The organism is Labedella populi (genome assembly GCF_004078655.1).
GTDB lineage: Bacteria > Actinomycetota > Actinomycetes > Actinomycetales > Microbacteriaceae > Labedella > Labedella populi.
Window position 1 is genome coordinate 1 of the sequence record NZ_RZNC01000010.1, and the last position, 47576, is coordinate 47576.

48 protein-coding genes, 1 tRNA gene and 2 pseudogenes are annotated in these 47576 nt (G+C 67.7%); 20 read left to right on the forward strand and 31 right to left on the reverse strand.

Features of this window, described 5'->3' with window-relative positions:
- The coding region (locus ELQ92_RS15915) for a purple acid phosphatase family protein (RefSeq protein WP_133425032.1) at nt 1–1695 on the reverse strand (1695 nt) is incomplete at its 3' end.
- A 38-nt stretch (nt 1696–1733) separates the two neighbouring features.
- Nucleotides 1734–3881, reverse strand: coding sequence for a fibronectin type III domain-containing protein (locus ELQ92_RS15920; protein ID WP_128500303.1), 2148 nt, complete (start codon nt 3879–3881; stop codon nt 1734–1736).
- 496 nt (nt 3882–4377) lie between these two features.
- On the opposite strand from ELQ92_RS15920, the gene ELQ92_RS15925 reads away from it, so the two are divergent.
- The 6 genes from ELQ92_RS15925 to ELQ92_RS15950 are packed head-to-tail and all read left to right on the forward strand — an operon-like array spanning nt 4378 to nt 12235.
- A complete protein-coding gene (locus tag ELQ92_RS15925) occupies nt 4378–5955 on the forward strand; it encodes an ABC transporter substrate-binding protein (RefSeq protein WP_128496346.1) in 1578 nt (525 codons plus the stop codon).
- A complete protein-coding gene (locus tag ELQ92_RS15930; protein WP_128496347.1) occupies nt 5952–6932 on the forward strand; it encodes an ABC transporter permease in 981 nt (326 codons plus the stop codon). The genes ELQ92_RS15925 and ELQ92_RS15930 overlap by 4 nt, the downstream gene beginning before the upstream one ends.
- Nucleotides 6929–7855, forward strand: a complete 927-nt coding sequence (locus tag ELQ92_RS15935) for an ABC transporter permease (RefSeq protein WP_128500304.1) — start codon at nt 6929–6931, stop codon at nt 7853–7855. The genes ELQ92_RS15930 and ELQ92_RS15935 overlap by 4 nt, the downstream gene beginning before the upstream one ends.
- Complete coding sequence (locus ELQ92_RS15940; protein WP_128500305.1) at nt 7852–9594, forward strand: dipeptide ABC transporter ATP-binding protein; 1743 nt, start codon at nt 7852–7854, stop codon at nt 9592–9594. Before ELQ92_RS15935 ends, ELQ92_RS15940 begins: the two co-directional genes overlap by 4 nt.
- Nucleotides 9591–11603, forward strand: coding sequence for a CocE/NonD family hydrolase (locus ELQ92_RS15945; protein WP_128500306.1), 2013 nt, complete (start codon nt 9591–9593; stop codon nt 11601–11603). Before ELQ92_RS15940 ends, ELQ92_RS15945 begins: the two co-directional genes overlap by 4 nt.
- Nucleotides 11600–12235 (forward strand): TetR/AcrR family transcriptional regulator, encoded by a 636-nt coding sequence (locus ELQ92_RS15950; RefSeq protein ID WP_243695084.1) that lies wholly within the window; start codon nt 11600–11602, stop codon nt 12233–12235. The genes ELQ92_RS15945 and ELQ92_RS15950 overlap by 4 nt, the downstream gene beginning before the upstream one ends.
- Before the next feature lie 34 nt (nt 12236–12269).
- On the opposite strand, the gene ELQ92_RS15955 is transcribed toward ELQ92_RS15950, so the two are convergent.
- From ELQ92_RS15955 to ELQ92_RS15970, 5 genes and pseudogenes are all read right to left on the reverse strand, one after another.
- A complete protein-coding gene (locus tag ELQ92_RS15955; protein WP_128500307.1) occupies nt 12270–13307 on the reverse strand; it encodes a lactonase family protein in 1038 nt (345 codons plus the stop codon).
- Nucleotides 13308–13499: 192 nt separating this feature from the next.
- Nucleotides 13500–13661: a hypothetical protein gene (locus ELQ92_RS16390; protein WP_166409136.1), complete on the reverse strand. Its 162-nt coding sequence runs from the start codon at nt 13659–13661 to the stop codon at nt 13500–13502.
- 16 nt (nt 13662–13677) lie between these two features.
- On the reverse strand, nt 13678–14202 hold the full coding sequence (locus tag ELQ92_RS15960; RefSeq protein WP_128500308.1) for a hypothetical protein: 525 nt from the start codon (nt 14200–14202) through the stop codon (nt 13678–13680).
- A gap of 52 nt (nt 14203–14254) precedes the next feature.
- A pseudogene (locus tag ELQ92_RS15965) lies at nt 14255–14593 on the reverse strand (DUF445 family protein); the annotation flags it as partial.
- 104 nt (nt 14594–14697) lie between these two features.
- Nucleotides 14698–15495, reverse strand: a complete 798-nt coding sequence (locus ELQ92_RS15970) for an SDR family NAD(P)-dependent oxidoreductase (RefSeq protein ID WP_128496353.1) — start codon at nt 15493–15495, stop codon at nt 14698–14700.
- An 85-nt stretch (nt 15496–15580) separates the two neighbouring features.
- Here ELQ92_RS15970 and ELQ92_RS15975 point away from each other — a divergent pair, with 85 nt between their 5' ends.
- Nucleotides 15581–16426 carry a helix-turn-helix transcriptional regulator gene (locus ELQ92_RS15975; protein WP_128496354.1) on the forward strand — a complete coding sequence of 282 codons (846 nt, stop codon included), beginning with the start codon at nt 15581–15583 and terminating at the stop codon, nt 16424–16426.
- A 342-nt stretch (nt 16427–16768) separates the two neighbouring features.
- Here ELQ92_RS15975 and ELQ92_RS15980 read toward each other — a convergent pair whose 3' ends face one another.
- Both ELQ92_RS15980 and ELQ92_RS15985 read right to left on the reverse strand, forming a co-directional pair.
- Entirely contained in the window at nt 16769–17593 is an 825-nt protein-coding gene (locus tag ELQ92_RS15980) for a CE1 family esterase (protein ID WP_166426827.1), read from the reverse strand.
- 195 nt (nt 17594–17788) lie between these two features.
- Nucleotides 17789–18880 (reverse strand): NAD-dependent epimerase/dehydratase family protein, encoded by a 1092-nt coding sequence (locus ELQ92_RS15985; RefSeq protein ID WP_208004420.1) that lies wholly within the window; start codon nt 18878–18880, stop codon nt 17789–17791.
- Nucleotides 18881–18905: 25 nt separating this feature from the next.
- Between ELQ92_RS15985 and ELQ92_RS15990 the strand changes: the two genes are divergently transcribed.
- Nucleotides 18906–19373 (forward strand): MarR family winged helix-turn-helix transcriptional regulator, encoded by a 468-nt coding sequence (locus ELQ92_RS15990; RefSeq protein WP_128496357.1) that lies wholly within the window; start codon nt 18906–18908, stop codon nt 19371–19373.
- Between the two features lie 204 nt (nt 19374–19577).
- Here ELQ92_RS15990 and ELQ92_RS15995 read toward each other — a convergent pair whose 3' ends face one another.
- Nucleotides 19578–20348 (reverse strand): SDR family NAD(P)-dependent oxidoreductase, encoded by a 771-nt coding sequence (locus ELQ92_RS15995; protein ID WP_128500310.1) that lies wholly within the window; start codon nt 20346–20348, stop codon nt 19578–19580.
- Nucleotides 20349–20470: 122 nt separating this feature from the next.
- Between ELQ92_RS15995 and ELQ92_RS16000 the strand changes: the two genes are divergently transcribed.
- Nucleotides 20471–21037 carry a TetR/AcrR family transcriptional regulator gene (locus ELQ92_RS16000; protein WP_128496359.1) on the forward strand — a complete coding sequence of 189 codons (567 nt, stop codon included), beginning with the start codon at nt 20471–20473 and terminating at the stop codon, nt 21035–21037.
- A 278-nt stretch (nt 21038–21315) separates the two neighbouring features.
- On the opposite strand, the gene ELQ92_RS16005 is transcribed toward ELQ92_RS16000, so the two are convergent.
- The 7 genes from ELQ92_RS16005 to ELQ92_RS16395 all read right to left on the reverse strand — a co-directional run bounded on the left by ELQ92_RS16005 (nt 21316) and on the right by ELQ92_RS16395 (nt 24703).
- The gene (locus tag ELQ92_RS16005; protein WP_128500311.1) at nt 21316–21897 is read right to left on the reverse strand and encodes a carboxymuconolactone decarboxylase family protein; all 582 of its coding nucleotides are present in this window, start codon (nt 21895–21897) and stop codon (nt 21316–21318) included.
- The gene (locus ELQ92_RS16010; RefSeq protein ID WP_128500312.1) at nt 21884–22216 is read right to left on the reverse strand and encodes a hypothetical protein; all 333 of its coding nucleotides are present in this window, start codon (nt 22214–22216) and stop codon (nt 21884–21886) included. Before ELQ92_RS16010 ends, ELQ92_RS16005 begins: the two co-directional genes overlap by 14 nt.
- Nucleotides 22217–22244: 28 nt before the next feature.
- A complete protein-coding gene (locus ELQ92_RS16015; protein WP_128496362.1) occupies nt 22245–22739 on the reverse strand; it encodes an SRPBCC family protein in 495 nt (164 codons plus the stop codon).
- Nucleotides 22736–23071, reverse strand: a complete 336-nt coding sequence (locus ELQ92_RS16020; protein ID WP_128496363.1) for an ArsR/SmtB family transcription factor — start codon at nt 23069–23071, stop codon at nt 22736–22738. Before ELQ92_RS16020 ends, ELQ92_RS16015 begins: the two co-directional genes overlap by 4 nt.
- Nucleotides 23072–23107: 36 nt before the next feature.
- A complete protein-coding gene (locus ELQ92_RS16025; protein WP_128496364.1) occupies nt 23108–23476 on the reverse strand; it encodes a hypothetical protein in 369 nt (122 codons plus the stop codon).
- A 134-nt stretch (nt 23477–23610) separates the two neighbouring features.
- Nucleotides 23611–24180, reverse strand: coding sequence for a cation diffusion facilitator family transporter (locus ELQ92_RS16030; protein WP_341811651.1), 570 nt, complete (start codon nt 24178–24180; stop codon nt 23611–23613).
- A 220-nt stretch (nt 24181–24400) separates the two neighbouring features.
- Complete coding sequence (locus tag ELQ92_RS16395) at nt 24401–24703, reverse strand: NAD(P)-binding protein (protein ID WP_208004421.1); 303 nt, start codon at nt 24701–24703, stop codon at nt 24401–24403.
- A gap of 74 nt (nt 24704–24777) precedes the next feature.
- Here ELQ92_RS16395 and ELQ92_RS16035 point away from each other — a divergent pair, with 74 nt between their 5' ends.
- The 6 genes from ELQ92_RS16035 to ELQ92_RS16050 all read left to right on the forward strand — a co-directional run bounded on the left by ELQ92_RS16035 (nt 24778) and on the right by ELQ92_RS16050 (nt 28657).
- A complete protein-coding gene (locus ELQ92_RS16035; protein WP_128496365.1) occupies nt 24778–25341 on the forward strand; it encodes a TetR/AcrR family transcriptional regulator in 564 nt (187 codons plus the stop codon).
- A gap of 81 nt (nt 25342–25422) precedes the next feature.
- The gene (locus tag ELQ92_RS16400; RefSeq protein ID WP_166426828.1) at nt 25423–25563 is read left to right on the forward strand and encodes a hypothetical protein; all 141 of its coding nucleotides are present in this window, start codon (nt 25423–25425) and stop codon (nt 25561–25563) included.
- Nucleotides 25560–25691 carry a hypothetical protein gene (locus tag ELQ92_RS16745; protein ID WP_279432146.1) on the forward strand — a complete coding sequence of 44 codons (132 nt, stop codon included), beginning with the start codon at nt 25560–25562 and terminating at the stop codon, nt 25689–25691. The genes ELQ92_RS16400 and ELQ92_RS16745 overlap by 4 nt, the downstream gene beginning before the upstream one ends.
- A 105-nt stretch (nt 25692–25796) precedes the next feature.
- A complete protein-coding gene (locus ELQ92_RS16040) occupies nt 25797–27218 on the forward strand; it encodes an MFS transporter (protein ID WP_128500314.1) in 1422 nt (473 codons plus the stop codon).
- A gap of 173 nt (nt 27219–27391) precedes the next feature.
- Entirely contained in the window at nt 27392–27895 is a 504-nt protein-coding gene (locus tag ELQ92_RS16045; RefSeq protein WP_166426829.1) for a hypothetical protein, read from the forward strand.
- Nucleotides 27896–28288: 393 nt separating this feature from the next.
- Nucleotides 28289–28657 (forward strand): ABC transporter permease family protein, encoded by a 369-nt coding sequence (locus tag ELQ92_RS16050; protein ID WP_128496368.1) that lies wholly within the window; start codon nt 28289–28291, stop codon nt 28655–28657.
- A gap of 218 nt (nt 28658–28875) precedes the next feature.
- On the opposite strand, the gene ELQ92_RS16055 is transcribed toward ELQ92_RS16050, so the two are convergent.
- From ELQ92_RS16055 to ELQ92_RS16405, 9 genes are all read right to left on the reverse strand, one after another.
- The gene (locus ELQ92_RS16055; RefSeq protein WP_128496369.1) at nt 28876–29910 is read right to left on the reverse strand and encodes a zinc-binding dehydrogenase; all 1035 of its coding nucleotides are present in this window, start codon (nt 29908–29910) and stop codon (nt 28876–28878) included.
- 44 nt (nt 29911–29954) lie between these two features.
- Nucleotides 29955–31118 (reverse strand): N-methyl-L-tryptophan oxidase, encoded by a 1164-nt coding sequence (gene solA, locus ELQ92_RS16060; RefSeq protein ID WP_128496370.1) that lies wholly within the window; start codon nt 31116–31118, stop codon nt 29955–29957.
- A 10-nt stretch (nt 31119–31128) separates the two neighbouring features.
- Nucleotides 31129–32259 carry a tyramine oxidase subunit B gene (locus ELQ92_RS16065; protein WP_243695085.1) on the reverse strand — a complete coding sequence of 377 codons (1131 nt, stop codon included), beginning with the start codon at nt 32257–32259 and terminating at the stop codon, nt 31129–31131.
- 94 nt (nt 32260–32353) lie between these two features.
- Nucleotides 32354–33214 carry a substrate-binding periplasmic protein gene (locus ELQ92_RS16070; RefSeq protein WP_128496371.1) on the reverse strand — a complete coding sequence of 287 codons (861 nt, stop codon included), beginning with the start codon at nt 33212–33214 and terminating at the stop codon, nt 32354–32356.
- Nucleotides 33215–33274: 60 nt separating this feature from the next.
- Nucleotides 33275–34021, reverse strand: coding sequence for an amino acid ABC transporter permease (locus tag ELQ92_RS16075; RefSeq protein ID WP_128496372.1), 747 nt, complete (start codon nt 34019–34021; stop codon nt 33275–33277).
- Entirely contained in the window at nt 34018–34662 is a 645-nt protein-coding gene (locus tag ELQ92_RS16080; RefSeq protein ID WP_128496373.1) for an amino acid ABC transporter permease, read from the reverse strand. Before ELQ92_RS16080 ends, ELQ92_RS16075 begins: the two co-directional genes overlap by 4 nt.
- Nucleotides 34662–35465 carry an amino acid ABC transporter ATP-binding protein gene (locus tag ELQ92_RS16085; RefSeq protein ID WP_208004422.1) on the reverse strand — a complete coding sequence of 268 codons (804 nt, stop codon included), beginning with the start codon at nt 35463–35465 and terminating at the stop codon, nt 34662–34664. Before ELQ92_RS16085 ends, ELQ92_RS16080 begins: the two co-directional genes overlap by 1 nt.
- A 17-nt stretch (nt 35466–35482) precedes the next feature.
- The gene (locus ELQ92_RS16090) at nt 35483–36466 is read right to left on the reverse strand and encodes a dipeptidase (RefSeq protein ID WP_166409142.1); all 984 of its coding nucleotides are present in this window, start codon (nt 36464–36466) and stop codon (nt 35483–35485) included.
- Nucleotides 36467–36476: 10 nt separating this feature from the next.
- Nucleotides 36477–39116 (reverse strand): hypothetical protein, encoded by a 2640-nt coding sequence (locus ELQ92_RS16405; protein WP_166426830.1) that lies wholly within the window; start codon nt 39114–39116, stop codon nt 36477–36479.
- Between the two features lie 78 nt (nt 39117–39194).
- Here ELQ92_RS16405 and ELQ92_RS16095 point away from each other — a divergent pair, with 78 nt between their 5' ends.
- Nucleotides 39195–39902: an IclR family transcriptional regulator gene (locus ELQ92_RS16095; protein ID WP_128496375.1), complete on the forward strand. Its 708-nt coding sequence runs from the start codon at nt 39195–39197 to the stop codon at nt 39900–39902.
- A 45-nt stretch (nt 39903–39947) separates the two neighbouring features.
- Entirely contained in the window at nt 39948–40703 is a 756-nt protein-coding gene (locus ELQ92_RS16100; RefSeq protein WP_243695087.1) for a tyrosine-type recombinase/integrase, read from the forward strand.
- Nucleotides 40704–40858: 155 nt separating this feature from the next.
- Here ELQ92_RS16100 and ELQ92_RS16105 read toward each other — a convergent pair.
- The 4 genes and pseudogenes from ELQ92_RS16105 to ELQ92_RS16115 all read right to left on the reverse strand — a co-directional run bounded on the left by ELQ92_RS16105 (nt 40859) and on the right by ELQ92_RS16115 (nt 42681).
- Nucleotides 40859–40932, reverse strand: a tRNA-Pro gene (locus ELQ92_RS16105).
- Between the two features lie 149 nt (nt 40933–41081).
- Nucleotides 41082–41537 carry an SDR family oxidoreductase gene (locus ELQ92_RS16675; protein ID WP_243695086.1) on the reverse strand — a complete coding sequence of 152 codons (456 nt, stop codon included), beginning with the start codon at nt 41535–41537 and terminating at the stop codon, nt 41082–41084.
- 71 nt (nt 41538–41608) lie between these two features.
- Nucleotides 41609–41791 (reverse strand): annotated as a pseudogene (locus ELQ92_RS16830) (hypothetical protein); the annotation flags it as partial.
- A 41-nt stretch (nt 41792–41832) separates the two neighbouring features.
- Complete coding sequence (locus tag ELQ92_RS16115; RefSeq protein WP_128500316.1) at nt 41833–42681, reverse strand: helix-turn-helix domain-containing protein; 849 nt, start codon at nt 42679–42681, stop codon at nt 41833–41835.
- Between the two features lie 204 nt (nt 42682–42885).
- On the opposite strand from ELQ92_RS16115, the gene ELQ92_RS16120 reads away from it, so the two are divergent.
- On the forward strand, nt 42886–43629 hold the full coding sequence (locus tag ELQ92_RS16120; protein WP_128500317.1) for an Atu4866 domain-containing protein: 744 nt from the start codon (nt 42886–42888) through the stop codon (nt 43627–43629).
- A 148-nt stretch (nt 43630–43777) separates the two neighbouring features.
- Here the strand turns inward: ELQ92_RS16120 and ELQ92_RS16125 are convergent, their stop codons facing one another.
- The gene (locus tag ELQ92_RS16125) at nt 43778–44680 is read right to left on the reverse strand and encodes an NUDIX domain-containing protein (RefSeq protein ID WP_128496378.1); all 903 of its coding nucleotides are present in this window, start codon (nt 44678–44680) and stop codon (nt 43778–43780) included.
- A gap of 137 nt (nt 44681–44817) precedes the next feature.
- On the opposite strand from ELQ92_RS16125, the gene ELQ92_RS16130 reads away from it, so the two are divergent.
- Together ELQ92_RS16130 and ELQ92_RS16135 are read left to right on the forward strand one after the other, a co-directional pair.
- Nucleotides 44818–45789 carry a TIGR03885 family FMN-dependent LLM class oxidoreductase gene (locus ELQ92_RS16130; RefSeq protein WP_128500318.1) on the forward strand — a complete coding sequence of 324 codons (972 nt, stop codon included), beginning with the start codon at nt 44818–44820 and terminating at the stop codon, nt 45787–45789.
- Nucleotides 45786–47438, forward strand: a complete 1653-nt coding sequence (locus tag ELQ92_RS16135) for an alpha-amylase family protein (RefSeq protein ID WP_128496380.1) — start codon at nt 45786–45788, stop codon at nt 47436–47438. The genes ELQ92_RS16130 and ELQ92_RS16135 overlap by 4 nt, the downstream gene beginning before the upstream one ends.
- Nucleotides 47439–47576: the final 138 nt, after the last annotated feature.

A 47576-nucleotide genomic window follows, 5' to 3' on the forward strand; every position in this document is an offset into this window, starting at 1 on the left:
GAGAAGCTCCTCCTCATCATCGATCCCCACATCACGGATGTTCTCAGGCAACGTGATCGTCCGCGTCACCTCATCCGTATCGACGTTCACCTCGCTGATCGTGCGCCGGTTCTGGTCCCCGAGGTAGAGGCGATCCTTCGACTCGGAGAACGCCGATCCGGCGGGCAGCGCCGCGTTCGACTTGTTGACGGAGTCGATCGCACCGGTGACCTCGTAGTCGACCGTCCCGGTCGGCTCGCCGGGCTCGGTCGGGTCCGTTGGATCCGTGGGATCGGGGTTCGGCTCGCAGCCCAAACACGGGCCGGGGTTCGACGGGTCGATCTCCTGAGGCGGAGTGTCGTCCGTCACTGCTTTGCCTGCATCGTTCTTCACGATCGTGAGACCGTCGAAGTACACGCCGTCGGCGGTACGGGACTCGTACCGCATGGTGTCGCCCGAGACGTCGATGAGCTGGTAGAGCTCGACGTTGCCCTGCAGCTTCTTCAGATGGGCATCGTTCTCGATCCAGAGACGCGGCCCCGTGTTGGAGTACATCTTCGACCCGACCACCGAGACCGCGTACACCGGGCCGTCGTAGTTGAGGTCAGGGTCCCAACTCGTGGGGTTGTCCTTCTCCGCATCGTTCGAGTTGCCTCGGCCGTAGTTGTGGTCGTGGCCCTGCAGGACGAGGTCGACGTTGTTCGCCTCGAACAGGGGCAACCACGCCTCACGGATGGCGCGGTTGTTGCGCCCCTCATCGAGCGAGAAGACGGGGTGGTGGAAGAAGACGACGGTCCACTTGTGCGGGTTCGACTCGAGCGTCTCCTTCAGCCACTCGGTCTGCACGGCGAGAACCGCAGCGTCCGTGATGTTGCTGTTGAGCGAGATGAAACGCACGCCCTGGTAGTCGTTGTAGTAGACCGTGCCATTCAGGAGCTCCTCGATGTGCCCCGTACCGGTCGGTCCGTTGTCCGGGTAGGCGAACTGGGCTTGCCACTGCGTGGACAGTTCGGCACCCTCGTATTCGTGGTTGCCAGCCGCCGCCAGGAAGTTCTGCGTGCCGAACTGGTAGCCGGCGGCGTCGAACACCTCTCCCCACTGCGAGTCGTCGTTCGCGTCGTTGATCAGGTCGCCGGCCTGCAGCACGATCGACGCGTCGGGGCGGTCTCGGAACGCGTTGCGGATGACGCGCGAAGCATCCGACTTGATGCCGTTCTGCACATCACCGAGATAGATGAACGAGAACGGATCGGCACTGGCGGACGCCGTCGTGAAGTGCTGCCACTCGCTGAAGTTCGTGCCGTCTCCCACACGGTACTGGTACTGGGTGTCGGGAGTCAGACCGGTGAACTCCACCGTGTGGAACGACTCGTCGTAGTGCTCGGTGGTGACGTCGCTGTTCTTCGTCGCGTTCACCGTCGTGATGCCGCCGGGGTACGGCGTTGCCGTCGCGGTGCGGATCTCGGCCTTTGCGCTCGTGACCCCGCGGGAGGTGCGCCAGGTCACCGCCTGGGTGGTGGACAGGTCATCGGCTGGAGTCAACACGATTCGATCGGGAACGACCGACGGCCCGTGCTGCGCGCTCGGCGCGGCGGCGGCGGCGGATGCCGCCGTACCGGGCGACATCACCGGGGAGAAGAGGGAGGCCGCGACGACCGCGACGGCGATGCCCGCCAGCATCCGCCTCCCGCGACGAGGCGTGGACGATTTCGTCATGGACTGACGGCCTTTCTGAAACGATCGAGACGAGATATTCACGCGGCACCATCCGTGGGGCGGCGACGAACGTAGACGAACAGGAGGGTGAGCACGCCGAGGAGCAGTGCCCCACCGGCGATGGCGACGGCGATGCCGACTCCTGCTACACCGGTGACCGCGAGATCCTTCTCGCCGGTGGGCTCAGAGCCGGGCGACAGCACCGTGATGGCCGCCTCGACCGTCGCGCCGGACTCGAGGCCCCTCACCACGATTGTGTGTCCACCGGGTGCGACGCCCGCGGGGATGTGCGCGGTGAAGAAGTAGCTGCCCGCATCGTCAGCTGTCGGGAAGCCGAGTTCGATCGGGTCGGAATGCAGCGTGACCTCCAGGTCTTCGTTCGGCCAGAACCCGTCACCCTTCATGCTGAGGCTGTCGCCTGCGGCGATCCCGGTCGCTGAAAGCTCGATCGTGGGATTCGCCACCGGCTTGTCCGTCGGTTCGGGTTCGGACGTCGGCTGCGTGGTCGGCTCGGGGCTCGTCGTCGGCTCCGGACTCGTCGTCGGCTCCGGACTCGTGGTCGGCCCCGGACTCGTGGTCGGCTCCGGCGTCGTGGTCGGCTCCGGCGTCGTGGTCGGCTCCGGCGTCGTGGTCGGCTCCGGCGTCGTGGTCGGCTCGGGGCTCGGCTCGGGGCTCGTCGTCGGCTCCGGGGTCGGTGTGGGCTCGGTGTCGTCACCGGGCACGACGGGCGTCGGCCGCTCGGGGGCTCCGATGTCGGCCCTCGTCGACCCGGGGCCAGACGGCCAGGCTGCGGTCTCGTCGGTCACGAGCTTGTCGCCGTCGTCCGACTTGGTGATGGTGAAGGCGTCGAACAACTCGCCGGTCACCGTGTGGCTCTCCACGTGCATCTGGCCGTCGATCACATCGACCGTCTGGTACATCTGGGTGTCACGGTTCACGCTGCGCAGGTGCGCGGCGTTCGCTGTCCAGTTGTTCGACTCGAGTGGGTCGGGAACGTACATCTTCGGGCCCGCGACGCTCACGAGGTAGACCGGACCGGTCTGGCTCGTCTCCGCATCAGCACCTTCTGGGAGGTTCTGCTCGTTCGAATAGAGGTTGCCGCGACCGTAGGCGTGGTCGTGGCCCTGCAGGACGAGGTCGACGTTGTGCTTCTCGAAGATCGGCAACCAGGCGTTGCGGATGCTGGCATTGTCGCGCCCGGACGTCACCGAGAAGATCGGCTGGTGGAACGAGACGACGCTCCAGGTGTTCGGGTTCTCCGAGAGAACGCGCTCCAGCCAGGCCGTCTGCGCATCGAGCTGAGCGCCGTGAGCCATGTTGGCGTTCAACGTGATGAAACGCACACCCTGGATGTCGGTGTAGTAGACGTTCTCGTCGAACGCCTGCTTGATGGCGTCGGTGTCGGCCGGGCCGTTGCGCGGGTACTCGAACTGCGCACCCCAATAACGGGTGAGGTCGGGACCCGGGTAGTACTCGTGGTTTCCCGGTGCCGCGATGATGTTCATGTAGGCGTTCGAGAAGCCGGCCGCGCCGAACCATTCGCCCCACTCCGCGTCGGCGACGTCGGTGTCGATCAGGTCGCCGAGGTGGAGGACGGCCTTGGCGTAGGGGCGAGCCTCGGTGGCGGCACGGAATGCGCGCGAGGCGTAGGACTTCACGTCGTTCTGCGCGTCACCCTGCACGATGAACGAGAAGGGTTCTGCACCTTCCGCGGTGGTCTCGAACTCGAGCCACTCGCTCCAGGTCTCGCCGTCGCCGACCCGGTACAGGTACGCGGTCTTCTCGGCCAGGCCGGTGAGCGTGGCCGTGTGGTACTTGATGGTGTAGCCGAGGTCGGTCGCAAACTCGGTGGTACTCGCGGCGGCGACCGTCGTCGACGCCGTTATGGGCCCCTTCGTCATGTCCGCGAGCTGAATTTGGGGGCTCGTGACGTCGACGGAGGTTCGCCACGAGACGTTTTGCGTCGCGAACGGAGTCGCCGTCGGAGTGAGGATGATGCGGTCGGGCACCGCGGAGGCCACATGCACGAGGGCCGGGTTGACGGGAGGAGGGTTGAGCCCACCGGCGGCGAAGGCGATTCCGCCTCCGATACTGGCCAAGGCGACGGCCGCGGCGATGCCGCCGGCCGTCAATGCTGTGCGGGGACTGACACGCCTGATGGCGCGCGTGAGCTGATCGCTCTTCATATCGAGGGACGTCCTTTGGGAGAGACGGCGGGGCCGGTTACGGGGTGGCACGCGTTCGGTTCGCGGGCGACGCCGATCACGCTATCGGCGCATATGCAAGCCCCCGGAGGTGCGCCGCAGAATTCACGGGGCGTTCATCGGGCACGGTTCTCCGGGGGTCCAGCGGTGCAGAATCGTCGCCGTTCGTTCACCGGAGGTCGAGAATCAGTTGGCCTCGCGGACACTCCGGACGTGTCATCGACCGGTTGAACGATTTCACCTCTCCACGGGACCGGTAGTCCTGCCACGACGTCGGTGCACCCGCGCGAAGGTAACGACTGCATTAAGCCTCACGCCGAACGATCGTGCACGGGCACCCCCGCGCATCCGCGTGGACGCGCGGATCGGGCCGGGCAGGGCCTCGGCCGAACACGCCGGAACGACGTCTGGCGAACTGGCCAGGCTCGAGCATCTCCCTTATCGTTCACGTGAACGACAACATGGAAGGTCGTCCCGTATGACACCGCTTGTCCCCGAAACGAGCCGGCGCACGGTTCTCGTCGGCGCAGCCGGGCTCGCCGGTCTCGGTCTGCTCACCCTCGCGGGGTGCGCCCCCGACCGACGCACCCCCACGATCCCCCAGGCCGCCGCCACCGGAACCGCCGCCAGAGGCGGCCGTCTGCGTATCGCCCGCCCCGCCGCCTCGGCCGCAGAGACCCTCGACTCCGCCAGTTCCCTGTCGGCCTACGAGTACCTCGGCGCGCTCTACAACCGTCTCGTGAGGCTCGACGAGAGCGGCGTCACCGTTCCGGACCTCGCCGAGGACTGGTCGGCCAACGCCGACGGCACCGTCTGGACCTTCGCGCTCCGCGACGGCGTCCGCTTCCATGACGGCCGCCGGTTCACGGCCGCCGACGCGATCTACTCGATCGACCACATCCTCGACCCCGCCACGGCCTCTCCGCAGGGCGAGGTGCTGAGCGCCATGATCGGTCCCGGCGGCATGAGCGCGCCCGATCCCCTCACTCTTCGCATCGAACTGCTCACGCCCAACGCCGAGTTCCCCTCGCTCCTCACGGCGTACCAGTGCTACATCATCCCGGAGGGCAGCGCCGCCGAGATCGGCCGGACCGGCATCGGTACCGGCCCCTTCCGGCTGTCCTCGTTCGAACCCGCCGGAACCGGCAGCATCGAAGCGTTCGACGACCACTTCGCCGGTCGCCCCGTGCTGGACGGCATCGACTTCTACTCCATCCAGGACACCACCGCGCGGGTCAACGCTCTCCTCGCCGGTCAGATCGACCTGATCTCCCAGACGAACCTTGACTACGCCACGGCACAGGTGGTCTCCGCCTCGAGCACGGCCACGGTCGCCCGAGCGCCCGACGCCCAGTGGTACACGATCCCGATGCTGTTCACGAGCGACGAGTTCTCCGACCCGCGCGTCCGACAGGCGATGAAACTCGCCTATGACCCGCAGACGATCGTCGACACGGCTCTCCAGGGCACCGGGTCGCCGGGGTGGGACAACCCCGTACCGCCGAGTCAGGCCGTGTTCCTCGACGAGCAGCGCGAGTACGACCCGGAGAAGGCGCGTTTCCTCCTCAAGGAGGCCGGGCGCGAGGGCCTGCGCACCGAGATCTTCACCTCGAGCTACGAGTCGGTGTTCACACCCCTGGCCGTCGCGTACCGCGACGCCGTGAAGGACGCCGGCATCGATCTGGTCGTCCGCAACGCGTCGGCCGACTCGTACTACACGCAGATCTGGATGCAGAAGCCGCTCATGGTGAGCTATTGGTTCACGGGCCGCCCGATCGACCAGCTCCTCAACCAGATCTTCCGGACGGGCTCGTCGTACAACGAGAGCGCCTGGTCGAACCCCACCTTCGACGGTCTCCTCGACGCGGCTCGCGCCGAGATGAACGACGACCGCCGCCGCATGCTCTACCAGGACGCCCAGCGCATCGTCGTCGAGGACTCCGCCGACATGACCCCGATGTTCGGCGACCGGCTCGTCGGGCTCTCCCGGAACGTCGTCAACTACGCCGAATACGGCTTCGAGTTCGACTACCTCTCGATCGGACTCCGCGCATGAACGCCTCGATCGCCCCCACCGTGCTCCTCGTCCTACGGCGGCTCGCCACCGCGCTGCTCACGGTGCTTCTGGCCTCCCTCTTCGTCTTCTTCGCCGTCCAGGCCCTCCCCGGTGACGTCGCTCAGCAACTGCTCGGACAGGACGCGACGCCCGACGCGGTGGCCGCGCTGCGCGAGACGCTCGGACTCGACCAGAACGTGTGGCTGCGCTACGGGAACTGGCTGCTCGGCTCGGCCACGGGAGATTTCGGGATCTCGCTGGTCAGCGGTGAACCCGTCGGACCGGACCTGCTCGTCGCGTTCCGCAACAGCATGCTCATCGCGGTTCCCGCGATGGTCGTCGGAGTCGCCCTCTCGCTCACGCTCGGCGTCATCGCCGGCGTGCGCCGCGGGCGCCCGAGCGACCACACGATCTCGCTCGTCAGCCTCATCGTCATGAGCGTGCCCGAGTTCATGGTCGCCACGATCCTCGTGCTCCTCTTCGCCATCGCGATCCCGGTCTTCCCCGCCGTCGTGCTCCGCGGCGACAGTGCTACGGTCGCCGAGCTCCTGCCCGCCGTCTGGTTGCCCGCGATCGTGCTGACGCTCGCGATGGCCGCGTACATCGTGAGGACGGCCCGCTCGTCCACCATCGATGTCATGGCGAGCGAGTTCGTGACGACCGCCGAGCTCAAGGGCCTCACCACCCGCCAGGTGGTCTGGCGTCACGCGGTGCCGAGCGCCCTGCTGCCGACCCTCAACGTCGTCGCGCTCAACGTCGCGTGGCTGCTCGGCGGCGTGGTCGTCGTGGAGAACGTCTTCAACTACCCCGGCATGGGCAAGCTCATGCTGGAGTCCGTCTTCAACCGCGATCTCCCGACCATCCAGGCGATCGCCGTCGTGAGCGCGCTCGTCTACGTCGTGTGCAATCTCGCGGCCGACCTGATCGCGCTCGCCCTCGACCCGAGACTGCGCACCCGACGGAAGGCCCGCTCATGACGCGCTCGACGACCGACGCCACCGGAGCCGCCCTGAACGCGGGACCCGGGGGGCTCCCCGGGCGGATCCGCGGGGTCGCGACCTCCCTCACCAGCAGCCTGAGCGGCTCCGCCGCCCTCACGATCGGCCTCGGCCTCATCGCGGTGCACGTCGTGCTCGCGGTGCTCGCTCCCTGGATCGCCGGCCACGACCCCGTCGCGACCGACTCGACCGTGGCCCTCACCGGTTCGACGTGGACGCACTGGCTCGGCACCGACCAGTACGGTCGCGACATCCTCTCCCGCACGCTGAACGGCGGCCGCTACGCACTGCTCGTGACGTTCCTCGCCACGACCATCGCCGTCGGCATCGGGACCGTCCTCGGGTGCATCACCGCCTACGCCGACAACTGGTTCGACGAGGTCGTCATGCGCATCGTCGACGCCCTGCTCGCGGTGCCCTCGATCCTGGCGCTGCTCGTCGTCGTCACGGTCTTCGACTCGGGACTCTGGGTCATCGTGCTCGCGGTCACCGTGGTCTACGCTCCGGCGGTCACCCGCGTCGTCCGTGGCGCCGCACGCACGATCATCACGCAGGATTACGTGACGGCCGCCCGCGCACGCGGCGAGAAGCCGCTCAGCATCGTCTTCCGCGAGATCCTGCCGAACGTCATGGACGTCGTACTCGTCGAGTACGCGATGCGTGCCTCCTGGATCGTGCTGCTCATCTCGACGCTGTCCTTCCTCGGCTTCGGCGCGAATCCGCCGACTCCCGACTGGGGGCTCATGGTGCAGGAGAACCGCACAGCCCTCACGGTCGCGCCGCTGGGCGCTCTGGCACCCATCGTCGCCCTCGCCACCCTCGTCATCGGCTTGAACCTCAGCGCCGACGGACTCAGCAAGTCGCTCGGCATCGACCGCGCGCAGAAGGGAGCCGTCTCGTGAGCTCCGCACCCGTCTCCACCTCGTCACCGGTCGACGCCCCGCCCGACACGGTCGTGCACGTCGACGACCTCTCCATCTCCTACGCAGCCGGACGACGAGACGTGCCCGTCGTCCGTGGCGTCAGCTTCTCCATCCGGCCCGGTCGTGCGCTCGGGCTCGTGGGCGAGAGCGGGAGCGGCAAGTCGACCGTCGCCCGCACCCTGCTCGCGCACCTCCGGCGCGGTTCGCGCATCGTGGGCGGCCGGGTGACCGTCGCCGGCTCCGACGTCTTCGCGCTCGGCGATCGCGAGCGCCGCGCACTGCGCGGCGGCACCGCGGCTCTCGTCGCCCAGAACGCCGGCCAGGCGCTCACCCCCTCGATGCGCGTCGGCCGGCAGCTGCGCGAGGCGCTCGAGAGCCACGGCCTGCCGGGCGGCCACGAGCGTGTTCTCGAACTCGTTCGGCATGTGCGTCTGCCCGACCCGGAGACCATCGTCGAGCGCTACCCGCATCAGCTCTCCGGTGGCCAGCAGCAGCGCATCGCCATCGCGATGGCGATCGCCGCCCGACCCCGGCTGCTCGTCCTCGACGAGCCGACGACCGCGCTCGACGTGGTGACGCAGGCCGCGGTCCTCGAACTCGTCCGCGACCTCTCCGTCGAGCTCGAGATGGCGATCCTGCTCGTCAGTCACGACCTCGGCGTCGTCTCGGCCATGGCGGACGAGATCGCCGTCATGCGCGACGGCGTCATCGTGGAGCACCGCCAGACCGCCGAGCTGTTCGCGGACCCGCAGCACGAATACACACGCGAGCTGCTCGCGAGCGCGCCCCGCACGTCCGCGACCGGACTGTCGGCCGAACGAGGAGGTGGCCGTGCGTCCGCTCCCCCACCCCCGCTCGTCACGGCGGCGGACCTCGTCGTCCGGTACGCGCGCTCCCTCCCCCCGGCCGTCGACGCCGTCTCTTTCGCGATCGGCGCGCAGGAGACGCTCGCCGTCGTCGGGGAATCGGGCAGCGGCAAATCGACCCTCGCGACGGCGATGGCCGGCCTCATCCCCGCGGAATCGGGCACCTTCACATTCCGCGGCGACGACGGCATCGAGGGCGACCTCACCCGGCCCGTCGCGCGACGCTCCCTCGACCTCCGACGCTCGGTGCAGCTCGTCTTCCAGAACGCGGACACGTCGCTGAACCCCCGGCGCACGGTCGGCGCCGCGATCGCGCGACCGCTCCGGCTCTTCACCGGCAGCACCTCGCCAGACCGCGTCGCCGAGCTGCTCGAGGAGGTCGGCCTCACGCCCGACTTCGCGAGTCGACTCCCGGCGCAGCTCTCCGGCGGCCAGCGCCAGCGCGTCGGCATCGCGCGCGCCCTCGCCGCCGGCCCCGAGCTCATCATCGCCGACGAGATCACGACGGCCCTCGACGTCCGTGTCCAGGCCGGTGTGCTCGACCTGCTCACGGACCTGCGTGACGAGAAAGGGCTCGGCTGCCTCTTCATCAGCCACGATCTCGCGGTCGTGCGGGGTGTCGCGGACCGCGTCGCCGTCATGACGGGCGGGCGCTTCGTCGAGATCGGGTCCACCGAGGACGTCTTCAGCGGACCGAATCACCCGTACACGCGGCAACTGCTCGACGCCACTCTCGATCCGGGCACCACAGTGTTGCGCGGCGTCGACGACACAACGCGGACGTGGCGAGACGCCGACGGGTGGGACGACCTCGGCGACGGACACCGAATCCGGCGATGGGAGAGCGCATGACACACCGTGCCCTCCACGACGTCACGGTCCGCGACCAGTGGATCCCGATGCCCGACGGCACCCGACTGCACGCGCGCATTTGGGCACCCGCCATCGATCGACCGGTGCCCGTGCTGCTCGAATACCTGCCCTACCGCCTCGACGATTGGACGGCACCCCGCGACAGCGAACGTCACCCCTGGTACGCCGCCCGGGGCTACGCCTCCGTCCGCGTGGACATCCGTGGCACCGGTTCGTCGGACGGTCTCTTCGTCGATGAGTACTCGGCGGAGGAACTCGACGACGGGATCGCGATCATCGAGTGGTTGGCCGCCCAGCCATGGTCGACGGGCGCGGTCGGAGCGTTCGGCATCTCGTGGGGCGGATTCAACGCGCTGCAGCTCGCCGGCCGCGCCCCCGCGGCTCTCAAGGCGATCGTGACCGTGTGCTCGACCGACGACCGCTACGACAACGACGTGCACTACATCGGCGGCGCCGTGCTCGGGATCGACATGGCCGCGTGGGGCGGAACGATGTTCGCCTTCAATTCGCGGCCTCCGCGACCCGAGATCGTCGGGGCCGGCTGGGTCGAGCAGTGGCGCGATCGCCTCGAGCACGGCCGGCCGATGACCCCCGTGTGGCTCTCGCACCAGGAGCGCGACGACTACTGGCGGCACGGCAGCGTCTGCGAGGACTACGGCAGCATCCAGGCCGCCGTCCTCGCGGTCGGCGGGTGGGCCGACCCGTATCGCGACGCGGTGCTGAGGCTCGTCGAGAACCTCGACGCACCGGTGAAGGGCATCATCGGCCCGTGGTCGCACCAGTATCCGGATCGCGGACTCGCTCCCGGTCCCGGGATCGGTTTCCTGCAGGAGACCCTGCGGTGGTGGGACCGCTGGCTGCTCGACGACGCGAACGGCGTCGAGGACGAGCCGGCCCTCCGCGCTTGGATCAACGACTCGGAACCACCGGCGACCTACTACGCCGAGCGGACCGGCCGCTGGGTCGCGGCAGAGGCCTGGCCGTCGGCCGTCACGGAAACGCACGTCGTCCCGCTCGCCGACACCATCGGGGGTGAACGCGGGCCGGTCGTCGTCCGGTCTCCGCAGAGCACGGGCCTCGATGCCGGACGGTTCTTCCCCTTCGGCAACGCCACCGATCTTCCGCCGGACCAGCGCGCCGAGGACGGACGTTCGGTGTGCTTCGACGTTCCCGTCGAGGAGCCGTTCGACGTTCTCGGTTCCGTCGCCGTGACGCTGGCCCTCACGAGCGACGTGCCGCACGCCCACGTCATCGTGCGATTGTGCGACGTCGCCCCGGACGGCAGCTCCACCCTCGTGACCCGTGGCGTCCTCAATCTCGACAAACGGCGCGGTCGCAAGCGTGCGGACGCCCTCGAACCGGGCGTCGAGGAGTCGGTCGCCGTGCCCCTCGTCTCCACGGGCCATCGGTTCCCGCCCGGCCATCGTCTGCGGATCGCGGTGTCGTCGGCGTACTGGCCGTGGGTCTGGCCGCATCCGGTCGAGGCGACCCTCACGCTCGCTCCGCAGCGCAGTTCCGTCTCCGTGCCCGTGTGGACGCGCTCGACCGACGACGGCGTGGTCTTCGAGCCTGCCGAACACGCCGAACCGCTGGCCATTCGCCGACTACCTGCGCCCGCAGCGCTCCCTCAACGCAGCGTCTCGCACGATGTCGAGACGGGTGAATGGGTACTCGACGTCGATCCCGGTTATGGCGGCGGCCGCGCCTACCCGGACGGCCTCCTGTTCACGGAGGACAGCCGGGAGACCTATCGCATCGTCGACGGAGATCCCCTCTCGGCATCCGCGGAATCACGCTGGGCGATCGGTCTCGAGAAGTCCGACTGGCGAGCGTGGCTCGAGACCACCTCACGAGTGACGGCCGACGCCGACACCTTCCGCATCATCAATACGGTGCGCGCCTGGGCGCGCGACGGAGGGCCGGACGCGGAGGTCGTGCTGGTCGCGGATCGCCGTTTCGACGACGTCGTGCCGAGGACGTCCGCGTGACGGGCACAGGCGACACCGTCGGTTCCGGTTCGCAACGCCGGAAGCCCGAGATCCGCCGAGCGCTCATCATCGAGGCGGCGCGCGGCGTCATCCTGCGCGAGGGCCTCGGCGCCACGCGTCTGCGCGACATCGCACTCGAGGCCGGCGTCTCGGTCGGCACCGTGACCTATCACTTCGAGAGCGTCGCCGAGATCCTCAACGAGGTGGTCGTCCTCGAGACTGCTCGCTTCTACTCGTCCATCATCGAAGCCGTCGACGCGGAACTGGACCCCGTCATCGGGGTGCGGATGCTCGTGGAACCGCTGTTCGACGACACCGAGGCCGTCGGCGACCACTGGCGGCTGTGGTCGGACTATTGGACGGCCGTCGCCCGCAAACCGGCTGTCGCCGCTGAGTACGTGGCGCGTATCCGGGTGTGGGAGGCATGCCTCACCCGGACGCTGCGTCGAGGAGTCGAACAGGGGGTGTTCGCGGTGGACGACCCCTCTGGTCTCGCTCTCAAGCTCGCCGCCTACAGCGACGGACTCGCGACGCAACTCTCGCAGCACGCGCCCGGTCTCACGCCGCGGATCGCCCTCGACTGGATGTGGCGCTTCATCCAACTGGAGACCGGCGCCCGCGTCGACGTGTGAGCGCGGATCGGTGGCAGCACGCAGGCCGTACCGGTCACACGAATCTCACCCAGTTCGCGCCGCGGCCCGTCTCCGCCTGCTGCAGCAACTGCAGGCGGTCGCCATCGGCGGCGTAGAGCGACACGGTCGTCGAGAGTTCACCCGCGACGACGATGTGCGCGCCGTCGGGGCTGACGGCGAAGCCGCGAGGCTGGGGTTCCGTGGCGACGAACTCTCCCGATGACCTGAGCGAACCGTCCGCCGCGACGGCGGCGGAACTCAGCGTGGCCGCGGTGCGCTCGGACGCCCAGATGCGGTGTCCGCCGTCGGCGAGCTGCAGGTCGGCACCCCAGATGAGGTGCTCCTCGCGCGGATCGGCACCGAATCGGCTCACGCTCAGTCCCTGCGTGGGATCGAACACGTCGGCACCGCCGTGGCGTTCGAGCGCGCCCGTCTCAGTGTCGCGCGCGTAGTGCAGCACCTGCCCGGTGAATTCGGTGTTCACGTAGACCGCGTCGTCGGCCGCATTCAGCACGAGGTGGCGCGGACCGCTGCCCGTCGGCGCCTCGACCGCGGGCGGGTCGAGTGGAGTGAGAGCGGCGTCGGCGCCGAGCGCGTACTGCGCGATGAGGTCGGCTCCGAGCGAGACGAAGTAGGCAAAGCGGCCGTCGGCGCTCGGGAGCACAGAATGCAGGTTCGGGTACTCGATGCGGGACACCGGCTCCCCCACCACTCCGTCCTCAACGATCGCGGTGATGCCGTAGCCGCCACCGTAGGAGGCGCCGAGAAGCACCGTGCCCGCGTGGGCCAGGGCGAGGTAGTTCATACCGCCGCCAGGCAGGTCTCGGCGGGAGACGACGGAGAGCGCGCCGCTCGAGCGATCGAGGCGCAGCGTCACGATGCCGGCCGACTCGCGCCCACCGCCCGGCTTGACCCCCGCATAGACGAGGTCTCGATCCGTGTCGACGACGAACGTCGACGTGCCAGCGAGATCGCCGGTCACCGCGAGACGCTCGAGGGAGTCGCCGACGAGACGGAAGGTGCTGATGCTGCCGTCGCCGGCGTTGGCGACGAGGACGAGGGAGTCGGTCATGTCTCGATCGTAGACATCTCGCGGCCTGCTGCGCTGACCTTAGTCAGCCGAGCACGGCGTGCGCGATCGTGAAGATCAGCCGTCCGGCGAGTGCCCCGACGAACGCGTCAGCGGCCCCACCACCGCGGCTTCACGAGGAACGAAGAAGCGCGGGAGCCCAGGAACATCCTGTGCACTCCCGCGCTTCCCGAATCACTCGATGGGTGCGGAGCTGGACCGTCGGATTTTTCGGACGATCGCCACGACCGCAGCCGTTATCGCGGCCACGAGGAGACTCGCGATCGTGACAGTCAGTGGAACGTTGAGTGCGATTCCTTCGGTCACGTAGACGGGGTCGAAAGAGTTCGTGCTCATCGCGCCCTCCTTTCGGTTACGGCATGGTCCAGATCGGCCGTGCCCTGTTCTCGCCGACCTCAATGCTCAGGTACGTCGTCTGCGAGGAAACCGGCGTGGTTGCCGTTCCAGTGTATGTCGCTCCCGCGTTCGTCGACAGGCTCTCTCGAGCGACGAACTGGGAGCGAGTCGGGGTGGTGCAACTGTACGGGTAAATGCACGTCTGACCCGGGTTCTTGGTGCTGCGCAATTGATCGTTGTTCCCTCCCTGAACAAGGGTGTAGCTCGCGTAGAAGAAGTTCGTGACGAGGCCACCACCGCCCCGAACCAGACAGTTGTCGGCGTTCGAGTATCCGGAGCCGCTGCTCACTGAGCAGGACGTGATGTCGGCCATGGTGGTCATTTCGCCTGCGGGGGCCGCGACGGCGACGGTGCTCTGGATATCCGTGGGATCCGCAACGACTCCGGGCGCGACCTGTAGATCCGCGATTCGCACGGAACCGTCCGCGAATGTTTCCGTCGTCCGCTCGAACACCCCGACGCGAGCCGTCTCGGTACTCACCGGTTCAGCTTTCGGCTGGAGGCTGAGCGGGACGACACCGCTCCACGTCCCCCCCCCGCCGCAGGAACTGGGTCTCGACGAACTCGCCGAGGTTCCGGCCGATCTCGTCCTTGCGGTTCGGGATGATCGCGGTGTGCGGGATCGTGATGCCGAGTGGATGCCGGAACAGGGCGGTCACCGCGAACCAGTCGGCGAGCGCGCCGACCATGCCGCCCTCGGCGAACGCACGGATGTAGGCGAGCGGTGGGTACCGCTCCTGCAGCACAAATGCGATCACGAAGAGCACCGCCATGAACACCAGCGCGCCGAGCGCGACCCCCTTCATCACCCGCAGCCCTCGGCGGCGCTCCTGGTCGGCGGGGGTTAGGAGGTGGGTTGGGGTGTGCGCCATCCGGTCATCCTCGCACGGGTCCGTTCGAACGCGAGCGTTCACCGTTCATGCTCGACCGGTCCCGTGACAACGGCCACCTTCCCGGGCGATTCGTCACGTCTGCGTCAGGCTCCGGCGCCGCCGTCAACGGGGAGGATTGCACCGGTGACCATCGAGGCGCGGTCACTAAGCAGCCACGCGGCGGCTTCTGCCACCTCACGAGGCTCGGCCATCCGTCCGAGCGGGGTGGCGGCGCTAATTGTCGCGATGATGCCGGGGCTGGCAGCCTCCCACTCCTGCATCATTTCGGTGTGCGTTCCGCCCGGCGTGAGCCCGTTGACGCGGATGCCGTCGGTGGCCCAGGTCGCGGCGGCGGTCTCGGTGATGCTGTTCAGCGCGCGCTTCATGGCTCCGTAGGCGGGCAGGTTGGGGTTCGCGCGACGACTGCCGATGCTGGAGGTGTTGACGATCGCGCCGCCGCCACTGCGGCGCATCAGCGCGGCCTCGGCGTTCATCGCCGTCCAGTGCGCGAGAAAGTTGACGGCGAACTGCTCGCTGATGTCCTCATCGGTCGTGGTGTCGAGGGGGCCGACCTGCTTCTGCGGGGTACCGGCGTTGTTGAAAGCGCCGTTCAGCCGTCCGTGGACCTGGTCAACGCGATCGATGGCGGCACGGATACTGGCCCGATCGGAGAGGTCGAGGGCGACGGCGTCTGCCATGCCGGCATTTGCGCGGATCTCGGCCACGGTGCTGTCGAGAGCGGTGGTGTTGCGGGCGGCAAGCACGACGGCGGCGCCCTCTGCCGCGAACAGGTGGGCGGCGGCCTTTCCAATGCCCCGGCTGGCGCCGGTGATGAAGATGACCTTGTCGGTGAGGAGACCGACCGACGCGGTGCCGGTGGTATGAGTGGTGTTGGTAGACATGCATTCAGCATCCCGTCTGCCTCCAACCGGAGGCAGACACAGGCAGTACCAGTATCCGTCGGCCCAGGACGTGCAGACTTGCGCTATGAATCGGCACGAGCTCGGGGAGTTCCTTCGGAGCAGACGAGAACGCCTGCGGCCCGAGGACGTCGGTCTCTCGTCAGGGCCGCGACGACGCACACCCGGCCTGCGCCGGGAGGAGGTCGCCGTCCTTGCACACATCTCCACCGAGTACTACGTCAGGCTGGAGCAAGGCAGGGCGCCGAAGCCGTCAGGCGAGGTTCTGGCGGGGATCGCCGAAGCGCTGAGACTGACCGACGGCGAGTCCGATCACCTCCACCTTCTCGCCGGCACCGCACCGACTCGTACCCGCACACACCGGCGCGATGTCCGTCCGAGCATCCTCGCCCTCCTCGAACGGCTCCCGCAGACTGCCGCCTTCGTGATGTCGGCCTCCTTCGAGGTTCTCGCGTGGAACGACCTCGCCGCAGCTCTCATGGGGGACTTCGCCCACATCTCCGAGAAAGACCGAAATCTGGCCCGCCGAGCGTTCCTTGAATCGCGACGGGCCGGCACGGCGTCGGTCGGGAACTCTGAGTCCACGGAGTTCCGGCACCACGTTGTCGCAGGTCTCCGAGCTGCTCTCGCCCGATACCCGTCGGACCCCGCCGTGACGAATCTCGTCGGCGAACTCCGCCGCGCGAGCCCCGAATTCGCGGGGCTCTGGGAACGGCATGACGTGCAGCCCGCCGCGATGCTCACGAAGACTATCCGCCATCCCGCCATCGGCGACGTTACGGTCGATTGCGACATGCTCACGCTCACGGATCGCGACCAGCACCTCGTGCTCTACAGCGCGCCCCATGGGTCGCCCGCCGCGGAAGCCCTCTCACTCCTGAATGTGCTCGGCACCGATGCCGAGATCGTGTGATCCAGTCCACCCTGGAGCCGTCCGGATCGGAGAAGACGAACGTTTCAGATCCGGCGCCCGAGCTGGATGCCGACACGTGTCCCCGTCCTGCGCGGGAGTCGTCGAGGCGCAACCCGCGGTGCATACCGTGCTCCGACCCCGCATTTTTGACCTTGTTCACGTTCCCGAGATCAATCCGGACGATATGACAAGAAAGCCGATCAAAAGAACGCTGGACCGGGATAACGCCGGGGAAAAGGCGTAAGAGCGCATCGCATCGGTCGGCACCCTTCAGACCCGGATAGCACGTTCTGGAGCAGACGGTCCGGGAGGTGATTGGCCGGTGGGCGAACGACGATCCATTTATCGTTCGGCAGCGATGAAGTCCCAGATCTCCGTCGGCGCATCCACGTCGAATGTGCTCGCCCCGAAAATGCGCCCGAAGCCTTGAATCCTGGTTGGGACGACATGGCCACCGCCTTCGATGATGTACTGACGAACCGGGGCCTTGCCGGGTTCCCTGAAGTCAACGACAGACACAGACGTCTCCCCGGATTCATCACGGTGCGCCAAGGCGTGGGTTGATGCTTCCGCTGAGATGCCGTTGGATCGCACAAAAGCCTGGGTGGTCTCTGCCGCGGAGACCACGTTGCCTCGCGGGGAGAATCCGAAGATCGTCACCGGACCTCCTTCGAAAGGCGAGATAGGGTCTGCCGTCCCAGACATCACCACAGTAGGAACGTCGGAACCCACGTCCGAGCAGAGATTGTTGTCCGCAGTGGGAATATTGGCTGAGATAAGCGCCAAGCCGCGCAACCTCTCCGGCGCTTCTGAGGCAAGCCGGAGGGCCATCTGCCCGCCGTTGGAATAGCCAACGGCGAAGTAGCGGTCGGCAGACGTCCCGTAGCGGTCAGACATTTCCGCCACGATGTCGTTGATGAATCTGACGTCACTCACATTCTCTTGGCGCGCGGGTGTTGCCGCGAGTTCTCGGCAGTCGTTCCAACCCTGCCCGTACCCGTCCGGATAGACGACGACGAATCCGCGGGCGTCTGCGAGCTGATCGAACTCGAAGCCCGTAGCAGTCCGGATGGTCTCGCCACTCTGGAACGATCCGTGAAGAACCACCAATACAGGCGCATCGTCCGGCACATCAGCTGGCACGTAGGAGAGATAGGTGCGCGACATTCCGTCCACTTGGAGCGCCTCGTGACCGAGTGACCCAGACAGAGCGGGCTCGGCCACCGAGGGCGCGGGTACCAGATAGAGGTATGCGCCACCGATGAGGGCGACCCCTGCGACGAGAACGCTCGCCACTGCGAGTAGGGCCCGGCGCAGCCACGGGCGTCGTGAGGATCTGGGCTTGGTCATGAATCGCCGGTTCTAACGGGCAGCCTTGGACGACGATGCTTGATCCGCATCGAGGCGTGGCATCGCAGCCAGAGCGGCGGCCGTGTCGAGCACGGTCTCCTCGGCTGGCCGGGGGTGCCAGTCCAGGATGTTCCGCGCCTTACTGCCATCGACCGATGTCTGCTTGCCGAGGTTGAGTCGGAGTGATGCCATCTGCGGGTTGAATCGTCCGAGCATCTTGACGACGGTGTCCGGCATGTTCTTGGTCGGTACTTTGCGGGAGATTTCTGGAGCTTTCTCGCGCAGAATCCGGGCCATGTCCCGCCACCACAGCCAGTCCCCCGACCCGATGAAGCGCTCGCCGGCCGCGAGAGGGCTGGTCATCGAGAGGAGATGGAGGGTCGCGATGTCGCGGACGTCAACGACATCCCAGCCGATGCGCGGCACAGCGGGCAAGCCGCCGGTCAAGAGGCGCCGAACGAGCTCCACAGAGCCCTCCTTACTGGGTGCACCCGGAGGAGGACCCTGCATGAACGTGGGAAGCACCGTCGACAACTCGAGCCCCGTCTCGTTCGCGAGTCGCCAGGCATCGCGCTCCGCGAAAATCTTGGAGTCGTTGTAGCGACGGGCGGGTGTGCCTGACGGGGCCGCCCACACCGTCTCGACCCCATACGGGCGTGGATCGTCGGAGATCGCCGCGACGGCCGATGATGTGAGTACGGCCCGCTTGACGCCAGACCGGGCTGCCGCGCTGAGTACCCTCGCGGCCCCCTCACGCGCGATCCGGATCAGGTCCTCTCCTCCGCTGAACCCCAGCGGGGATGCGGCATGCAGAACATAGTCAACGCCCGCGACGGCGTCATCCCATCCCTCCTCGGCGAGCAGGTCGGCGGTGACGAACTCGACCGACGAGGCCCTGTCTTCACCGACGTGCTGAGCAAGCGCCGCCCGAACCTGAGTCCTTCGCGCCGGGTCGCGAACCGTGGCGCGCGCCGCGTATCCCTGTTCCAGGAGCCGAACGAGCAGCCAACCTGCCAGGTACCCTGTGCCGCCGGTCACCAGTACCGTCCTGTGGGCCTGAGTTCCTGCATTCACAACATCCTCCAAACTCATTGAATTATTCATTGAGTTTGGAGCGTATCATGGGTCTATGGCATCGACTTCTCCATCGCATGGCGATCAGACGGCGCCCGCCGACGCAGAGCGAACGGCGGAGATGATCCGCATCCTCCTGGGCCTTGCCGACGCGGCGCAGGCGGTGGTGGCCGACGTGCTGGCCGAATTCGATGTCACGGCCTCGGCTGCCGGCGTGCTGTGGGCCCTGGCCCCGGGGGGCGAACCGACCACGCTGCGTGAGATCGCCGGGCGTCTGCGATGCGACCCGTCTACCGTCAGCCTCACGGCCGACAAGCTGGAGAGCTTAGGCCTCGTCGTGCGGCAGCCTCACCCGAAGGACGGTCGGAAGCGTACGCTGATCTTGACGGACCGCGGATATGAACTCTGGGACGCGATCAGCACAAGACTGCACGGTGCCCGCCTGTTCACCGGGCTCGACACGAGCGAACGGGATGCGCTCTACGGACTCCTGGCACAAGTCCAACTTCCTCAGCAGCCGTAGGCCTTCCTCAGCAGTCACAGGCAGGCCCGGACCCGCGCACCGCAATCCATCTTTCCGCCAGCGCCGGGATCCGTCGGCGCCGCTCGTGGAAATCTCAACCGGTGGTGCACATCGCGTGGAGTCATCGTGCGCTTTGCGATCACGGCAAGCGCCGCGGGACCCATCCCACTGAACGCACGTCAGCTTGCGGCCAGCGTCGTCGGACTAGACCTGTGCGAGGCCCCCGTCGACGAATAGCTCCGCGCCCGTGATCCCGGATGATGCTTCGGACGCCAGGAAGGCAGTCGCCGTCCCGATCTCGCGGGGTTGCAGGAGTCGCCCAAGCGGGGACCCACCGCCCATCCTTGCCACTGCAGCATCTACCTGGTCACCGCCCACCGCATCGGCGAGGGCGGTGCGAAGGGAGGGGGTGTCGACGGCCCCTAGCGTAAGGACGTTGACTCGGATCCCCGTGCCACGCAATTCCAGAATCCAAGAACGGACCATGCTCCGAAGAGCGGCCTTCGCTCCGCCATAGAGGCTCATTCCCTCAGTTCCCTTGACGGAGGCTGTCGAACTGATGATCACGACGGCACCGCTACCACTCATGCGAGCGACCGCTGGCTGGACTGTGAAGAGCACGCCCTTCACATCGGTGTCGAAGATGTTGTTGAACTGCGCCTCGGTGATTGCTCCCAGCGGATTGCTGTCGCCAATGACGGCGTTCGCCACGACGATATCCACGCCCCCCCATCGCGCCACGACGTCGTCGTACATGGCAGACATAGCCAACTCGTCGCGGACATCGGCGACGAGTCCGACGCAATCCGGGCCCAGAGCCGCCGCCGATGCCCCGACTCGCTGAGCGTCGAGGCCGGTGATCGCCACCCGTGCGCCCTGGGCGATGAGCTCCTCCGCGATGCCCAATCCGACGCCTTGAGACCCTCCGGTGATGACTGCGACTTTGCCCGCGAGTGGTGTTCCGTAGTTGCTCATGTTGGTCTCCGCTCTAGCGGACTTTCGCCACGCGAAACATCCGCAGTATTCTTGATTCGATCCGGACAATCGTCCGCATATGAACAATAACGGACAACTGTCCACTTGTCGAGGAGAGGCCGATGCGGTCAGACGCAAGAGCGAACAAGGACAAGATCGTCGCCGCGGCTCGCCAGGTGCTTGAGGCCGGCGACGCGTCGGGGATGGCAGCCATTGCTCGCGAGGCCGGCGTAGGTCAGGGCACGATCTACCGCCACTTTCCGACCTGGGAAGACTTGGTCATCGAGGTGCACCGAGCAGATATGGACGAGCTCTCCTCCGCCGCGCCGGACCTGCTGCGTCAGCACCCGCCAATGGAGGCACTTCGGCGATGGCTGGTGATGCTCGCAGACTACGGCCGCCTTAAGAACGCACTTGGCGACGCCATGGCGACCGCACTGCACAATGCACTAGGGCGGACCGTTCAAACGCCCGATCTCAGTGCACTACGCACCTTGCTCGAGGCCGCCCAGTCCGAGGGCTCCGTCCGTCAGGACGTCACCGCCGAAGACGTGTTCCTCCTCGTAGGATTTCTCTGGCGAATCGAACCCGCCCCCGATCGCTCCGCACGCACCGGGCGGTTGCTCGACGCCGTTCTCCGAGGCCTACAACCAGGTCCATCCATGCCGCGACGTGACCGGCCGCACTGAAGTGCGGCATTTTCGGCCGCAACATCGTTAGCAGCCGCGTGTCCCTGGTTCGTGAACCAGAGCAGCAAGTCGCGAGAAGGACACGAAGCCACTCCGTCCGAGGGCCGGTTCAGATCATGGGCGCGATGCGGTCCTTGGCAAACCTGAAACGGCGGGAACTCACGAGTGCAGAGCCAGTGTAGGGGCGGGTGAGGTGTGATTTCGCGGAACTCACACCCTCGCCTTTGTCTCGACTCTCGCCAAGGAGCGGGCGCGGTCGGCGGGATGCGCGCGACCGGTCAGCTGTAGCCGCGTTTGAGCATCATCCCGGCAGCTTTGTCGAACTCTTCCTCGGTGGGGATGGTGAAGTCCAGCGCATCGGCATAGCGGGTGACGATGTTGAAGATCGCGGCCACGGCAGCGGCGTCGACGAGTTGGGCTTGGGACGTGCCGGCGCTGAACGCCGCTTGTGCGTGGGTCGCGTCCAGCTTGTCCGGCTCTCGTGTCATGGTCTCCAGGAAGGAGAGCGTGGCGCGCAGCCTTTCCGGTATGGGGGCCGTTCGGTAGTCGGCCAGGCACGCGTTGACGGTCTGCGGGTCGGTGCCGCGGACGGCGATGGCGCGGTGGGCGCCGATGCAGAAGGTGCAGGAGTTCCAGTGGGCGACCATCGCGGCCATGAGCTCGCGTTCGCCGATGCTCCATTCACTGGGGCCGCGCATCGCCGCCTGGGTCCATGCGCCGAACATCGGTCCGACGAAGCCCTTGTGGTAGAACGCGACTCTGGCGGCATCGGGGAGGCGGATGCCGGAGACGGCAGAGATGATCCGGATCAAGGTGCGGGAGCGCAGGGTGTCGCCGCGCTCGACGTCAGGAAGCCGCATCGCCGGCCCCCTCAATCGCCCGGACGGCCGCGTCCCACCGACTCAGTCCGGCCCCGATGCAGGCGGACATGATGATCTCGAACGCGCCCTTGTCGCTGCCGGTCGCGTCTCGAACGGCCACGACGTGCGCGTCCGTGACCCGGTAGGCCGCTTCCCCGATCTGTCGGGCAAGGTCGTCGTAGGGTTGGGCGATCGGGGAGCCTCCAGCGGCCCGCTCCAGTGCGGCGGCCCGCAAGGAGGCGTCTGCCTCGCCGCCGCTGCCAGTGACGGCTGCGCGGAGCGCGTGGGCGAGCTGCTGGTTCACGTTGAAGGATTCCATCGGTGGTTTCTCTAGGCTTTGCGGAGGTTCAGGCGGATGGTGTGGGGCGCTCGACGGCGACACGGAAGCGTTCGAGGTAGAGCGGCCAGCCATTTCCGGTCTCCAGGTTGATGAAGCCCTCCCATCCGGCGCCGTGCCGGTCCAGGTGTCGGTGCTCAAGTTCGACGCGGGTGCGCGCCGCGGATTCGGGGGTGAAGCGGATTTCGACTTCGCTCGTCCGGGTCGGGTCCGGCTCGATCTCCCACTGCGGGCTGATGTCCCAGCTGAGCACGAGCCGGTGCGGGGGCTCGTAGGCGAGCACCCTCGCCCAGGTGCAGGTGCTGCCGTCGGTGCCGATGTCATAGACAGTGCCGCCGGTCCGAGGTTCCATGACAGTGCGGTCGATTGCGACCGAGAGCAGGTTGTGCTCGTGGGGCTTGATGTCGTCAAAGCGTTCGGTGAAGACACGGAACGCGTGCTCGGCGGGGGCATCGACGATCACCGTAGCGTGGATGCTGGTGAGTTCTTCGGGTGAGGCGCTCATCGTGACGGGGTTCCTTCCTGTGCTGTGGCGTTCGCCTGATAGGTCTGTTCGGCGAGGGTCTTGAACGTCGCGAGCGTCTGGGTCCAATAGAATTCCAGCTCCTGCCGAAGCCCGGCCAGACCGTCATGCCGAGGCCGATAAAGACGTTCACGCCCTTGACGGCGAACGTCCACCAGCCCGGCGTCCAGAAGGACCCGCAGGTGCTGGGACACGGCTGGACGGCTCACCGGCAGTTCCCGAGCGATCTCCGTCACTGAGCACGGACCAGCCGCAACCCGGCTGAACACCCGGCGCCGGGTCGGATCAGCCAGCGCGTACCAGGGATCGATCATCACGACAGACACAACAGGTAAGTTACCACTTACGCATCACCGTTGGTGAGGCGGATCGATCTGTTCGAGCGTCTTCGCATTGCGGGTGGCCAAGTCGACGCCGATGCCGAACAAGTCGCTGACGCCGCGGTTGTCGCCTCCGCTGGCGTATATCTCCCGGATGAGGTGGCCAGTGCGTAGCGCCTGCGCCGAGATACCAGATGTCCGCCAGGGGAACTGGTGGCCGGGCGCGCTGAGTGGCCTGCCCGACACCTCGGCCATCCGCGAGATCGTCGAGGCAATCACGGTCGGCGCTGAGCCGGGACGTCGACCCGACTGATCAATACCATCAACGTGCGCGTTCACGAATCCCATCGTTGTTTCGGGATTGCGCGGAAGCCTTCGGGAATCCCGAAACACCGTCATCCGACCATCCGCGCAGCCCACCCCAGACAACATGAGGGCACGGCGCACCTGGTGGGTGTGAGACGCCGCAACGAACCCGTAGCAGTTGAGACAGAACCCCGTAAGTTCGCGAATCCTGAAGCCGGTTGAGGCAGTTACTTGGCGAGGGTGCGGATGGCCATGTCGTCAACGCTGGGTAGATGCCGCTTGACGGAGTCCTCGGCGGCTGCGGCGATTCTGTTCGCCTCGGCGAGGGAGACATCGTGGACGCGGATGACGGCTTCGCCGTGGAGGCGGTGCCCGATCCAGCGGAGCCGGACCTGGTCGATGCCGGTGACTTCGTGTTCGAGGGCATGCTCGGCCGTGGCGAGGAGTTCCGTTTCGATGCCGTCCATGCGTCGTCGTCCGACGGAGCGAACGGTGCCGATCAGGAGCACGACGATCATCGCGGAAATCAGCAGGCCCACGATCGGGTCGGCGAGAGGGAAGCCGAGGAGCACGCCGATGCCGCCGATCACGACGGCGAGGGAGGTGAACCCGTCGGTGCGGGCGTGGACACCGTCGGCGACGAGGGCGGCGGAGCCGATCTTGCGGCCGACGCGGATGCGGAAGATCGCGACGGCCTCGTTGCCGAGGAAGCCGATGACGCCCCCAGCTATCACCCAGCCGAGGTAGCTGATCGGTTGGGGGTTGATGATGCGGTCGATGGCCTGCCACGCTGCCACCTCTCGCCGATCGAGACCGCGTAGTCGGCCAGCCTCGACCCCACCTCCACCGCGGAGCTGTACGACACCGGTCTCCGGCTCCGCGTCCTCCATCGCGACAGTGCGCACTGGGGCGTGCCCAGTCAGCGGGTCGACGCTCACGGGACGCACGCGCAGCATGTGGGCGGCGAGGTCGTAGTATGGGTCGAGGGCATCCCTGTCATAGCCATCCGGCCACGAGTCAAAGACCTCCCGCGGGGGGCCGGGCGAACACGCTCGCGTAAACGAGCGATCCGCCACCCCACCCGGCGGCCTGCACACTCACCATGCGGTCGAGCCAGCGGATGTCATAGAGACCGTGGTCCCTCGACCACAGCCAGTCATGATCGACCGATGCGGTGTCCCGGGGGAAGTCGCCCGGCTCCCATCGGCGGCCACGTTCCAGCACCACCACCGACAAGCCCGCCTGCGCGAGCCGGGCGGCGGCGACCGCACCCCCGAACCCGCTGCAAATAACTGCCGCGTCGACGATCAACCGCTCCATCGTGTCCACCTCCGAACCAGAAGCCCCTGGTGAGTGATTGACCAATCACCCGGAGTGAGTGTACAGTCACTCTCATGACCACGCGAAGCTCAATCCTCTCCACCGCCGACACTCGTCGCCCCCTTGTCGCCGCTGCGGCATTGCGCGCCTTCGCACGCGGCGGGTATCACGGGACGACGGTGGCCAATGTCGCGAGCGAGGCGAAGATTTCTCCCGCGTACGTCTTCAAGCTCTACCCCGGAAAAGAATCGCTGTTTGTCGCCGCGCTTGAAGTCTGCTTCGACGAGATCATCGACGCACTGGCCGAGGGCGCTGACGCCGCAGTCGACCCTGCACCCGCGGCGGTGCTTGAGTCGATGGGCGATGCCTACGCCGCCCTGATCCGCGACCGCACACTGCTCATGCTCCAGGTACATGCCCAGTCTGTCGCCGACGTGTCCGAGATCGGAGACGCACTCCGCGCAGGCCTTGCCAAGGTCACCAACTTCGCCAAGCAGCGCTCAGTTGGCTCTGACGACGAGGTGCAGCGGTTCATGGCTTTCGGTCAGCTCTGTCACCTGATCGTCACTGCCCGAATCGACGAGATCCCGGCGAGCTGGGCCCAGATCCTGTCGCACGGCATCCGCCACCCAGACTGACCCAATCCCACCGCCGCGCGCGGTTTCGTAGATCCGAAAGAGTGAGTGACTATTCACTCTCCCACAGTGAAAGGAGGAGACATGAAGAACGAGACCACGATGCGCTGGGTCGCCCTCGCCCCGCTCGCTCATCGCCATCGCGATGTTCAGCCAGTGGAGCTGACCACCACCATGCATCACCCCCTTCCGCACGACCTTCAACTGAAAGGACAAGAACCATGACCGACAACGTCACCCCCGCGACCACCCCGGCCGCCTCCCGCACCGGACAGGGCGAGAAGACCGCGTGGTGGATCACGTTCGGCGTACTCACGCTCGCCATCGTCACCATGCTCAGCCTCTGGAACTGACGCGCATGAGCCCGGGGTGTCCGGCAACGCCGGTCACCCCGGATCCCCTCACTGACTCACCGGATCGCGGGTGCACCCCGCATCCCCTCGAAAGGAGCCCCACCCATGACCACCACCACCCCGGTCGCTGCGCCCGCGCCGACCACCCGCAGCACTCGTCGCTGGCTCGCCCTGAGCATCCTCGCCCTCGCGCAGTTCCTCGTCGTTCTGGACGCCTCGATCGTCAACATTGCACTCCCCGTCCTCGGCCAGCAGCTCGGGATCGACACCGCAACCCTCGCGTGGGTCATCACCGCCTACGTCCTCGCCTTCGGCGGACTGCTCCTGCTCGGCGGCCGTCTCGCCGACCGCTACGGACACCGCCGCATCTTCCTTATCGGCACGGCCGGCTTCGTCGCCGCCTCGGCCCTCGCAGGCCTATCGGTTACCAGCGAAATGCTCCTCGCCTCCCGCGCTCTCCAGGGTGCTTCCGCCGCCCTCCTCGCCCCCGCAGCGCTTGCCCTGCTCACCCACCTCTTCCCTGAGACAAAGGACCGCACAAAAGCCCTCGGAGTCTGGGGTGGGGTTGCGGGCATCGGGTCCGCGGCTGGCGTGCTCCTCGGCGGCGTCCTGACCGCTGCCCTCGGATGGCAATCCGTGTTCTTCATCAACGTCCCGATCGGCGCGATCGTCCTCGTCGCGATCCCTCTGCTCATCACTCGCGACAAGTCAGGCGTCCACGGCAAGCTCGACATCCCAGGAGCGGCCACGATCACCGGTGCACTCGTCGCCGCCGTGGGCGCACTCAGCGCCATCGAACAGGTCGGCTTCGCACACCCACTGACCATCGGCCTCGCCGCAGTCTCGATCGCCCTCGGTGTCCTGTTCGTCTTCATCGAGCGCCGCACCGCCGAGCCCCTCGTCCCACTCGACGTTTTCAAGAACCGCAACCTTACGGTCGGCAACATCGTGATGCTCCTCATCGGCGCAGCGATGGTCGCCCTGTTCTTCGCCCTCTCCGTGTACATGCAAGCCGTCCTCGGCTACGACGCCCTCACCACCGGCCTCACCCAACTTCCGCTGGCCGGGGCCCTCGTCGTCGTCGCAGGCCTCGCGCCGTCGATCATCCACCGCTTCGGCACGAAGCCGACCCTGATCGGTTCGCTGATCGTTCTCGCCGCCGGGCTGGTCTGGTTGTCGTTCGCCCCGTCCGATGCCCAGTTCCTCACCCAGATTCTGGGACCGAGCCTGCTCATCGGAGTCGGTATGGGCGGCGCGTTCGTCACCACCACGCAACTGTCGGTCGACGGCGTTGAAGGCGGCGAAGCAGGACTCGCAGGCGGGCTCATCAACACCAGCCAGCAGATCGGCGGCGCACTCGGCCTCGCCATCCTCGGCACCATCGCCGCCCTCCGCACCGAATCACTGATCGAAGCCGGCGTCGGCGCGCCGGAAGCTATCACCCGCGGCTTCTCTTGGCTCTTCCTCGGCACAGCCACGGTCGCCGTCCTCGGCGCCATCACCGCGGGGTTAGTGCGCAAAAACTGACTCGACCCGCCGGCGCGCCGGGCGGTGAACCGACTCAGAACATGAGGCGGGCACCGCCCGGCATCCGCCGTGACACGACGAGTTCTCTCGTCGTCGACCGACACGAAACTAGACGACCACAGCTTCGCACGACCTCAGCCAACCATCGACGATCACCGCTGTATGCGCGCACGGTGAGCTACCGGGAGTCGGTGGAGCCTATGGCACACAGCTTCGCGCGAATCATCATCGTTCGTGAAGGTGAAGCTGACTGGATCGGTGAGCACCATTCGCAGCACGTCACCCTCGGCGATGTTCTGGTGATCGGCGCGAACACGCGTTGCGGGGCAACGCTCGACTACGCGATGACCGCCACCACGATGTACCTCAACGACGTTTCCTCACGGATCAGATCTTCTGGCAGTTTGCCGCATCTTTCACCGACAGGCGTGATGTTCGACACAATCTGGAGACGCATTATGAGCCCGCGCAGGTACTACGAATCGGCGTTGACGCCGCAAGAAACCTTGCGCCACTACTCAATGAGTTTGTCACCATCGGTGCGGATGGCGGCTCGAGCGGATCAAGCAAGTGGACCAGCCAGTGACCACATCCAGAAACGACGAAGCCCTGGTGAAAGCTGCCTCTCACCAGGGCTTTTCATCGGGATGACAGGATTTGAACCTGCGACCCCTTGACCCCCAGGCGTCCAAATGGCTCGATTCAAGCTGAAAACCGCGTAGTTCCACGGATCAGATCATGCAGGGCGGCTCATGCAGTGCATGGTTTGCATGGCACTGGTCCCCTTTTGGTCCCCCTGGTCAACGGCGAGGTATGGATGCGACCGACGCTATCTAGGGATTTCGCAGAGGTCAACCAACCAAGAACTCCGCGCGCCCTCGGCAGCTGACGCTCTCAGAAATGTCGTCCTGCCTCGGAAAGCCGTCGCTGCGCTTCCGCAACTCGCCACCGTGGGATGAGCCTCCTGGAGACACATCAGTGGATGCCCCCCTGGGGCGGTTCCGGCTGCGATGTGGCTTGGGACGGCGCCAAGTGCGGACAGGACGGCAACCATCGACAACATCCGTGGCATGGCGACGCTGGCAGGCATCAGCACCGTGACCGGCAGCGCCGTGAATGCGCAGGAGAACGCGGAAGCCCTTCGAGTCGTGGAGGTGCTGTTGGCCGCAGGCTTCGTCATCGCGGCGGCACTCGCGGCATGGGGAGCGTCGCTGTGTGTCGCCGTGACCATCGAACAGCGCCGGCGCGACGTCGCCATCTTGCGCACGATACGCATGGACGCATCGGCCACTCGAAGCCTTATCAGGTCCGAGGCCTGGACCGTCGGCGTGATCGCCTGTGCTCTCGGCATCGTCGTCGGGAGCACAGGCGGCTGGGCGAGCTGGGCGGTCCTCGCCGGCGTCGTGGGAGGCAGTTACGAGTTTGTACTTGGTCAATGAACAAGTTAACGGTTATCTTGTTCATCGACCAACGTGGGAGATGATCCGATGGTTGAGAGGCGGGGAGCTCGCGCACGGTCGACGTCAGCGGTCAGATGCTCCTGCAGGGCCTCGTCGATGCCGGATGTCGGAGCATCCGGGTCCGAATCCTCCAACGCCGAGCACAGCGCAGGTGCAGGTGCAGGTGCAGCACACACCAACGCCCGCGCGAAAAGACCCTACGGCCGCACGAGCACCTTCAGCGCGGCGCGCGCGCCCATGAGCCGGTAGCCCTCGCCGGTGTCATCGAGCGGCACCTCGGCGTCGAACACGGCGCCGGCGTCCACGTCTCCGGCGAGCACGCCCGGCAGCAGCTCGGGGATGTAGCGCCGCGCGGGCGCCAGGCCACCGGTGATCGTCACGTTCGCACCGAACTGTTCGCGGCCGATCGGTCCGGTGGCGTACTGCGGCACGCCGACGCGGCTCACCGCGCCGCCGGGGCGCACCATCGCCATCGCTTGCGCGAACGCCGGAGCGTGGCCGACGGCCTCGAGCACGACGTGCACGCCGTCTCCCCCGGTCATTTCGCGCACGGCCGCCACCGCCTCGTCGCCGCGCGTGGGCACGACATCCGTCGCCCCCCACCGACGGCCGAGTGCGAGCCGCGACTCGTGATGGCCGAGCAGGATCACCCTCTCGGCCCCGAATCGAGCGGCGGACAGGGCTGCGAACAGTCCGACCGCACCATCGCCGATCACCGCGACCGTCGACCCGGGTAGCACGCCTCCGGTACGCGCCGCGTGATATCCCGTGCCGTACACGTCGCTCAGGGTGAGCAGCGCCGGAATCCGCTCGTCGTCCTCGCTGACATCGACCGGCACGAGCGTGCCGTCGGCCAGCGGCACCCGCACCGCCTCGGCCTGCGCGCCGCCGATGCCGTCGCGGCCCCAGATGCCGCCGATGCGGCATGAGGTCTGCAGCCCCTCAAGGCAGAAGTCGCACGCGCCGCACGAGAACATGAATGGCGCGATGACCACCTGCCCCGACCGCACGGTCGCGACGTCCGCGCCGACCGACTCGACGACACCGACGAACTCGTGCCCCATCGGCTGGCCGCCGGGCGGCGGTGTCGCCCCGTGGTACGGATGAAGGTCGCTGCCGCAGACGCACGCGCGCAACACGCGCACGAGGGCGTCGGTGGGTTCGACGAGCCCCGGGTCGGGAGCGTCGATGACCGCGACGTCGCCGGGGCCGAAGAGATAGGTGGCTCGCATGAATGTCCGTCCTCGATGCAGCTCGGATGAAGCTCAGAAGCAGCTCAACGGGCACCCGCGCCAGTCAGCACTGGATGCGCCGCCGCCCGGAACCCCGGGTTGTACAGCGCGTGGCCCCCGTCGAGGGCGAGCGCAGCCGCCATCTCGCCAATGATGGGCGCGAACTTGAACCCGTGACCCGAGAACGCGGTCGCGGTCACGATGCGCCCATCGTGGGTCACGTCGATGATCGGCACCTTGGTCTCTGTGTACAGGTCGGGGTGCACGCTGTAGCGCACCGGCTCCGGATGCAGATCCGGCAGGAACCATGCTGCGTTGCGACCGATGGTGCTGAGCAGCGCCGGGTCGGGGCGCCATTCGAGCTGATCGGCGCCGGCGGCGGCCGGCAGTATCCGTCCGGGCGACACCTTGACGGTGTAACCGTCTACGCTCGGCGCACCGAAGAAGTGCACGTCGCCGCGGTCGCGTATAAACGTGGGGAAGGATGCCGCAGCGAATGCGTCGAGCGACGCGCGCGGCGCGAACCAGGTCAGCAGCACCGAGCGCACCTCGGTGCGTGCGGCGATCTCGGGGTCGAGGCGCGATGCCCATGCCCCCGCGGTGACGATCGCCCGCCGCGCGGTGAAGCTGCGAGCGCTGGTCTCGACCCGCACCCGATCGGTGCTAACCGGCGAGACGTCGACGACCTCTTCGCCGGATGCGACCTGCGCACCCGTAGCCACCGCGGCTCCGACCGCTTCGAGCACGGCCCGCTCGGGGCGCAGCGCTCCCCCGAGGTGGTCGAGCACCGCGATGTCGTCGTCGTCGAGGGCGTGCTGCGGGTACCGCTCGCGTGCCTCGGCCGTGGTGAGCACGTCGTGCGGCAGCCCGTGCGCGGTGACGCTCGAAAGCACGTTGCGCATCGCGGCGGTGTCGGGCCGGCCGATGCTGAGCGTGCCCACCGGCAGCAGCACGGGCGTCCCTGCGCGCTCCTCGAGCTCGAACCACAGCTCGCGCGCCCGCAGCAGCATCGGCACGTACGAGGCGCCCTCGTGGTACGCGGTGCGAAACAGCCGGGACTCGCCGGCGAATGCCCCGTAGGGATGGCCGATGCCGTACTGTTCGACGCCGATCACCGAGAGCCCGGGGCGCTGGCTCAGCCGCCACAGCGCCATCGAACCCATCGTGCCGAGGCCGATAACGGCCACGTCGTAGTCAGGGATGTTCATCTCGGTCCGATCAGGCGAGGAAGGGCTCACGCCAGAAGTTCAGCGGGGTGCCGATTCCCGCGCGCCGGGCGGCGCGGTACACGTGCGCACCCCAGGCGACGTCCTCGATGGGCAGCCCGCCGAAGCCGAACACGTGGATGCGCTCCTCGTCGGTGCGGCCCGGGCGCGTGCCGGCGACGATCTCGCCGATCTCGGCGATGTCGGCCACGTCGAGCCGCTCTTCGGCGACGAGGTCCATGAGTTGCATCCCCATGAACCCGAACGACTCGTGCGTGGGGAAGGTGTACCCCTTCGCCCATGTTTGGAAGATTCCCCGGCTGTCGAGCACGGCGTGAGCACGCTCGGTGAGAAATTCCGCATCCAGCCGCACGTTCGCCGGCAGGCTCACGAACGCGCCCGGCTTGAGCCAGCGCTCGTCGAGATACGGGTAGTTCGCGCTTCCGGCGGGGCTGACGGTGGCGACGCTGACGATGTCGGCGTTCGCGACGGCATCCGAGACGCTGTTGGCCACCGACACGTCGAGCTGCGGATGCCTCGCCCGCACGCTCGCGAGGTAGCGCTCGAGGCTGGCGGCGGCGCGGCCGACTACCCGCACGCGCTCGAGCCCGGGGCGCACCGCGACGAACGCGTCGAGCGAGGTGCTGTTCATCGCGCCGGGCCCGATGATCGCGACCTCCCGGGCGTTGGCGGCGGCGAGGTACCGCGCCCCCACGCCGGGAACGGCCGCCGTGCGGTACGCGCTCACCAGGTTCCCCGCCATGACAGCGACGGGCGCGCCCGTGTCGGGGTCGTTGAGCACGATCGTGTGGATCGACCGCGGCAGTCCGACCTCCTTGTTCGCGACGTTGGATCCGTACCACTTCACTCCGGTGAAGTGCACGTCGCCGCCGAGGTAGGCGGGCATGGCGGCGAACCGCCGATCGGGGCCGGCCACCGGCATCCGCGGGAACGGCGTCTCGGCGGGAAAGGTGAGGTTGATCCCCTGCGCGTTGGCCTGAGGCCCCGAGAGCCGGTAGTCGCCGACGGCGAACAGCCGCAGCGTCTCGGCCATCACGTCGATGCAGGCGGCGATGTCGGTCACACCGGCGGCCACGGTGTCGGGCTCGCTGAGAAAGAGCAGGTCGATGCGGGTGTCGCTCACGAGCGACTCCTTTCCAGGGGTCGAAGGACGGATGCCGCGGCACGGCATGGTGCGGCATGCCGGCCGTGACGCGACGGCCGGCACACCGAGCGGGTCAGAGCAGGTTGGGTTCGCCGGGCTCGGTCGCGTCGACCGGGTAGTCGTACTTCTCGGCGATCTCGGCGAGTTCGCCCGAGGAACGAATCTCGGCGATGTCGTCGTTGATGGCCTCCACCAGCGCCTCGTTCGACTGGTTGACCGGGAAGTTCGTCTGCCCGATGTCCACGGTCGCCGGGATGCGCTCGTCGGCCTGGATCGGCATGATGCTGGCGCCGTCGACCGGATGCAGGTTGAGCTGCTCGACCGCGGCACCCAGCCCCATGATGACGCCGTCGACGCGGCCCGCCTGGAAGTCGGCCATCGCGGCGTCGCCCGACGGGTAGGTCTTGAGGTTGTCGCCAAGCAGCTCCGCGAGGTTCTCGGCGTTGGTGAGGCCCTGACCGACGCCGATGGTCATCGCGGCGATCTCGTCGGCGGTGTCGGCGCCGGTGGTCGAGATGAGCGACAGCGGAGAGGTGACGACGGGGTCGCTGAGCAGCACGACCTCCTCGCGCGCGGCGGTGCGGTACCAGGAGCCGAGCGTGGTGTCGGCGCGGCCGTTCTGCACCGAGGTGATCATCGCGGCCGACTCGCCGGGCACGACCTCGATCGTGAGGCACTCCATCTCGGCGATGCGGGTCATCACGTCGCCCTCGACCCCGGTCAGCTCGCCGTCCTCGTAGATCGAGAACGGCGCGTAGGGGTACTGCGCGACGGTGAGCACGCCCTCGGTGATGGTGGTCACGTCGGGGTGCGCGGGTGTACAGGACGCGTCGGGCGCGGAGGTAGAGGATGCCTCCTCGGTGCCGGAACATCCGGCGAGCACGGCGGCGGCGGTGACGAGGAGCACGGGGGTGAGAAGGTATGGGGTTCTCATGGGAATTCTCCGAACTGTGAGGAGTGAGGTGAGTGGTGCGGGTGTGGGTGTGGGTGTGGGTCAGGATTCGGCGCTGACCGGCACGGATCCGGCCGGGCGGCGTAGGACGGTCTTGCGCACCGTCATCACGCCGCCGAGTCGCTTCGCCAGCCGGTCGGCGTAGAGCGAGACGGGAACGGTGATCGCGAGGTAGATCACGGCCGCCGCCATGAACACGGACATGTAGCGGAAGTAGATCGAGCCTTCAAGGTTGGCGATGTGCATGATCTCCTCGACCGTGATGACAGTGGCGAGCGAGGTCGCGTGAAACATCGTGATGCCCAGGTTGACCAGTGGCGGGATCGAGACGCGCAGCGCCTGCGGCAGCACGATCAACCGGTACATGTCGGTGCGGTTCATGCTCAGCGCGTAGGCCGCGTCGAACTGTCCGCGCGGCACGGCACCGAGCCCGGTTCGGATGATCTCGGCCGAGTAGGCCGCCGACGACCACACCAGCGCGACGCTGGCCGACAGGAACGCGTCGAAGAGGATGCCGACCGAGGGCAGCCCCCGGTACACGAGCAGCAGCAGCACGAGGATGGGAAGGCCGCGGCCGACCTCGACCACCACGATCGCGAACCAGCGCGCGAGCGCCGACCGGGTCTCGGTCAAAAGGGCGAGCCCGAAGCCGAGCGGGTAGCCGACGCCGACGCTGACCAGCGTCAGCAGCAGCGCCGTGCCCAAGCCCGGAAGGAGGGTGGGGATCCACTGATACCAGTCCCAGAGCCAGGACAACGGCGCGGGTGTGGTCGGAAGGAATGAGCTCATAGGACCGCATACCTCCGAGTGAGCCGAACGTGGATGACGCGCGAGACCACGCCGAGCGGGATGCTGAGGGCGAGATAGATCAGACCCGCGAACAGGAACAGCTCGAGGCCGTGTCCGAGCGACTGTACTTCGAGCCCGGTGACGTAGACGATCTCGGGCACGCCGATGATCGACGCCAGCGCCGAGTCTTTGAGCAGGCCCACGATGTAGGTGGCGGTTGTCGGGCTGACCGCGCGGAACAGCTGGGGGAAGATGATGTCCTTCGCGAGGCTCCACCGACCCAGACTCAGCGCCCAGCCGGCTTCGTACTGGCCCTGCCGGATCGCGGCGAGCCCGCCGCGATAGATCTCGGCCATGGTGGCGATCGCGATGATCCCGAGGGTGAGGACGGCGCTGGCCAGCGCCGGCAGCACGATGCCGAGCTCGGCGAGGCCGAAGAACGCGATGAACAGCCAGACCAGAGCGGGCACGCCGCGCACGACGTGCACGAACACGGTGTAGATGCCGCGCAGGATCGCCGACCGGCTCTGCGCGAGCAGCACGAGCGGTGCGCCGAGCACGATGCCGATGAGCGCCGCGCTCACGGTGAGCAAGAGTGTCGCGCCGGTCGCGGCGGCGATGAGCAGGAACGCCTCGGCCATCAGCGACCCAGTACCGCAGAGAGGAACCGGCGGGTGCGCTCGTGCTCGGGCGCGTCGAAGACCTGCGCGGGCGCACCGCGTTCGATGACCGCGCCCTCCACCATGACGCAGGTCCAGTGCGACACATGCCGGGCGAACTCCATCTCGTGGGTGGCCATCACCATGGTGGTGCCGTCGGCGGCCAGTTCACGCATGACGGCGAGGATCTCGGCCCCGACCTCCGGGTCCAGACCCGAGGTGGGCTCGTCGAACAGCATGAGGTCGGGATCCATCGCGAGCGCCCGCGCGATGCCGATGCGCTGCTGCTGACCCCCCGAGCACTGGCTCGGGTACGCATCGGCCTTGGCTGCGAGGCCCACCCGTTCGAGTTGAGCGAGGGCGCGCGTGCGCGCTTCGTCCTTGGAGCGGCCGAGCACGCGCATCTGGGCGAGCGCGACGTTCTGCACGGCACTCAGGTGCGGGAACAGGTTGAACGATTGGAACACCATGCCGGTGTGGCGGCGGATGGCGAGCACGCGTGCCCGCTTGACCGGGGTGCCGTCGAAGGTCATCGCGGCATCGCCGACGCGCAACGTCCCGCTGTCAGGTGTCTCGAGCACGTTCAGCAGTCGCAACAGCGTGCTCTTGCCGGCGCCGGAGGGGCCGATGAGCGAGATCACCTCGCCCTTGGCGATCGAGAGCGAGACGTCGTCGATCGCGCGATGCTCGCCGAAGCGCTTGACGAGATGTTCGGCCTGCACGAACGAGTGACCGGAGCTGTGCTCCACCTCGATCGCGCGCGTGTCGGTGTGTACCGGATCCATGCGCTTGTCCATCCTTCCTAGCTCCGTGTCGTGCGGTCGAAGAAGCGCATCCAGTTCTCGCCCATGATCAGCGCGACCTCGTCGTCGCTGAAGCCGTGGTCGCGAAGCGCCTGCTCGATGTGGGGGAAATCCTGCGGCCCGGTGATCCAGTCGAGCTTGGCTGCGGGGGCGGGATTGTTGCTGCTGCCGGCGCCGTACTGCCGCTCCTTGGCCCAGCGGCCCTGCCGCATCCAGGTGAGGGCGCGTTCGCCGCCGGTCTGGTCGAAGTCGGTCCCGACTGCGACGTGGTCGATGCCGATGCGGTCGACGGTCCACGCGACCATGTCGGCCCAAGCGGCCGGTGTCGTGTGTTCGCCGACGATGTTCCGGTAGGTGGCAAGACCGAGGATGCCGTGGTTCGCCTTCAGCGCGTCGAGCACCTCGTCGGGCTTGTTCCGCGCATGCGGAGCGAGGCTGTACGGGTTCGCGTGGGTGATCGCGACGGGGGCGTCGGAGGCGTCGATGGCGTCGCGGCTGGTGCGGTCTCCCACGTGGGAGAGGTCGACGACCATCCCGCACCGGTTCATCTCGGCCACGACCGCGCGCCCGAAGCGCGAGAGCCCCGAGTCGGTGGGCTCGTAGCAGGAGCCGCCGATGTCGGACTGGATGTTGTAGGTCAGCTGCCCGACCCTCATCCCCATCTCGGCGAACAGCTCGACGAAGCCCAGCCGATTCTCGAGGAACGAGATGTTCTGACTGCCGAGCACGATGGCGGTGCGACCGGATGCGGCGATCTCGCGGATCTCGTCGGAGGTGGTGGCCAGGGCGACGAGGTCGCTGTTGTCCTCGGCCATCCAGCGCCACTTGACGATCTTGTCCATCGTCTCGACCGCGCCCTCGTACCAGGCGAGGGTCGAGATGAAGCCGCCCACGCCGCCCTCACGCAGCTTCAGCAGGGCCGGGCGCTGGTCGGGCACGTCCCACTCGAACGGGGAGCAGTTCAATCCATCGAAATAGAGCATGTGGGGGGCCTCACTGGGCGCGGCCGGTGGCCGCGAAGAAGTCGGACTGGTTGTCGCTGTCGTCGGGGTCTTCCAGCCCCATGAGCTCCTCGATCGCGAACTGGCTCGTGATCTGCTGGCCGGGCTTGTGGAAGTCCTTGATCGTGGTGCCGGTGTGCTGGCGCGACAAATCGCTGTCGGGGTACATCCCGGCGTGCGCCGGGAAGTACACGCGCCACCACGAGCGCGCCGGCAGCGGGATGCCGTCGCGGATGAACGCTTCGAGCGCGGCGGCGTACCCGCCGTCACCGGCGCCTTTGTCGCGGCGGATGCGCAGCACCACCGTGCCGTCATCGTCGACGTCGGCCTCGGCGGCGACGCCGAGGCGGGCGAGCCCGAGAATCAGTCCGGGCAGTGCGCTGTCGTGCTGCAGGTCGGTGAGCGTGACCTCGGCCGGTTTGTCGGCGGCTAGTGCGCCGAGCAGGCTGAGCAGCACGTGGCCGAGCACGAGCAGGCTCTGCCCGCCGCCGTCGACGGTGGTCGCCGCATCCGTGCGGTTGGTCGTCGGTGCGCTCCAGTGGGAGGTCGATCCGGCCTCAGTCACCACCCCGGCGAGCAGGTCGCCGAAGGCGTCGACGGCGGCGGGGTCGGCCAGCAGCGCCGTGACGAAGAAGTCGCGGGCGGCATGCCAAGAGCCTGCCGGCAGGTTGAGCGCCTGCATGGCGCGACCCGCGACCAGGCGGGCCTCGCGGTACTTGAGCACGAGATGCTCGCCCGCCGGGAACTCTGGTGCCACGAGCAGGGTCTCGCTCGGCTTGATCTCGATGACCGGCGGCGCCGTTGGGATGTCGGCGAGCGCGTCGAGGACGGGGGCGGGCGTCGTCTGGCGGCGCACCCACCACCAGGCCGAGGCATCCGCCGTGGCAAGTTCTTCCCGGTAGGGCGCACCCTCGAAGATGAGGCCGCGGATGACGCGGTTGAGGTAGTCCTCGGTGCGGTCGAGCCCGTGCACAAAGGAGTTCATGAGGCGCACGACCCAGGCCGGCACGAAGTCTGTGTCGTGCGGGTCGGCGTGTGGCACCGCGTAGGGGGCGTCGGCGAGCGAGAGCACGAGCTCGGTGATCTGCATCAGGTCGGGCCGCTCGCTCAGCAGGAACCCCAGAGGTTCGTCGGCGGGGCGCTCGGTCAGCAGTGCGCGCAGCGCCCGGAGCGCGCCGGGGTAGTCGGCAATCACCTCGTGGGCTCCGGGCACCTCCTCGCGCGGCCCGGAGCGGGGCTCTTCGGCGGCGCGGGACTGGTACCAGACGCGGTCACGGTTCCGCTCGTCGTTCAGCGGGAGCTCGAGCGCCCAGCCGAAGCGCGTGTCAATCAGCTCGGCGACCCGCGCGACGGGCAGGGCCGGATCCAACGTGAGCGTTTCGTCGAACACGAGCTTCTCGGCGACGAGGCGGTCGCAGTACTCGGGGATCAGCTCGAGCAGCAGCGAGTTCAGCGACGCTTCGGCGTCGGGGCTCACCCGGCCGCGGATGTAGCGGTGCACGGCGGCCAGCGGGGTCTCATCGCCGTCGGTGACGATGTCGCCGCGGCGGGCGGCGCGCACGACGGTGCGGATGCGGCGCAGATCCGCCGCGTGTTCGCGGGCGCCTGTAAACACGCGGTACTGCGTCGTCTCGGTGGCGCGGTATGCGATGGCGCGGTCGATGAGCTCTTCGAGGCGGTCGAAGCGCGCGTCGCCTGGGGCGATGGGCGCGGTGAGCACGTGCTCCAGCGCCTCGAGGTAGGCGAGGGCGTACGCGTTGATGAGCAGCGGGCGGTTGTAGACGAACATGACCAACCCCAGCGCCGACCCGTTGCCCACGCCGATGGCCCGCTTGGATTCGATCGACAGGCGCACCGCCCCGGCGGGGTTGTCGAGTCGCGCGAGTTCCTGCACGAGGTCGACGGCGAGTTCGCGCATGAGGTAGGCGGCGAGCATCTGGGCGAAGTACGAGGTGGCGAGCGGGTGGCCGGCGGGGATCGCCTTGAAGCTGGTGGTGCCGAAGGTGCCGTTGCCGTCGAGGCCGGTGTTGCGCATGAGGTAGCCGACCTTACGGATGGCGGCGAGGTCGGGCTGACGGCCGTCGGCGAGGGATCGGCGCACGTGCTCGAAGATGCGCAACGACTGGTTGGAGCGGAACCAGACGAGGGTGCCGACCGGTGCGCGACCCTCGTAGAGCTTGTCGATCTCGGTCTCGGTGGCGTGCACCTGAGCATCGTCGGCGATGCCGTCGATGAGCGAGCCGATCATGTCCCAGCTGGTGCCGATGATGCGCGAGGTGCGGTTGCCGCCGGCGGGCTCGCGCAGGAACGCGAGGAAGGTGACGGCGCCCTGCGGGGTGATGACGGTGTAGCGAGCGCGGCCGTTGCCCGCGCGGTCGACCTCGAGCTGGTCCTGTTCGATGCGCCATCCGTCGCGCACCATGGTTGCGATGAACGCGCGGGAGGCGCTGAGCCGGGTCGGCTGCAGCGCGCCGAGGCGGCGGGGGTCCATGAAGCGATCGGGGTCTGCGATCTCAGCGATGGCGGGGAAAGTTCGCATGGTGCAGGGCCTTTCATCGTCAAACAGTGTTTGACGGGCATATGCTATTGTTTGACACACACCACCATACGAAGCTGCTGATCGCCAGAACATGCCCGAAACCGCCTTTTCACGGCAAAGTTACATACGCGAAACACGCAGACGACATCGGCCGAAGAAGGAGACGCGACGATGGCCGGAACGCCGATCCTGCAGACAGCACTGAAAACGATCGAGGTCTTGGAGGTCTTGAGCCGCTTTGGCGCGCAGCCCGCGTCCCTGGGGAGCATTGCCGAGGCACTGGGCTGGAGCCGTGCGGCGACGCACCAGTATCTGACGAGCCTCAGCCGAACCGGGTGGGTGGAGCAGGATCAGGAGCGCCGGTACCGTCCGGGCAGCGGCGCGGTGCTGTTCGCCCGGTCGATCGTCGAGCTCGACTTCCTGCCACATCCGATCACCGACGCGATGGACGAGCTCGTCGACGTGCTAAAGGAGCCGATCTCGTTCGCGGTGCTGCACGGCGAGGAGGCGGTGATCATCGAGCGGCGCGAGCCCCGGCGCTCGCTGATCCATCGCAACCCGGAGCGCTACCTCTCTCTCGTGTCCGCATCGGGGCAGGTGTTGCTGGCCTACGACCGGCGGGCGCAGGCGCTACGGACGCCCCAGCACGAGCAACTCATCGCCGAGGTCGAGCGCACCGGGCACGGCGAGGTGCGCAACAAGTCGTGGATGGGCGATGACGTCGAAGCGATCGCCGTGCCCGTGATGCGCGGCGACTGGTGCCTCGGGGCGCTCAGCGTGATCGCACCTGCCGGGCGGATGTCGCTCCCCGACGCCGCGGCCGAGCTCAAGAGTTCCGCGGCCCGCATCGAGCAGGCGCTCACCGACCCCACCCCTTGACCTCCCGGAGCCTTACGGGGGCTGAAACGTTGCTTTCTCCACTTGGTGCTGATCAACCCCGCCAAGAACCGCGCCAAGCGGAGCCTGAACCGCAACACCTTCCGCGGACAGTCGGCCGAGCAGTCCTCCCCGCGGGCGCACGCAATCCCGGACATGAAGACCCTCAACCGGCTCGCCAGGGCGTGCGGCAAGGTGCACCAGTCCTACAGCGACTTCGTGATGCTCGCCGCCCTGCTCGCCGCACGGTCCTCGGAGGTGTCCGGGCTCCAGGTCGGGGACGTTGAGTTCGGCAAGAACCTCGTCGTGATCCGGCGGCAGGTCTTCCCCGGCAAGGGCGGCTTGGTGACCAAGCCGACCAAGAGCCGCAAAGAGCGCCGGGTGCCGATCCTGGAACCTCTCCGTCCGGTATTGGAACGCCTCACCGCAGGCAAGCAGCCAGACGATTCCCTGCTGGTCGGCCCGAAAGGCGGTTACCTCACCACCGCGACCGTCCGCGACGCCACCAACTGGGACGGCATCGTCGCGAAGCTCGGACTGCCCGACCTCACCCGACATGGCCTTCGCCACACCGGGGCCACCTGGATGGCCGACGCCGGCATCCCGCTGCACGTCCTCCAAGACATCCTCGGCCACGCCTCGATGGAAACCACCCGCGGCTACCTCCACCCCGACGACCGCCACCTCGCCTCCGCCGCCGAGCAGGCCAACGCCTTCCTCTCCGCGGCCGGCCAGCGGCCAGGAGCCTGTGATGCGTTCCGAGGTCGAGGGAATGCTGTCGGAAGCGTTCTGGTCCCCTTTTAGTCCCCTTATCCACGGGAAGCGGGTTCGAGGCGGTCCAACCACCCACAGGCGGTCGTCCCGCACTACGCCGGGGGGACCAGAGGGGGACCACAGAAGACGACCCTTGGACATGATGAAGCCCCGGTGAGAAACCTACTCTCACCAGGGCTTTTACGTCGGGCTGACAGGATTTGAACCTGCGACCCCCTGACCCCCAGTCAGGTGCGCTACCAAGCTGCGCCACAGCCCGTGGCATTCATTTTCAGTTGTTCGGGCCGACCAAAGCGGGGTAGACCCCTTATCCCCCAGTCAAGTGCGCTACCAAGCTGCGCCACATCCCGTTGTTTAGTTTTCGAGCCATCTTGCCGCTCCAACTCACCTGACCCCCAGTCAAGTGCGCTACCGAGCTGCGCCACAGCCCGTTGCCGTGAGGACAACTCGTCCATCGTAGCGGACTCCGCGGCTCGCGCACGACACGAGGGCCACCGTCCCGCTCACCCGCGATCCTCGTCGCAACTGCGTACGCAACGGACAACCGCGGGTGAGATTACGGCCGCGGTTGTCCGTTGCGTGCGCAAATGCCGAGGAGGGGAGGCCGCCGGGTCGGCGGGCGATGTAGCCGCCGTCGACGAGCTCGGCGCCCCTCATGAAGGAGGCGTCGTCGCTCGTGAGGAAGGCGATGGCCGCCGCGATCTCCTCGGGCTGGCCGATGTGACCCATCGGCGTCGTGTCGACGAGCATCGAGCGGTCGGGGTCGCCGAGGATCGGGGGGTCGATGAAGCCGGGGTGTACCGAGTGGACGCGCACGCCCTTCGTCGCCCAGCCGAGGGCGGTGTTCTTCGTGAGAGTGCGCACGGCGCCCTTCGCGCCGCGTAGCCGGGCCCGCCTCCGAAGCCGCCCACGATGCCGAACATCGAGGAGACGTTCACGACCGCTCCTCCGCCGTCGGCGTGGAGCGCAGCGCTCGCGGCCTCCTGCCCGAGGAACGCGCCCGTCGAGGTGATCGAGATGACCCTCTCGTAGCCCTCGAGAGTCGTGTCCTCGATGGGGTGGAGATCACCCTCTTCCGCGCACTCATGCCCGCGCGGTGGCCGCTCTCCTGACCGCAGCTGCGCGTCCGTTCAGGGGCACGCTTCAGTTCCGCCCAGCATCAGCCCCGGGCCTCCGACCCGTACACGCGCGACGTCGCGTCGAGTGAGCCGAGCATCTTGAGCGCATGATCGCTCGGCGACCCCGGCTCCGCCCGATACACGATGAGCTGCTGGCCGGGAGCGCTTCGCACATCGAAGGCGTTGAACTCGAGGGTCATCGGCCCGACGTCCGAGTGCACGAACGTCTTCGCCTCACGCGTCTTCCCGCGCGCATCGTTCCCGGACCACAGATCCGCGAACGCCCCGCTTCCCGCCGCGAGCTCGTCGACGAGCACCAGTGTCGCGGCGTCGTGTGCGTCGAAGCCGAGGGCGAGCCGGAGGTTCGCGACGCTCGACTCCGCCGAACGACGCCAATCCGCGAAGAAGACCGCGCCCACCGGGTCGAGGAAGATCATCCGCGCCAGATTGTCCACCCGCTCGAAGTCCGAGTAGAGGGCTCCGGCCAGGGCGTTGCACGCCAGGATGTCGAGACGCCGATTGAACACGAAAGCGGGTGTGTCCGGCCACGCGTCCATCACCGCGAGCAGCGACGGGTCGACACGCTCCGTCCCGGGAGCCGGCGCCGTCGAACCCGGTGCGACGTCCGCGAGACGCAAGAGGTGACCGCGCGCATCCTCGTCGAGGTCGAGAGCGCGGCAGAGGGCGTCGAGCACCGAGAGCGAGGGGTGGCGTTCACGTCCTTGCTCGAGCCGGGCGTAGTAGTCGACACTCACGCCGGCGAGGAGCGCCACCTCTTCGCGCCGCAGCCCGGGTACGCGTCGGACTCCGCTCCAGCGCACACCCACGTCGTCCGGAGCGAGAGCAGCGCGGCGTGCGGTGAGGAAAGCGCCCAGGTCACTCGTCGTCATGGCCCCAGTCTGCCGTGCACATCGCAACCGAGGCAGGGTGGGCCGCACCCTGCCATGCGGACAGGAGTCCCGCGCGCGAGCGAGGCATCGCGGTTCCTCCCGCGTCGCCGGCCGCCGGGGTGCATCGCGGCCTGTCTGTCGGCGTGCCCCTCTCGCAGTCTTGGTCACGGCCCCCGACTCCGGGGACCGGAAAGGGAACCCATCATGTCGAACACATTCACTCCGGAGCTCCTCGAGCGGATCATGGAGAACTCCACGGACTACACCCAACCGCTCCTCTTCACTCGAGCGCGGATCCACCTCTTCGACTCGCTCGTCGGGGACATGGAGTCCGGCGACATCCTCCTCGGCCCGGGCTTCATCGTCGGAACGGGACCGGGGATCGAGACGGCCGCGGGAGACGACAACGCCCTCGTCATCGACTGCACCGGGATGGTCATCGTGCCGGTGATCGTCGACGCGCGCGCCGCCCTCGGGCTCAACGCCGAGCGCTCCTCGGACCTGGGGTCGCTCTGGCCGGGGAACGCGGCGAACTTCGCCGTGGTGCCCGCCGAGCTCGCTCCCGACGCCGCGTCAGCGGTCGCACTCATCCTCGGACAGCCCGAGTCCGTCGCGGCGATCGTCGTCGACGGCGCCGTCGTGCACTGGAACGGCGAGTGCACTACTGCGGCTCCGACGCGACCCGATACGTCGCGGTCGGGAGTCGTCGCCCCCTCGGCGAGCCCCTACGTCGGCATGTGGATCGACGAGGACGATTTCCTCTACCAGGAACTCACCGCCGACGGCCGGTACGACGAGACTCGCGGCGGGCGGCCCCACGCCTTCCAGGGCTCGTTCTGGATCGACGGGGACCGCATCGACTACCTCGATGACCTCGGATTCTGGGCCTTCGGGGAGTTCATCGACGGCGTCCTGCACCACGGTCCGTACATCCTCCACCGCCGCTGAGACCGGGCAGCGCGACAGGCCGAGCGCTACGTGATTCGCCGACCGCTACACGAACAGCTGTGGCGGTCGGCGAAGCGCGTAGCGCTCCCCGAACGGAGGCGGCCGGCCGGGCGATCGCCGGGCGAAACTGCGAGGGGAAAGTCGCGGATCAGTAGCCGCTGAGCTCGAGCAGGACGCGGGGGCCGGTGAAGCCGGCTCCCATCCGCTCGACGCGGTCGGAAAGGCCACGATCCGCGGTCACGACGACGACGTGCTCGGCACCCGCGTCGAATGCGCGCTCGACCTGCTCGACGACGGCGTCGTCGCCGCTGCCCTCTGCGCGCGCGACCGTGACGCCGGACGTATCGGGCCCAGTCGCGTCCCGCCCCTCCCCCTCGAGGACGACCACGAACTCCGGCCACCACCACGACTCGGGCAGATCGAATGCGGGAGCGGGAACGCCTTCCGCAGCGAGTGGCGCGACGGCGGCGATGAGCCGCTCCGCGGCGCCCGCCCGATCCTTCCACCAGCCGTCGGGTCGCGATCCCACGACGTTCGCGGCGTCGACAATCACGACGGCCCGTCGCGTGAGCGACTCCCGGAGCGCCGGCCACGCCGCCTCGAATCCCGGGTGGAGGGGCAGCGCGTCGACATCGGCGAGCGCCACCCACTTGAGTTCGATGCTCTCAGGGTCCGTCGCGCGCGCATCGAACGGTTCGAGCACGTCGACGAGCACCGTCGCGTACGACCAGTACCCCAGGTCGAGAACGCTCGCGAACCGGGGCCGCACCGCTCCGTCGGGGACTCCGGCCTCCTCGGTCGCCTCTCGCAGGGCCCCCTCGAGCGCCGACTCGCCCTGATGGCGCGCGCCGCCCGGAAGTCCCCACGTCCCGCCGAAGTGAGACCACACGGCCCGGTGCTGCAGGAGGATGCCGCGCTCGGGGTCGAGCGCGAGGAGACCGGCCGCTCCGAAGAGACCCCAGAACCGTCGCCCGTCGGGCCCCTCGACCCAGCCATCGCCGCTGTCGGAGGAACCGCGCCGCGGCGGACTGTCTACTGGACCGGATACCATCCGTGTCAGTTTTTCATGAATACGCCCGCGCCGCTCACCCGATGTCCGCGCATGACGAGCCGCAACCCCTCGCCGCGGCGGGCGATCCGCGAGAGGGTCGAAGGAACCGCCGTCCCCGACCCCTTGGAGCGCCGAGCATGACGACGTACGGATTCCACTGTTCCCACGAGGAGATCGGCCCGCGGGCGATGCTCGACTGGGCCAAGAAGGCCGAACAGGCCGGCTTCACCGCCGCGATGTGCTCCGACCACCTCGCCCCCTGGAGCGAGCGGCAAGGGGAATCGGGCTTCGCCTGGTCGTGGCTCGGCGCCGCCCTCGAGAGCACCGATATGAGCTTCGGCGTCGTGAACGCGCCGGGACAGCGCTACCACCCCGTCATCATCGCCCAGGCGATCGCGACCCTCGGTCAGATGTACCCGGGCCGGTTCTGGACGGCTCTCGGCAGCGGCGAGGCCATGAACGAGCACGTCACCGGCGACCGCTGGCCGTCGAAGCCCGAGCGCAACGAGCGGCTGCTCGAGTGCGTCACGATCATCCGGGCGCTGCTCCGCGGCGAGGAGGTCTCGCACCGCGGCCACGTCACCGTGGACCGAGCGCGCGTCTGGTCCCTCCCCGAAGTCCAGCCGCTCCTCATCGGCACCGCGGTCACGCACCAGACGTCCGGGTGGGTCGCCTCATGGGCCGACGGCATGGCGACGATCGCCCAGCCCGAGGAGAAGCTCAAGCAGGTCATCGGTGCCTACCGCGAGAACGGCGGCACCGGCGAGGTCACGGTGCAGACACACTTGAGCGTCGCACCCACACACGACGCCGCGCTCGCCGAGGCGTACGACCAGTGGGCGTCGAACATCTTCAACCCGCCCGTCTGCTGGGACCTCGAGACACCCGAGGCGTTCGACGAGGTATCGCGCTACGTGACGCCCGACGACGTCGCGAAGTCCGTCTTCATCACCGCCGAGCCGGGCCCGCTCCTCGAGCACCTCGCGATGCTCGAGAGCTGCGGCGCGGACCGCATCTACCTCCACAACGTCGGCACCGAGCACGCCCACTTCCTGGAGATGATGTCGAACGACGTCTTCCCGAACCTGAACGTGGAGGTGACCGCATGAAGGTCACGGACACGAGCGACCTGTGGTGGAAGACCGCGGTCGTCTACAACCTCGACGTCGAAACCTACCTCGACTGGAACGACGACGGCGTCGGCGACTTCGAAGGGCTCGCCCATCGCATCGACTATCTCGCGGAGCTCGGTGTCACGTGCCTCTGGCTCGCCCCCTTCTACCCGTCGCCCCAGAAGGACAACGGCTACGACATCACCGACTACTACGGCGTCGACCCGCGCTACGGACATCTCGGAGACGTCGTCGAGGTGTTCCGGACGGCGAAGGACCGCGGGATCCGCATCATCGTCGACCTCGTCGTCAACCACACCTCCGACCAGCACCCGTGGTTCAGGGAGGCGCTCAAGGGGAAGGACAACCCGTATCGCGACTACTACCGCTGGCGCGATACCCCACCCAAGAATCAGAAGGAGAATGCCTTCCCCGATACCGAGGACGGCACGTGGTTCCTCGACGAGAAGTCGGGCCAGTACTATCGCCACTCCTTCTACCGGCACCAGCCCGACCTCAACACCGCGAACCCGGTGGTGCGCGACGAGATCGCGAAGATCATCGGCTTCTGGTTCCAACTGGGCGTCGACGGATTCCGTGTCGATGCAGTGCCTTACCTGCTCGACGACGACACCCCCGACGACCCGTACGACTTCCTGCGAACGGTCCGCCGCTACGTGGGTCGCCGCAGCGGCACCGGAATGCTCCTGGGCGAAGTCAATCTGCCGCACCATGAGCAGTTCGGCTTCTTCGGCGCCGAGGACGGTGACGGGCTCACGATGCAGTTCGACTTCGTCACGAACCAGGCGCTCTACCTCGCGCTCGCTCGCGAGGACGCCCGCCCGATCGCGACGTCACTGCAGTCCCGCCCGGTCCTCGCATCCAGCAATCAGTGGGGCAACTTCGTGCGTAATCACGACGAGCTGAACCTCAACCAGCTGAGTGAGGAGGAACGTCAGTTCGTCTTCGAGAAGTTCGCTCCCGAGGAATCGATGCGACTCCACGGGCGCGGCATCCGGCGCCGTCTCCCCCCGCTCATCGACAGCGACCCACGCCGCCTCGCGATGGTCTACAGCCTCATCTTCTCCTTGCCGGGCGCGCCCGTGCTGTATTACGGCGAGGAGATCGGGATGGGTGAGAACCTCGACCTCTCGGGCCGCGAGTCGGTGCGCTCCCCCATGCAGTGGTCCGATCAGGAGAACGGTGGGTTCTCGTCCGCACCGAAGCGGAAGCTCGTCACGGCGGTCACCGAGGGCGGCTTCGGCCCCGAGTATGTCAACGCCGCGCAACAGCGTCATGCCGACTCGTCCCTCTTCACGTTCATCCGCACGCTCGTCCAGGCGTATCGGAACTCGCCGGAGATCGGCTGGGGTGAGTTCGCGCTGCTCGAGCAGCCGCACGACGCGGTGCTCGCTCACTCGTTGCGCACGGACACGGGGCACCTCGTCGCCCTGCACAACCTCGGCTCCGAGGCGCACACTGTTCCGATCACCCTGGAGCGGATCGAGCCGGAGTCCCGCGTCGTCGACCTGTTCCACGACCATGTCCTCCAGCCCGACGGGAAGGGCCAGCTCGAGGTGCCGCTCGACGGTTACGGTCACCGGTGGTTCCGCGTCGTCCGCCCGGGCGACAAGCGCCTCACATAGTCCTCGTCAGCCCCGATTGCGTACGCAACGGGTGTCATCGCACCCGCCGATGTCCGTTGCGTACGCAAATGGGCGAAGGGGGTGGCGCGGGGTGAGAGCGGTCAGGCGGTGAAGACGCCCGCGAGGGTGCGCTTTCCG

What these genes read in the sequence shown, in the direction of transcription:
- ELQ92_RS15985 (WP_208004420.1), bottom strand. Translation starts at nt 18,880, where the DNA reads ATGAATAATTCAATGAGTTTGGAGGATGTTGTGAATGCAGGAACTCAG.
- solA (WP_128496370.1), bottom strand. Translation starts at nt 31,118, where the DNA reads ATGAACATCCCTGACTACGACGTGGCCGTTATCGGCCTCGGCACGATG.
- ELQ92_RS15970 (WP_128496353.1), bottom strand. Translation starts at nt 15,495, where the DNA reads ATGTCTACCAACACCACTCATACCACCGGCACCGCGTCGGTCGGTCTC.
- ELQ92_RS16405 (WP_166426830.1), bottom strand. Translation starts at nt 39,116, where the DNA reads ATGTTCTGGCGATCAGCAGCTTCGTATGGTGGTGTGTGTCAAACAATA.
- ELQ92_RS16055 (WP_128496369.1), bottom strand. Translation starts at nt 29,910, where the DNA reads ATGCGAGCCACCTATCTCTTCGGCCCCGGCGACGTCGCGGTCATCGAC.
- ELQ92_RS16135 (WP_128496380.1), top strand. Translation starts at nt 45,786, where the DNA reads ATGAAGGTCACGGACACGAGCGACCTGTGGTGGAAGACCGCGGTCGTC.
- ELQ92_RS15945 (WP_128500306.1), top strand. Translation starts at nt 9,591, where the DNA reads ATGACACACCGTGCCCTCCACGACGTCACGGTCCGCGACCAGTGGATC.
- ELQ92_RS15955 (WP_128500307.1), bottom strand. Translation starts at nt 13,307, where the DNA reads ATGACCGACTCCCTCGTCCTCGTCGCCAACGCCGGCGACGGCAGCATC.
- ELQ92_RS15935 (WP_128500304.1), top strand. Translation starts at nt 6,929, where the DNA reads ATGACGCGCTCGACGACCGACGCCACCGGAGCCGCCCTGAACGCGGGA.
- ELQ92_RS15930 (WP_128496347.1), top strand. Translation starts at nt 5,952, where the DNA reads ATGAACGCCTCGATCGCCCCCACCGTGCTCCTCGTCCTACGGCGGCTC.
- ELQ92_RS16085 (WP_208004422.1), bottom strand. Translation starts at nt 35,465, where the DNA reads ATGGATCCGGTACACACCGACACGCGCGCGATCGAGGTGGAGCACAGC.
- ELQ92_RS16015 (WP_128496362.1), bottom strand. Translation starts at nt 22,739, where the DNA reads ATGAGCGCCTCACCCGAAGAACTCACCAGCATCCACGCTACGGTGATC.
- ELQ92_RS16075 (WP_128496372.1), bottom strand. Translation starts at nt 34,021, where the DNA reads ATGAGCTCATTCCTTCCGACCACACCCGCGCCGTTGTCCTGGCTCTGG.
- ELQ92_RS16090 (WP_166409142.1), bottom strand. Translation starts at nt 36,466, where the DNA reads ATGCTCTATTTCGATGGATTGAACTGCTCCCCGTTCGAGTGGGACGTG.
- ELQ92_RS16115 (WP_128500316.1), bottom strand. Translation starts at nt 42,681, where the DNA reads ATGACGACGAGTGACCTGGGCGCTTTCCTCACCGCACGCCGCGCTGCT.
- ELQ92_RS16390 (WP_166409136.1), bottom strand. Translation starts at nt 13,661, where the DNA reads ATGAGCACGAACTCTTTCGACCCCGTCTACGTGACCGAAGGAATCGCA.
- ELQ92_RS16020 (WP_128496363.1), bottom strand. Translation starts at nt 23,071, where the DNA reads ATGATCGATCCCTGGTACGCGCTGGCTGATCCGACCCGGCGCCGGGTG.
- ELQ92_RS15980 (WP_166426827.1), bottom strand. Translation starts at nt 17,593, where the DNA reads ATGTCGCGCACCTATCTCTCCTACGTGCCAGCTGATGTGCCGGACGAT.
- ELQ92_RS16025 (WP_128496364.1), bottom strand. Translation starts at nt 23,476, where the DNA reads ATGACGGTGTTTCGGGATTCCCGAAGGCTTCCGCGCAATCCCGAAACA.
- ELQ92_RS15975 (WP_128496354.1), top strand. Translation starts at nt 15,581, where the DNA reads ATGAATCGGCACGAGCTCGGGGAGTTCCTTCGGAGCAGACGAGAACGC.
- ELQ92_RS16125 (WP_128496378.1), bottom strand. Translation starts at nt 44,680, where the DNA reads ATGGTATCCGGTCCAGTAGACAGTCCGCCGCGGCGCGGTTCCTCCGAC.
- ELQ92_RS16745 (WP_279432146.1), top strand. Translation starts at nt 25,560, where the DNA reads ATGACCGACAACGTCACCCCCGCGACCACCCCGGCCGCCTCCCGCACC.
- ELQ92_RS16120 (WP_128500317.1), top strand. Translation starts at nt 42,886, where the DNA reads ATGTCGAACACATTCACTCCGGAGCTCCTCGAGCGGATCATGGAGAAC.
- ELQ92_RS16395 (WP_208004421.1), bottom strand. Translation starts at nt 24,703, where the DNA reads ATGGAGCGGTTGATCGTCGACGCGGCAGTTATTTGCAGCGGGTTCGGG.
- ELQ92_RS16130 (WP_128500318.1), top strand. Translation starts at nt 44,818, where the DNA reads ATGACGACGTACGGATTCCACTGTTCCCACGAGGAGATCGGCCCGCGG.
- ELQ92_RS16035 (WP_128496365.1), top strand. Translation starts at nt 24,778, where the DNA reads ATGACCACGCGAAGCTCAATCCTCTCCACCGCCGACACTCGTCGCCCC.
- ELQ92_RS16040 (WP_128500314.1), top strand. Translation starts at nt 25,797, where the DNA reads ATGACCACCACCACCCCGGTCGCTGCGCCCGCGCCGACCACCCGCAGC.
- ELQ92_RS16005 (WP_128500311.1), bottom strand. Translation starts at nt 21,897, where the DNA reads ATGCGGCTTCCTGACGTCGAGCGCGGCGACACCCTGCGCTCCCGCACC.
- ELQ92_RS16000 (WP_128496359.1), top strand. Translation starts at nt 20,471, where the DNA reads ATGCGGTCAGACGCAAGAGCGAACAAGGACAAGATCGTCGCCGCGGCT.
- ELQ92_RS16070 (WP_128496371.1), bottom strand. Translation starts at nt 33,214, where the DNA reads ATGAGAACCCCATACCTTCTCACCCCCGTGCTCCTCGTCACCGCCGCC.
- ELQ92_RS16095 (WP_128496375.1), top strand. Translation starts at nt 39,195, where the DNA reads ATGGCCGGAACGCCGATCCTGCAGACAGCACTGAAAACGATCGAGGTC.
- ELQ92_RS15925 (WP_128496346.1), top strand. Translation starts at nt 4,378, where the DNA reads ATGACACCGCTTGTCCCCGAAACGAGCCGGCGCACGGTTCTCGTCGGC.
- ELQ92_RS15920 (WP_128500303.1), bottom strand. Translation starts at nt 3,881, where the DNA reads ATGAAGAGCGATCAGCTCACGCGCGCCATCAGGCGTGTCAGTCCCCGC.
- ELQ92_RS16050 (WP_128496368.1), top strand. Translation starts at nt 28,289, where the DNA reads ATGGCGACGCTGGCAGGCATCAGCACCGTGACCGGCAGCGCCGTGAAT.
- ELQ92_RS16010 (WP_128500312.1), bottom strand. Translation starts at nt 22,216, where the DNA reads ATGGAATCCTTCAACGTGAACCAGCAGCTCGCCCACGCGCTCCGCGCA.
- ELQ92_RS15990 (WP_128496357.1), top strand. Translation starts at nt 18,906, where the DNA reads ATGGCATCGACTTCTCCATCGCATGGCGATCAGACGGCGCCCGCCGAC.
- ELQ92_RS16400 (WP_166426828.1), top strand. Translation starts at nt 25,423, where the DNA reads ATGAAGAACGAGACCACGATGCGCTGGGTCGCCCTCGCCCCGCTCGCT.
- ELQ92_RS16080 (WP_128496373.1), bottom strand. Translation starts at nt 34,662, where the DNA reads ATGGCCGAGGCGTTCCTGCTCATCGCCGCCGCGACCGGCGCGACACTC.
- ELQ92_RS15995 (WP_128500310.1), bottom strand. Translation starts at nt 20,348, where the DNA reads ATGAGCAACTACGGAACACCACTCGCGGGCAAAGTCGCAGTCATCACC.